This window comes from Spirillospora sp. NPDC047418 (assembly GCF_040643275.1).
Classification (GTDB): Bacteria; Actinomycetota; Actinomycetes; order Streptosporangiales; family Streptosporangiaceae; genus Spirillospora.
Genome location: NZ_JBEYTW010000019.1, coordinates 56,467 through 111,822, shown reverse-complemented (window position 1 = coordinate 111,822; position 55,356 = coordinate 56,467). Strand labels below are relative to the sequence as shown.

General features: G+C 71.6%; 58 protein-coding genes (2 of these 58 cut by a window edge). 26 read left to right on the top strand and 32 right to left on the bottom strand.

Annotated features, from left to right (window positions below; all coding sequences use genetic code 11):
• From ABZ806_RS15195 to ABZ806_RS15160, 8 genes are all read right to left on the bottom strand, one after another.
• Positions 1-830, bottom strand: the 5' portion of a protein-coding gene (locus ABZ806_RS15195) for an STM4012 family radical SAM protein (protein ID WP_500217878.1). The gene continues 451 nt to the left of window position 1, outside the view; 830 of the gene's 1,281 nt are visible here — the first part of the coding sequence; its start codon is at positions 828-830; the stop codon falls past the left edge of the window.
• Positions 827-1,627 carry an STM4013/SEN3800 family hydrolase gene (locus ABZ806_RS15190; RefSeq protein WP_500217877.1) on the bottom strand — a complete coding sequence of 267 codons (801 nt, stop codon included), beginning with the start codon at positions 1,625-1,627 and terminating at the stop codon, positions 827-829. The genes ABZ806_RS15195 and ABZ806_RS15190 overlap by 4 nt, the downstream gene beginning before the upstream one ends.
• Positions 1,615-2,682 (bottom strand): STM4014 family protein, encoded by a 1,068-nt coding sequence (locus ABZ806_RS15185; protein ID WP_500217876.1) that lies wholly within the window; start codon positions 2,680-2,682, stop codon positions 1,615-1,617. The genes ABZ806_RS15190 and ABZ806_RS15185 overlap by 13 nt, the downstream gene beginning before the upstream one ends.
• Complete coding sequence (locus ABZ806_RS15180; protein ID WP_500217875.1) at positions 2,679-3,659, bottom strand: STM4015 family protein; 981 nt, start codon at positions 3,657-3,659, stop codon at positions 2,679-2,681. Before ABZ806_RS15180 ends, ABZ806_RS15185 begins: the two co-directional genes overlap by 4 nt.
• Positions 3,656-4,621, bottom strand: a complete 966-nt coding sequence (locus ABZ806_RS15175) for an STM4015 family protein (protein ID WP_500217874.1) — start codon at positions 4,619-4,621, stop codon at positions 3,656-3,658. The genes ABZ806_RS15180 and ABZ806_RS15175 overlap by 4 nt, the downstream gene beginning before the upstream one ends.
• 151 nt (positions 4,622-4,772) lie before the next feature.
• Positions 4,773-5,588 (bottom strand): MetQ/NlpA family ABC transporter substrate-binding protein, encoded by an 816-nt coding sequence (locus ABZ806_RS15170; RefSeq protein WP_500217873.1) that lies wholly within the window; start codon positions 5,586-5,588, stop codon positions 4,773-4,775.
• A gap of 20 nt (positions 5,589-5,608) precedes the next feature.
• Entirely contained in the window at positions 5,609-6,265 is a 657-nt protein-coding gene (locus ABZ806_RS15165) for a methionine ABC transporter permease (RefSeq protein ID WP_500217872.1), read from the bottom strand.
• Positions 6,262-7,260 carry a methionine ABC transporter ATP-binding protein gene (locus ABZ806_RS15160; RefSeq protein WP_500217871.1) on the bottom strand — a complete coding sequence of 333 codons (999 nt, stop codon included), beginning with the start codon at positions 7,258-7,260 and terminating at the stop codon, positions 6,262-6,264. Before ABZ806_RS15160 ends, ABZ806_RS15165 begins: the two co-directional genes overlap by 4 nt.
• 643 nt (positions 7,261-7,903) lie before the next feature.
• Here ABZ806_RS15160 and ABZ806_RS15155 point away from each other — a divergent pair.
• The 4 genes from ABZ806_RS15155 (at position 7,904) to ABZ806_RS15140 (ending at position 10,653) form a co-directional block, all read left to right on the top strand.
• Entirely contained in the window at positions 7,904-8,470 is a 567-nt protein-coding gene (locus tag ABZ806_RS15155; protein WP_500217870.1) for a hypothetical protein, read from the top strand.
• Between the two features lie 39 nt (positions 8,471-8,509).
• Positions 8,510-9,091, top strand: a complete 582-nt coding sequence (locus tag ABZ806_RS15150) for a TetR/AcrR family transcriptional regulator (RefSeq protein WP_500217869.1) — start codon at positions 8,510-8,512, stop codon at positions 9,089-9,091.
• 83 nt (positions 9,092-9,174) lie between these two features.
• Complete coding sequence (locus ABZ806_RS15145) at positions 9,175-9,924, top strand: SDR family NAD(P)-dependent oxidoreductase (protein WP_500217868.1); 750 nt, start codon at positions 9,175-9,177, stop codon at positions 9,922-9,924.
• Positions 9,925-9,963: 39 nt separating this feature from the next.
• On the top strand, positions 9,964-10,653 hold the full coding sequence (locus ABZ806_RS15140) for a class I SAM-dependent methyltransferase (protein WP_500217867.1): 690 nt from the start codon (positions 9,964-9,966) through the stop codon (positions 10,651-10,653).
• Here ABZ806_RS15140 and ABZ806_RS15135 read toward each other — a convergent pair.
• The 5 genes from ABZ806_RS15135 to ABZ806_RS15115 form a co-directional block, all read right to left on the bottom strand.
• The gene (locus ABZ806_RS15135; RefSeq protein WP_500217866.1) at positions 10,650-11,255 is read right to left on the bottom strand and encodes a response regulator; all 606 of its coding nucleotides are present in this window, start codon (positions 11,253-11,255) and stop codon (positions 10,650-10,652) included. The two genes, ABZ806_RS15140 and ABZ806_RS15135, sit on opposite strands and share 4 nt — an antisense overlap.
• Entirely contained in the window at positions 11,252-12,394 is a 1,143-nt protein-coding gene (locus ABZ806_RS15130) for a sensor histidine kinase (RefSeq protein ID WP_500217865.1), read from the bottom strand. The genes ABZ806_RS15135 and ABZ806_RS15130 overlap by 4 nt, the downstream gene beginning before the upstream one ends.
• A 74-nt stretch (positions 12,395-12,468) precedes the next feature.
• Positions 12,469-13,113 carry an ABC transporter ATP-binding protein gene (locus tag ABZ806_RS15125; RefSeq protein WP_500217864.1) on the bottom strand — a complete coding sequence of 215 codons (645 nt, stop codon included), beginning with the start codon at positions 13,111-13,113 and terminating at the stop codon, positions 12,469-12,471.
• Between the two features lie 91 nt (positions 13,114-13,204).
• Positions 13,205-14,485 (bottom strand): alpha-amylase family glycosyl hydrolase, encoded by a 1,281-nt coding sequence (locus tag ABZ806_RS15120; RefSeq protein WP_500217863.1) that lies wholly within the window; start codon positions 14,483-14,485, stop codon positions 13,205-13,207.
• Positions 14,486-14,525: 40 nt separating this feature from the next.
• Positions 14,526-14,948, bottom strand: a complete 423-nt coding sequence (locus ABZ806_RS15115) for a MarR family winged helix-turn-helix transcriptional regulator (RefSeq protein WP_500217862.1) — start codon at positions 14,946-14,948, stop codon at positions 14,526-14,528.
• A gap of 38 nt (positions 14,949-14,986) precedes the next feature.
• Between ABZ806_RS15115 and ABZ806_RS15110 the strand changes: the two genes are divergently transcribed.
• Positions 14,987-15,532 carry a hypothetical protein gene (locus ABZ806_RS15110; RefSeq protein WP_500217861.1) on the top strand — a complete coding sequence of 182 codons (546 nt, stop codon included), beginning with the start codon at positions 14,987-14,989 and terminating at the stop codon, positions 15,530-15,532.
• Positions 15,533-16,071: 539 nt separating this feature from the next.
• Here ABZ806_RS15110 and ABZ806_RS15105 read toward each other — a convergent pair.
• Positions 16,072-17,235, bottom strand: a complete 1,164-nt coding sequence (locus ABZ806_RS15105) for a lactate 2-monooxygenase (protein WP_500217860.1) — start codon at positions 17,233-17,235, stop codon at positions 16,072-16,074.
• Between the two features lie 148 nt (positions 17,236-17,383).
• Between ABZ806_RS15105 and ABZ806_RS15100 the strand changes: the two genes are divergently transcribed.
• Positions 17,384-19,873, top strand: a complete 2,490-nt coding sequence (locus ABZ806_RS15100) for a DNA gyrase/topoisomerase IV subunit A (protein ID WP_500217859.1) — start codon at positions 17,384-17,386, stop codon at positions 19,871-19,873.
• A 43-nt stretch (positions 19,874-19,916) separates the two neighbouring features.
• Here ABZ806_RS15100 and ABZ806_RS15095 read toward each other — a convergent pair whose 3' ends face one another.
• Positions 19,917-20,690: an ATP-binding protein gene (locus tag ABZ806_RS15095; protein ID WP_500217858.1), complete on the bottom strand. Its 774-nt coding sequence runs from the start codon at positions 20,688-20,690 to the stop codon at positions 19,917-19,919.
• Between the two features lie 181 nt (positions 20,691-20,871).
• Between ABZ806_RS15095 and ABZ806_RS15090 the strand changes: the two genes are divergently transcribed.
• Complete coding sequence (locus ABZ806_RS15090; RefSeq protein ID WP_500217857.1) at positions 20,872-21,780, top strand: helix-turn-helix domain-containing protein; 909 nt, start codon at positions 20,872-20,874, stop codon at positions 21,778-21,780.
• On the top strand, positions 21,770-21,973 hold the full coding sequence (locus ABZ806_RS15085) for a DUF397 domain-containing protein (RefSeq protein ID WP_500217856.1): 204 nt from the start codon (positions 21,770-21,772) through the stop codon (positions 21,971-21,973). The genes ABZ806_RS15090 and ABZ806_RS15085 overlap by 11 nt, the downstream gene beginning before the upstream one ends.
• A gap of 134 nt (positions 21,974-22,107) precedes the next feature.
• Here ABZ806_RS15085 and ABZ806_RS15080 read toward each other — a convergent pair whose 3' ends face one another.
• The 4 genes from ABZ806_RS15080 to ABZ806_RS15065 all read right to left on the bottom strand — a co-directional run bounded on the left by ABZ806_RS15080 (position 22,108) and on the right by ABZ806_RS15065 (position 24,259).
• Complete coding sequence (locus ABZ806_RS15080) at positions 22,108-22,350, bottom strand: Imm74 family immunity protein (protein WP_500217855.1); 243 nt, start codon at positions 22,348-22,350, stop codon at positions 22,108-22,110.
• A 48-nt stretch (positions 22,351-22,398) separates the two neighbouring features.
• On the bottom strand, positions 22,399-22,809 hold the full coding sequence (locus ABZ806_RS15075; RefSeq protein ID WP_500217854.1) for a DUF4259 domain-containing protein: 411 nt from the start codon (positions 22,807-22,809) through the stop codon (positions 22,399-22,401).
• Between the two features lie 103 nt (positions 22,810-22,912).
• Positions 22,913-23,569 carry a tyrosine-protein phosphatase gene (locus tag ABZ806_RS15070; RefSeq protein ID WP_500217853.1) on the bottom strand — a complete coding sequence of 219 codons (657 nt, stop codon included), beginning with the start codon at positions 23,567-23,569 and terminating at the stop codon, positions 22,913-22,915.
• Between the two features lie 117 nt (positions 23,570-23,686).
• A complete protein-coding gene (locus ABZ806_RS15065; protein ID WP_500217852.1) occupies positions 23,687-24,259 on the bottom strand; it encodes a dihydrofolate reductase family protein in 573 nt (190 codons plus the stop codon).
• Between the two features lie 130 nt (positions 24,260-24,389).
• On the opposite strand from ABZ806_RS15065, the gene ABZ806_RS15060 reads away from it, so the two are divergent.
• Entirely contained in the window at positions 24,390-25,235 is an 846-nt protein-coding gene (locus ABZ806_RS15060; protein ID WP_500217851.1) for an SDR family oxidoreductase, read from the top strand.
• Positions 25,236-25,338: 103 nt separating this feature from the next.
• Here ABZ806_RS15060 and ABZ806_RS15055 read toward each other — a convergent pair whose 3' ends face one another.
• A complete protein-coding gene (locus ABZ806_RS15055; protein WP_500217850.1) occupies positions 25,339-25,914 on the bottom strand; it encodes a TetR/AcrR family transcriptional regulator in 576 nt (191 codons plus the stop codon).
• Between the two features lie 92 nt (positions 25,915-26,006).
• On the opposite strand from ABZ806_RS15055, the gene ABZ806_RS15050 reads away from it, so the two are divergent.
• On the top strand, positions 26,007-27,059 hold the full coding sequence (locus tag ABZ806_RS15050; RefSeq protein ID WP_500217849.1) for an NAD(P)-dependent alcohol dehydrogenase: 1,053 nt from the start codon (positions 26,007-26,009) through the stop codon (positions 27,057-27,059).
• A 71-nt stretch (positions 27,060-27,130) separates the two neighbouring features.
• Here the strand turns inward: ABZ806_RS15050 and ABZ806_RS15045 are convergent, their stop codons facing one another.
• The 7 genes from ABZ806_RS15045 to ABZ806_RS15015 all read right to left on the bottom strand — a co-directional run bounded on the left by ABZ806_RS15045 (position 27,131) and on the right by ABZ806_RS15015 (position 33,308).
• Positions 27,131-27,676 carry a flavoprotein gene (locus ABZ806_RS15045; RefSeq protein WP_500217848.1) on the bottom strand — a complete coding sequence of 182 codons (546 nt, stop codon included), beginning with the start codon at positions 27,674-27,676 and terminating at the stop codon, positions 27,131-27,133.
• 37 nt (positions 27,677-27,713) lie between these two features.
• Positions 27,714-27,953, bottom strand: coding sequence for a DUF2283 domain-containing protein (locus ABZ806_RS15040; protein WP_500217847.1), 240 nt, complete (start codon positions 27,951-27,953; stop codon positions 27,714-27,716).
• Positions 27,954-27,986: 33 nt separating this feature from the next.
• Entirely contained in the window at positions 27,987-28,577 is a 591-nt protein-coding gene (locus ABZ806_RS15035; protein ID WP_500217846.1) for a hypothetical protein, read from the bottom strand.
• A 61-nt stretch (positions 28,578-28,638) separates the two neighbouring features.
• Entirely contained in the window at positions 28,639-29,001 is a 363-nt protein-coding gene (locus ABZ806_RS15030; RefSeq protein ID WP_500217845.1) for a nuclear transport factor 2 family protein, read from the bottom strand.
• A gap of 91 nt (positions 29,002-29,092) precedes the next feature.
• Positions 29,093-29,752, bottom strand: a complete 660-nt coding sequence (locus ABZ806_RS15025) for a response regulator (protein ID WP_500217844.1) — start codon at positions 29,750-29,752, stop codon at positions 29,093-29,095.
• Positions 29,749-30,885: a sensor histidine kinase gene (locus ABZ806_RS15020; protein WP_500217843.1), complete on the bottom strand. Its 1,137-nt coding sequence runs from the start codon at positions 30,883-30,885 to the stop codon at positions 29,749-29,751. Before ABZ806_RS15020 ends, ABZ806_RS15025 begins: the two co-directional genes overlap by 4 nt.
• A 332-nt stretch (positions 30,886-31,217) precedes the next feature.
• Entirely contained in the window at positions 31,218-33,308 is a 2,091-nt protein-coding gene (locus ABZ806_RS15015) for a DNA gyrase/topoisomerase IV subunit B (protein ID WP_500217842.1), read from the bottom strand.
• 468 nt (positions 33,309-33,776) lie between these two features.
• Here ABZ806_RS15015 and ABZ806_RS15010 point away from each other — a divergent pair, with 468 nt between their 5' ends.
• The 5 genes from ABZ806_RS15010 (at position 33,777) to ABZ806_RS14990 (ending at position 37,421) form a co-directional block, all read left to right on the top strand.
• On the top strand, positions 33,777-34,268 hold the full coding sequence (locus ABZ806_RS15010; protein ID WP_500217841.1) for an SH3 domain-containing protein: 492 nt from the start codon (positions 33,777-33,779) through the stop codon (positions 34,266-34,268).
• Between the two features lie 4 nt (positions 34,269-34,272).
• Positions 34,273-34,944, top strand: coding sequence for a class F sortase (locus ABZ806_RS15005; protein WP_500217840.1), 672 nt, complete (start codon positions 34,273-34,275; stop codon positions 34,942-34,944).
• 154 nt (positions 34,945-35,098) lie between these two features.
• Entirely contained in the window at positions 35,099-36,001 is a 903-nt protein-coding gene (locus ABZ806_RS15000; protein WP_500217839.1) for an ABC transporter ATP-binding protein, read from the top strand.
• Entirely contained in the window at positions 35,998-37,071 is a 1,074-nt protein-coding gene (locus tag ABZ806_RS14995) for an ABC transporter permease (RefSeq protein ID WP_500217838.1), read from the top strand. The genes ABZ806_RS15000 and ABZ806_RS14995 overlap by 4 nt, the downstream gene beginning before the upstream one ends.
• A gap of 119 nt (positions 37,072-37,190) precedes the next feature.
• Positions 37,191-37,421 (top strand): DUF7455 domain-containing protein, encoded by a 231-nt coding sequence (locus ABZ806_RS14990; protein ID WP_500217837.1) that lies wholly within the window; start codon positions 37,191-37,193, stop codon positions 37,419-37,421.
• 182 nt (positions 37,422-37,603) lie between these two features.
• On the opposite strand, the gene ABZ806_RS14985 is transcribed toward ABZ806_RS14990, so the two are convergent.
• On the bottom strand, positions 37,604-38,335 hold the full coding sequence (locus ABZ806_RS14985; protein ID WP_500217836.1) for a GNAT family N-acetyltransferase: 732 nt from the start codon (positions 38,333-38,335) through the stop codon (positions 37,604-37,606).
• 23 nt (positions 38,336-38,358) lie between these two features.
• Between ABZ806_RS14985 and ABZ806_RS14980 the strand changes: the two genes are divergently transcribed.
• The gene (locus ABZ806_RS14980; RefSeq protein WP_500217835.1) at positions 38,359-39,138 is read left to right on the top strand and encodes a YaaA family protein; all 780 of its coding nucleotides are present in this window, start codon (positions 38,359-38,361) and stop codon (positions 39,136-39,138) included.
• A 122-nt stretch (positions 39,139-39,260) separates the two neighbouring features.
• Here the strand turns inward: ABZ806_RS14980 and ABZ806_RS14975 are convergent, their stop codons facing one another.
• The 3 genes from ABZ806_RS14975 to ABZ806_RS14965 all read right to left on the bottom strand — a co-directional run bounded on the left by ABZ806_RS14975 (position 39,261) and on the right by ABZ806_RS14965 (position 44,269).
• The gene (locus ABZ806_RS14975; protein WP_500217834.1) at positions 39,261-40,943 is read right to left on the bottom strand and encodes an RNA polymerase sigma factor; all 1,683 of its coding nucleotides are present in this window, start codon (positions 40,941-40,943) and stop codon (positions 39,261-39,263) included.
• Positions 40,944-41,206: 263 nt separating this feature from the next.
• On the bottom strand, positions 41,207-43,342 hold the full coding sequence (locus tag ABZ806_RS14970) for a SpoIIE family protein phosphatase (RefSeq protein WP_500217833.1): 2,136 nt from the start codon (positions 43,340-43,342) through the stop codon (positions 41,207-41,209).
• A gap of 336 nt (positions 43,343-43,678) precedes the next feature.
• On the bottom strand, positions 43,679-44,269 hold the full coding sequence (locus ABZ806_RS14965; protein ID WP_500217832.1) for an HhH-GPD-type base excision DNA repair protein: 591 nt from the start codon (positions 44,267-44,269) through the stop codon (positions 43,679-43,681).
• Positions 44,270-44,395: 126 nt separating this feature from the next.
• Here ABZ806_RS14965 and ABZ806_RS14960 point away from each other — a divergent pair, with 126 nt between their 5' ends.
• The 10 genes from ABZ806_RS14960 (at position 44,396) to ABZ806_RS14915 (ending at position 54,834) form a co-directional block, all read left to right on the top strand.
• On the top strand, positions 44,396-45,100 hold the full coding sequence (locus ABZ806_RS14960) for a molybdopterin-dependent oxidoreductase (RefSeq protein ID WP_500217831.1): 705 nt from the start codon (positions 44,396-44,398) through the stop codon (positions 45,098-45,100).
• A gap of 76 nt (positions 45,101-45,176) precedes the next feature.
• Positions 45,177-45,902 carry a cytochrome b/b6 domain-containing protein gene (locus tag ABZ806_RS14955; protein WP_500217830.1) on the top strand — a complete coding sequence of 242 codons (726 nt, stop codon included), beginning with the start codon at positions 45,177-45,179 and terminating at the stop codon, positions 45,900-45,902.
• Positions 45,903-46,043: 141 nt separating this feature from the next.
• Entirely contained in the window at positions 46,044-46,292 is a 249-nt protein-coding gene (locus ABZ806_RS14950; protein WP_500217829.1) for a hypothetical protein, read from the top strand.
• Positions 46,293-46,487: 195 nt separating this feature from the next.
• Complete coding sequence (locus tag ABZ806_RS14945) at positions 46,488-48,026, top strand: hypothetical protein (protein ID WP_500217890.1); 1,539 nt, start codon at positions 46,488-46,490, stop codon at positions 48,024-48,026.
• Positions 48,027-48,135: 109 nt separating this feature from the next.
• Entirely contained in the window at positions 48,136-49,842 is a 1,707-nt protein-coding gene (locus ABZ806_RS14940; protein ID WP_500217828.1) for a TY-Chap domain-containing protein, read from the top strand.
• Between the two features lie 78 nt (positions 49,843-49,920).
• Positions 49,921-52,149, top strand: coding sequence for an SseB family protein (locus ABZ806_RS14935; protein ID WP_500217827.1), 2,229 nt, complete (start codon positions 49,921-49,923; stop codon positions 52,147-52,149).
• Positions 52,146-52,514 carry a UCP033725 family protein gene (locus ABZ806_RS14930; RefSeq protein WP_500217826.1) on the top strand — a complete coding sequence of 123 codons (369 nt, stop codon included), beginning with the start codon at positions 52,146-52,148 and terminating at the stop codon, positions 52,512-52,514. The genes ABZ806_RS14935 and ABZ806_RS14930 overlap by 4 nt, the downstream gene beginning before the upstream one ends.
• Before the next feature lie 26 nt (positions 52,515-52,540).
• On the top strand, positions 52,541-53,293 hold the full coding sequence (locus ABZ806_RS14925; RefSeq protein ID WP_500217825.1) for a LamB/YcsF family protein: 753 nt from the start codon (positions 52,541-52,543) through the stop codon (positions 53,291-53,293).
• On the top strand, positions 53,290-53,904 hold the full coding sequence (gene pxpB / locus ABZ806_RS14920) for a 5-oxoprolinase subunit PxpB (protein ID WP_500217824.1): 615 nt from the start codon (positions 53,290-53,292) through the stop codon (positions 53,902-53,904). Before ABZ806_RS14925 ends, pxpB begins: the two co-directional genes overlap by 4 nt.
• 81 nt (positions 53,905-53,985) lie before the next feature.
• On the top strand, positions 53,986-54,834 hold the full coding sequence (locus ABZ806_RS14915) for a 5-oxoprolinase subunit C family protein (protein WP_500217823.1): 849 nt from the start codon (positions 53,986-53,988) through the stop codon (positions 54,832-54,834).
• Here the strand turns inward: ABZ806_RS14915 and ABZ806_RS14910 are convergent.
• A protein-coding gene (locus ABZ806_RS14910) for a histidine phosphatase family protein (RefSeq protein WP_500217822.1) crosses the window boundary here: on the bottom strand, positions 54,831-55,356 show its 3' portion. Its footprint extends 170 nt past the window's final position; only the last 526 of its 696 coding nucleotides appear in the window; its start codon lies off the right edge, out of view; it ends in the stop codon at positions 54,831-54,833. The two genes, ABZ806_RS14915 and ABZ806_RS14910, sit on opposite strands and share 4 nt — an antisense overlap.

Here is a 55,356-nt window from a genome sequence, read left to right as displayed (position 1 = left end):
TTGGCGGCATCACCGGGGCGGCGGAACATCCGCATCGACACCTGCTCGTAGCCCTCGGCCAGGAGGTGGTCACGGCCGACGCTGTAGAGGGTGAGGCGCTGGTCGTCCCAGTCGTGGGCGCGGCGTCCCAGGCCGGTCAGCGGGCGGACGTACAGCGGGTACAGGTAGATCTCCTCCGGGCGCCACGCGAGAGCGGCGTCCAGGGAGTGCATCCAGGTCACGGGTGTCTGGCCGTCGATGCCGTAGATGAGGTCGATATTGAGGGTCGGGAAGCCCACGGCCCGGATGCGGTCCAGCGCGGCCTCCACTTCGGCGCGTTTCTGGGGCCGGACCGCCGCGCGGGCCTCGTCGTCCAGGAAGCTCTGCACGCCGATGGAGATCCGGGTGGTTCCGCGTTCGGCGAGGACGGTCAGCCGGTCGGTGGTGGCGGTGGCCGGTGACGTCTCCACGCCCAGCGGGATCGAGCCGAAGCCCTGGAAGCGTCCTGCGATGTCGCAGAGGCGTTCCAGTTCGGGCGCGGTGAGGTAGGTCGGTGTTCCGCCGCCGAACGCCGCCGTGGCGAAGACGGGAGCGTCCAGGGCGTCGAGTACGGCGGTCGCCTGCCGGTCGAGTGCGTCCAGGTAGGCGCCGGTCAGTTCTTCGGGCGCGCCGGTGCGGGTGAAGAGGTTGCAGAAGCCGCAGCGCATCTCGCAGAAGGGGATGTGGAGGTAGAGGAAGAGCGCGTCGAGCGACTCCCCCGCCCACACGTCCCGCAGCGGGGGCGAAGGGTGCAGCGGACGGTAGGCGGTCTTGTGCGGGTACGCGTACACGTATCCCTGGTAAGGCTTCACGGCAGAACGAACTCCCCGTACGGAACGGTCCAGACGACCTCGTGGCCGATGCGGTGCCCGGTGTGGCCGTCTTCGCCGTAGGCCGTCCCGTGGTCGGAACAGACGATGACGAAGCACGGACGGCGCATCAGTGCGAACAGGCGGCCGATGTGGGCATCGACGTGGCGGAGGGCGGCGGCGTGGCTGGCGCGCGTGTCCCCGTCCGCCCGGGTGGCATCGGGCAGGTAGAACCAGTTGGGCTGGTGCAGGGACGCGACGTTCACCAGCAGGAACAGCCGCCGGTCGGACGGCAGCCGCCCCATGATCTGGGCGACGCGGCCGATCTGGTTGGGCAGGGCCTCGGGGTCGGTGACGCCGAAGCCGCGTTCCCAGTGGCTCTCGGCGAACAGCGACGGCAGCGCCGACCCGAGCGGCGTCAGCTTGTTGAAGAACCCCACGCCGCCCACGCAGGCCGTGTGGTAGCCGGCGGCGGCGAGCCCGGACGGCAGGTCGGCGGCGTCGAACGTCCATGTACCGGACGCGGTCGTCTCGCTTCCCGGGAACGCCCCCGCGAACAGGCGGGGGTGCGGCCCGGGGGACGCGGGCGTCGGCATGAACCCGGCCAGCATCGCGGCGTGCGCGGCGTAGGTGAAGCTGCCCGGCGTGTGCCGCCGCTCCCAGGCGCCTCCCGGCAGCAGCCCGGTCAGCGTGGGCGTCTCGCCGGACGCGGCCAGTTCGGCGGCCACGTCGTAGCGCAGCGTGTCGAGCGTCACCAGCAGCAGATCGTGGCTGCCGATGACGGCGTTCATATCGTGCATGGGAGCAGCCCGACCTGCGCGGCATAGGTGTCGAGCCCCTCGGCGGGACCACCGGGCAGACCGGTGAGCCTGGGAAGCAGGTCACCGAACGCGTTGACCTCGCACACCGCGAACCGTTTCAGCCCCGCCCCGACGAGCAGGTCGACGCCGACCATCGGACTGCCCGGGAAACAGGCTGCGGCCCGCGCGCACACGTCGAGTGCCCGCCGCCATCCGTCCTCGCCGACCGCGCGCCGCACGGCCCCCAGGTCTCCCCTGGCTCCGCCGAGATGCAGGTTGGTCATCGGTGTGCGGCTCGTCCGGACGACCGCGTGCGTGGGATCACCGCCGATGACGACGACCCGAAGGTCGAACACGCGGCCGTCCAGTGCGGCCTTGGGCAGCCACCGCTCCACGTGGAGGCCGTCCGGTGCGAGCAGGCCGATCAGCGCCGCGACCTCCTCCTCGGTCTCGTAGGAGCGCACGCGCAGCGAGTTGAACAACTGCCCGCCCACCATGGACGCCGAGGTCACGGCACGGACCCGGCCGCCCGGCGCGGTCTGCAGCGCGACGACCCCGGACGCGGACGAGCCGTGCGCCGGCTTGACGAACACCCGGCGCTCCCCCGACTCCTCCATCCGGGACCGGAGCGCCGCGTACCCGTCGATTCCCGGCAGCGCGGCCGGAACGGGCACCCCCGCGGCCTGGAGGCGCGCATGGGCGGGCCGCTTGTCGAACATGACCGCGATCTCCTCGACGTCGCCGAGGACCCGCGCCCCGGCCGCCGACGCCTCCGCGGACAGCCGCCGCAGCGCCGCCGTGAACGTCCGGTACCAGCGCGCGCCGCCGCCCACCCGGGCCGGGTCGCCCGGACCGCGCAGCAGCGCGTCGGCCTCGCGGTCCTCCCCCGGCGAGTCGATGCGCACGGCGTCGCCCGCGCGCACGTCCAGGGGCAGGCCGCGCAGGACGTCCGTCCACGGGACGAGGCGCGGCTCGGGCAGCCCGGCTGACAGGCACGCCGCCGCGAACAGCGCGGGACGCCGGTCACCCGGCGTCCCCACCACCACGAGGCTCATTCGGCGACCGCGATGTAGGAGCCGCTCATCTCGAAATCGAACTGGCGCCACTCGGGCTTCAGCCATTCGGGGCGGCCCTGCGGATCGTCCAGGTTCACCCGGACTCCCGGCAGCGCGTCCCGCACCCGCGCGCCCATCTCCTCGGTCAGGTAGTGGTGGTGCAGGTCGAGTTCGGCGAGGTGGCCGAGCGGACGGCCGGACAGCAGCGCCTCCGCGCCCGCGTCGGTGAGCGTGCCGAGCGCGAGGCTCAGCGACTCCAGCCGCGCGACGACGGGCGCGTCCGCCACGGCCTCGGCGATCCGGTCGTGGCGGGCGGCGTTCTCCAGGCCGAGCCGGCGCAGCGCGGGCAGCCGCTCGCCCGCGAGGATCGGCGCGAGGCCGTCGAGGAGGGCCGGCCCGTCCATCGGGGCGCCGCCCATCCACAGGTCGAGGTGGCGCAGCCCCGGCAGGTCGCTGTCGACCACCGACCGGACGATCTCGGGGGGCAGCATGGCCGCCTCGAACCGCAGCGTCCGCAGCCGCGCGCCGGCGGCGCCGGCCAGCGGCGCGAACCGCAGGCCCTCGGAGCCGCGGACCTCGAAGTGCGCCAGGTCCGGGAACGCCTCGAACAGCGGCGACACGTCGGTGTGCTTGATCCATGAGAGGTGCAGGTCCCAGTCGCGGATGTCGCCGAGGAACAGCGCCCGCAGCCGGGGCAGCCGGCCGGCGGCGGCCACCAGCCGCTCCACCGGGTCGAACTCGCGGCAGTCGAACCCCCAGAAGCCGATGACGAGGTGCGTGACCTGTGTCGTGTCGACCTCCCGGAGGAACCGGTCGAAGTTCTCGGGGACCTCGGCGCCCCACACGCCGTTGTCGTGGACGTGGTGGTAGATCCCCCAGGCGGCCTCCCCGGGGGCGGGGTGCGGGCCGCCCTCCGGGTCCCCGTCGAAGGCGTGGACGGGGAGCCCGGCGAACGTCGAGAGGCGCTCGTCGTTCATTCCGATACCGCGATGAAGCGCCAGTCGCCGTCCGGCTTCTCCTGGTCGCCCAGGTCGACCTCGACGCCGGGCAGCGCCGCCTTCACCCGCTCGACCATCGCGTCCGACAGGAAGTGGTGGTGCAGGTCCAGTTTGCGCAGGTGGGTGAGCGGCTGCCCGGCCAGCAGCGCCTCCGCGCCCTGGTCGGTGAGGACGCCCATGGCGAGGCTGAGCGACTCCAGGCGCGCCACGACGGGCGCGCCGGCGACGGCCGCGGCGACCTCGTCCTGGATCTCGCTGTCCTCCAGGCCGAGGTGGCGCAGCGCGGGCAGCCGCTCGCCGCTGAGCAGCGGCGCGAGGTCGGCGGCCGCGGCGTCGCCGCCGTAGTTGTCCTCGCCGAGCCACAGGTCGAGGTGCGTCAGGTTCGGCAGCTCGCTCGCGCCCACGGCCCGGACGACCGCGGCCGGCAGCCCGCCCGACTCGAACCGCAGCACCGTGAGGACGTCGCTCTTGACCGGGTCGAGGCTCAGGCCCTGCGATCCGCGCACCTCGAAGCGCTCCAGGCCGGGGAACGCGGCGAACAGCGGCGTGATGTCGGTGTGCTCGATCCAGGAGATCTCCGCCTCCTCGCCGGTGATGTCGCCGAGGAACAGCGCCCGCAGCTTCGGGAAGGACGCGGCGGCCTTGGTGAGCAGGTCGACGGGGTCGGCGGCGCCGCTGTCGTAGTCCGCCCCCCAGTAGCCGATGATCAGCGCGGTGACCTCGGTGGTGTCGACCGCCCGCAGGAACCGCGCGAAGACGTCGCCGAACTCCTCCTCGTCGAAGGACGTGCCGACGAACCAGGCGGCCTCGCCCGCCGCCGGCAGGTCCTGCGCGACCGCTGGATCGACGGCTTCCGTGCCGCCGTCCTCCGGCCGGGTGTCCTCGTTGAACGTCTGCACCGGCAGGCCGGCGTATTCCTCAAGGTGCTGGTAGATGCCCATGGGTCCCCTTTTGCGAGTTCGTCGGCACATGTCCTATCAGGACGGGCGGACAAACCGCGCCGGTTTCCGTCCGGACGGCACTCCCGCGCCTTGGCGCCGGCCGGACGGAGACCGGTACGTACGGGGACCGGTACGTCAGGAGGCGATCACGTCAGGAGGCGATCAGCACCGAGCCCTTGTACTTGTCCTCGACGAACTTCTTCACCTCGGGGCCCTGCAGCAGCTGGACGAGCTTCTTCACGCGCGCGTCGTCCTTGTTCTCCGGCAGGGTGACGATGCCGTTGGCGTACGGGTTGCCCTCGGCCTTCTCGGCGGCGAGCGCGTCCTTGTTCGGGGCGAGCCCGGCCTCGATGGCGTAGTTGCCGTTGATGACCGACAGGTCCACGTCCTCCAGCGACCGGGGCAGCTGCGCCGCCTTGACCGGCTTGAACTTCAGGTTCTTGGGGTTGCTCGCGATGTCGCGCGGGGTCGCGCTCGTCGGCGCGTCCGGCTTCAAAGTGAGCAGGCCGTTGGCCGCGAGCAGCTTCAGCGCGCGCCCCTCGTTGGCCGGGTCGTTCGGGACGGCGACCTGCGCGCCCCGCGGGACGTCCTGCAGGCTCTTCAGCTTCGCCGAGTACACGCCGAGCGGCTCCAGGTGGACGGGCGCGACGAACGTCAGCTTCGTCCCCGACTGCTTCTCGAACTCCTCCATGAACGGCACGTGCTGGAAGTAGTTCGCCGTGACCTGCTTCTCCTTCAGCGCGGTGTTCGGCTGCTGGTAGTCGTTGAACGTCACGATCTCGATCTCGAGCCCGGCCTCGGCGGCCAGATTGTCCTTGACGTAGGCGAGGATGTCGCCGTGCGGGACGGGGTTGACCGCGACCTTCAGCGGGGCGCCCGGATCGTCGGACGCCTCCGAGCTCCCGCACGCGGTGAGCCCCGCGAGGAGACCGACGGAGGCGAGCGCGACAGTGATCTTGCGAAGCACGACAAGTGCCTTTCTGTGGGTTACCGGTGGTTCAGGCGGCGGGCGACGAGGTCCCCCGCGGCCTGGATGAGCAGGACGACGACGACGAGCAGCGCGACGGTGGCGACCATGACCTTGGTCTCGAAGCGCTCGTAGCCGTAGACGACGGCGAGGTTGCCGAGCCCGCCGCCGCCGACCGTCCCCGCCATGGCCGTGTAGCCGATCAGCGCGATGACGGTGACGGTCAGCCCGGACACCAGGCCCGGCCGCGCCTCGCGCAGCATGACCTTGCCGACGATCTCCCGGCGGCTCGCGCCCATCGCGTCCGCCGCCGCGACCACGCCCGGGTCGACCTCGCGGAGCGCGATCTCGACGAGCCGCGCGTAGAACGGGATCGCGCCGATCGTCAGCGGGACGATCGCGGCGGCGTTGCCGATGCTGGTGCCGACGACGATCCGGGTGAACGGGATGATCGCCACCATCAGGATCAGGAACGGCAGCGACCGGCCGATGTCGACGACGACGCCGAGCGCCCGGTTCACCGGCGGCGCGGGCAGCAGCCCGCCGCGGTCGGTGACCACCAGCAGCACGCCGAGCGGCAGGCCGAGGACGACGGTGAACAGCGTGGCGACGCCGGTCATGTAGAGGGTGTCCACGGTGGCGGGCCACAGCAGCGGGGTGACCTCGTCCCAGGTCATCGCAGGTTCTCCAGGTTCTTGACGTCGACGGACAGGCCGGAGTCGCGGAGGAAGGCCAGTTGCGCGGCGTTCGTGCCGGGGTCGCCGGGCAGTTCGAGCTGGAGCCGCCCGACGCGCTCGCCGCCGACCGTCTCCACGGCCCCGCCGAGGATGTTCACATCGAGGGAGTACTTGCGGGCGAGCCCCGACACGAACGGCTCGTCGGTGGTGCCGCCGGTGAAGGTGACCTCGATGAGCGTCCACCCGTCGCGGGGCTCGGCCGCGGGCAGCGGGAACAGGTCCCGGGCCAGCTCCGAGCCCGGCCGGGCGAGCAGCCGGTTCACCGGCCCCGACTCGGTGAGCCGGCCGTCCCGCATGACCGCGGCGGAGTCGCAGATGCGCTTCACCACGTCCATCTCGTGGGTGATCAGCAGGATGGTGAGGCCGAGCCGCCGGTTGAGGTCGCGCAGCAGCTCCAGGATCGACGCGGTCGTCTCCGGGTCGAGCGCGGAGGTGGCCTCGTCCGACAGCAGCACCTTGGGGCGTCCGGCGAGGGCACGGGCGATGCCGACGCGCTGCTTCTGCCCGCCGGAGATCTGCGCCGGATACGCCTTCGCGTGCTCGTCGAGCCCGACCAGCTCCAGCAGCTCGGCGACGCGCCGCGCCCGCTCGGCCCGCGGGACGCCCATGACCTCCAGCGGGAACGCGACGTTCCCGGCGACCGTCCGGCTGCCGAGCAGGCCGAAATGCTGGTGGATCATGCCGATGCCCTGGCGGGCGCGGCGCAGGCCCGCGCCGCGCAGCGCGAGCAGGTCCTGCCCGCCGACCGCGACGCGGCCGGCGTCCGGACGCTCAAGGAGGTTGACGCAGCGCAGCAGGGTGCTCTTGCCGGCGCCGCTGCGCCCGAGGACACCGAAGACCTCGCCCTCGGCGACGGTCAGATCGACCCCGTCGACGGCGACGACCTCCCGGTCGCGGTCGCGGTAGCTTTTCCGAAGTTTCTCGATCTGGATCACAGGAAATCATCCATGCAGGCAGGGACGCCGGACGTGCGGCAATGGTCAGGACGAGCGGCAATGGTCAGGACGAGCGCCGAAGGCCGGGACGCGCGGCAATGGCCGGGACGCGCGGCGGCGGTCAGGACGACGCATGCCGCGCGGAGCGCGCGAACCTTCGGCGGCGGCGTTCAGGAAAGGCCGGGCGGGAAGGGCGCGTGGCTCAGCAGATGGTGTTCGAAAGGCATGTGCGACTCGGGGGTCTCGCGGACGGCTCGCTTCGGGGCGCGAGGCTCAGGCAGGGGCCCTCAACGGTCACACATTCGCCGGCAGCACGTACGCCGCACGGCCCGCGGCATCGGCGGGCAGTGCTCACGGCACAGGCGTACGGAGGACATGTCAGCAGTTAACCCGCTTCACACGCCTGGCGGCAACTCGACCGGGTGTGACGTCGATCGCGCCGCGTCGCGGCGGCCCCGCAGGCGGCGTTCACCCAGCGTGTCACCTTGATCGACGATCCGGTGAACGGTGTTCGGCAAAGCATGGAAGGGAGTACGTCAGATGGGTGAAACCAGACGAGCCGGACCTCTAGAGTGAGTGCCACGTGGGGGCCCTCTCGCCAGGGGGCCCTTTGTCCTGCCTGCATGATCCAGAGGTCCCGAACATGAACGACCACGAGGTGCACGAGGAGTGCATGCGGCTCCTCAGGGACGGCCTGCCCGTTCCCGCTCCCGCCGCCTTCGAGCAGGGACGGGACTTCCTTCCGCTCGGACTCGACATGGACGGCGACGTCGCCGTCGTCACGTTCCTCCATCAGTGGGGCGACGCGTCGGCGTTCGTCGAGGGCTGGACGTTCCACAAACGCGACGGGGAGTGGCGGGAGCTCGGCGGCGCCGGCGGGTTCGCGCCCGCCGAGCCGCTGTCGCGCCGCTCGTCCGGGGAGATGGGCCGGCACCTGCTGAAGTACGGGTCGGGCCGGACCGTCCGCAACTCCAACCGGCTGCTGCCGTGGGGCGCCAAGTGGGTGAACGAGGCGCGGCTGCGGGCCTCGGCGGAGGTGGCGCGGATCCGGGTCGGCGCCCGGATCCTGGACGTCCCCGAGCACGGGCACGTCGTCGTGGTCTGGGGCGCCCGCCGGGGGCCGGTCGTGGAGGCGCTCGCCGCCGACGGCTCGGTGCTGGACGCCATGGACCTCGACCGCCCGGCCGTCGGCGCGCGCTCGCAGAGCTGATATTTGACCGTTCGTTCTTGAACGGGTTACCGTGCTGCCATGGCACGGTCCAAGGAGTTCGACCCCGATCTCGCGCTGCGCCGCGCGCTCGACCTGTTCTGGGAGCGCGGCTACGAGGCGACCTCCATGGCCGATCTCGTGGCGCATCTCGGCATCGCCCGCGCCAGCGTCTACGCGACGTTCGGCGGTAAGCACGAGCTGTACCTGAAGGCGCTCGAACGCTATCTCGCCGACACCGACCCGAAGATCGCCGAGGCGCTGTCGCAGCCGGGGCCCGTCCTGCCCGCGGTGCGCACGCTGATCGAGCACTACGCCGCGGAGTCGGCCGCCGACCGGCCGCGGCGCGGCTGTCTGGTGGTCAACACCGCGGTCGAGCTGGCCGCGCGCGACGCCGAGGCCGCCCGGCTCGTCGAGGCGAGCTGGACCTTCCTGGAGGCGTCGCTGACGTCGGCGCTGACCCGCGCCCGGGCGCAGGGCGAACTGCCGCCGGACCGCGACCCGCGGTCCCTGGCGCGGCTGCTGCTCGTCCTGTTCCAGGGCATGCGCGTCCTCGGCCGTGCCCCCGCCGACGAGGGCCGCCTGCGGGACGCGACGCGCGAGGCGATCGCCCTGTTCGACTGACCCCTGCCACCGCCCGGCCGCCCGGCCGGGCTTCTTCTCGCCTTCATTCGAGACCGATCGATCTAGAATATGGGAGTCCAGCCATGACCTTCAGCGGCAAGACCGTCCTCATCACCGGCGGCGCCGGCGGCATCGGCCGCGCGATCGCGCACGCCTTCGCCCGGGAGGGCGGCACGGTCGTCCTCGCCGGACGCGACGTGGCCGCGCTCGCCGACGCCGTCAAGGAGATCGGTACGGACACGGCCGAGCACGTGGTCGCCGACGTGGCCGACGCCGCGTCCGCCGCCCGCATGGTCGAGACGGTGACCGGGCGCCACGGCCGCCTGCACGCCGCGGTCAACAACGCCGGAATCCTCGGCCCGGTCGGGCCGGTCGCCGACCTCGACCCCGACTCGTGGGGCGGCGTCCTCGCGGTGAACCTGACCGGGGTCTTCCTGTCGATGAAGCACGAGATCGCCCATATGCGGACCCACGGCGGCGGGACGATCGTCAACGTCTCGTCCAACATCGGCGCGCACGGACGGCGTCCCGGCATGGCCGCGTACGCGGCGTCCAAGGCCGGGGTCAGCGTCCTGACGCGCACGGCGGCACTCGACCACATCGCCGACGGCGTCCGCATCAACGCCGTCAGCCCCGGGGCGAGCGACACCCCGATGTCGCTCCTGCCGGGCGAGAGCGAAGCCGGCCGCGCCGCCCGCATGCGCACGGCCAGCCCGGAAGGACGTGTGGCGGACACGTCCGAGGTCGCCTCGACCGTCCTGTGGCTCGCATCCGACGCGTCGACCCACGTGGTGGGTCACGACCTCGTCATCGACGGCGGCGCCACCGCGTGACAACGCTTTTCCCGGCGCGTCACCGGGCAGACTCACCCCATGGCCCTCGAACCCGGTTACGACTCCGACCCTGAGCCCTTCCGCCTCGCGGGCAGGGTCATCAGGAAGTATCTGATCGGGGCACGGAGCCTGCACGACCACATCGCCGCGAAACTGCTGAGGGCGGGCGCCTCCCGCGTCCTGGACATCGGCTCGGGGGAGGGCGCCCTCAGCGCCGCCCTCCCCCACCCGCCGCCCCTGCGGCTCGTGGGCCTGGACGTGTCCGCGGCCCTGCTGTGCGCGCACCCGGGCGCGCGGGTGCGGGCGGACGCGCTGCGCCTCCCGTTCCGGGACGGCGCGTTCGACGCGGCCGTGGCCGTGAACCTGCTCCAGCACCTGGACGCCCCCGAGCGAGCGCTGCGCGAGGCCCGCCGCGTCCTGGCCCCCGGCGGGCTGCTGCTGGCGTCCGCGAACTGCCGGGACGACAGCCCCGAACTGTCACCCGTCTGGCGCCCCGAACCCGGCCCGTTCGACGCCGAGGACGCCCCGGACCGCGTCTGCGATGTCTTCGGCGAGGTCGAGGTGGAACGCTGGGACGCCCCGCTGATCACGCTCCCCGACCGCGCCGCGATCCGCGACTACCTGATCGCCCGGCACGTCCCCCGCCCGGCGGCCGCCGAGGCCGCCGCTCGGCTCCGCACCCCGCTCCCCGTCACCAAGCGCGGCTCCCTGGTCGTCGCCCGCCGCTAGAACCAGCCGAGGTCGTGGGCGGTGCGGGCGGCGGCGTGGCGGTTGTCGGCGCCGAGCTTGGTGACGGCGGCGGACAGGTAGTTGCGGACGGTGCCCTCCGACAGGCCGAGGTCGCGGGCGATGCGGGAGACCGGGGCGCCGCCGGCGGCGGCGCGCAGGGCGTCCAGCTCGCGCGGGGTGAGCGGGCACTCCTCGGCGGCGAGCGCGTCGGCGGCGAGCTGCGGGTCGATGTAGCGGGCGCCGGCGGCGACCTGCCGGACGACCTCGGCGAGCCGCCGGCCGGGCGCGTCCTTGCCGAGGAAGCCGCGGACGCCGGCCGCCATGGCGCGGCGCAGGTTGCCGGGCCGCCCGTGCGCGGTGACGATCACCAGCCGGCAGCCGGGCAGGTCGCGGGCGAGCCGCTCGGCGGCGGCGAGCCCGTCCAGGCCGGGCATGTCGATGTCGAGGACGGCGACGTCGGGCTTGAGGGCGAGGGCGCGCTCGACGGCCTCGTCCCCGCGCCCCACGTCGGCGGCGACCTCGATGCCCTCCTCGGTCTCCAGCAGCAGGACCAGCGCCTCCCTGATCAGGAGGTGGTCGTCGGCCAGCAGCACGCGGATCATGCCTCACCCTTCGCTCGCGCCGGGACGGCGGCGGGGACGGCCGCGGTCACCCGGAACGCCCCGTCGCCGGCCGGTCCCGCGCTGAACTCGCCGCCGGCCGCGCCGATCCGCTCGGCGAGTCCGGCCAGGCCGCTGCCGGCCGCGCCGGTGCGGCGCCGGGCGCCGTCGTTGACGATCTCCATCCGGACGCCGTCGCGGCCGGCCTGGACGGTGATCTCGCACCAGGTGGCGCTGGAGTGCCGCAGGACGTTCGTGGCGGCCTCGCGGGCGACCCAGCCGAGCGGCTCGTGGACGTGCGCGGGCAGCGACGGCGACACCTCGGGACGCTCGCACCTGATCCCGGCGGCGCGCAGCACGGCGGACATCCCGTCCAGTTCGGTGCGCAGGGACGTCGTCCGGTAGCCGCGGACGACCTCGCGCACGTCTCGGACGGCGTCCCGCGCCATCGTCTGGATCTCGGTCAGCTCCTTGCGGACGCGCCCGTCGTCGCGCTCCACGAACCGTTCGGCGACCTCGGCGCGCAGCGCGACCGCCTGGAGGCTGTGGCCGAGGACGTCGTGCAGGTCACGGGCGAACCGGAGCCGCTCCTCCCCCACGGCCGACCGGGCCAGCTCGGCCCGCGCCTCCCGGAGCTCCTGGACGACGTGGAACAGCCAGACCGTGAGGTATCCGGAGAAGGCGGCGAGCGGCACCCCCGCGATCTCGTACAGGACGCCCAGGACGGGAAGCCCAAGCAGCAGCCCGTAGGCGGGGGTCAGGACGGCCGCTGCGGCCGTCACGGCGATCGCCTCCCGGACGGGCAGCACGACGGCGATCAGCCCGGCCGGCACGAGCAGCGCGTTCCCCCAGCCGGGGCCGGTGTCGAGCAGCGGCGGCAGCGCCCAGCAGATCAGCGCGATCGCGGCGAGCCCGAGCCGGTGGGCGGGCGCGGTGCGGCGCATCAAGTTCTGCCACAGCAGCCGCGCGTACAGGCCGAACGCGGCGCCGACGCCGGTGAGCGCGAGGAGCAGGTGCCCCGCCTCGCGCCGCTCGGCGATCTCGTACCAGAGCGCCGGCAGCAGGAGCCCGGACATGGTCAGCACCGTCATCCCCACGATGATCGCGGCGATGACGGTGGGACGCGGGATACCGGGCTGCACGCGCCCAGCGTATGCGGACGGCACGACGGTGGCTGCTCGGTGGCGGCTCGGTGGCGGGCGGGGGGCGCGGCCGGTCAGGCGGCGCGGAGCCGGACGGCGTCCCGGCCGGTGACCAGGCGGCCCTCGTCCAGGATCCCGACCCGGTCGGCGCGGCACGCCTCGCCGGGGTCGCGGGTGGTGACCACGACGCTGACGCCGCCGGCGGCCAGCATGCGCAGGACGGACCACACCTCGCGGGCGGCTCCGGCGTCGAGCCCGGCGGTGGGCTCGTCGAGGAACAGGACGTCCGACCGGCCGACCAGGGCGAGCGCGAGGTCGAGCCTGCGCCGCTGCCCGGGGAAGAGCTGCTCGAACGGGACATCGGCGATGTGGGTGAGGCGGGCCAGGCGCAGGGCCTCGTCCCGGGTGATCGGGTCGAGCGTCCAGCGCCGCCACGTGTCGATGACCTCGGTGACGGTCAGCCCCGGGAACAGGCCGCCGTCGCGCCACACGGCCCCGGCACGCGCGGAGTCGCGGTCGTCGTAGGGGTCCGCGCCCCGGAACCGGACGGTCCCGCTTGTGGGGCGGCGTAGGCCGGCGAGCATTTCCAGGAGAGTGGTCTTGCCTGAGCCGTACCGGCCCAGCAGCGCGTAGACCTCGCCCTCGGCCACGGTGAACGAGACGTTCCGCACGGCCTCGTTCAGGTCCAGGTCGCGTACCTCGATCACGGGTGCCTTCATGACATCCATGCTCGCCGCCGGTTGCGCGTACGTGCAGTCACAGGCGTCAGAAGGCCACCGTGAGGAGTTCAGGGGTGGGCCATGACAAATGTCATGGTTCGGCGATCGCCCATCCGGTCGGAGGGATGGTGGCGCCGTCGGCGGTGAAGGTCGCTTCACCGGCTACGCACGTCCAGTCGGCGGCGGGAAGGTCCACCGTGACCGGCTCATCGTCCAGGTTGAGGACGACCGCTAGCCGCTCTGCGCCGCGGCCCACTGTGTAGGAGAGAACCGTGTTGGTCAAGGTGGCGACCGTGGTCTGGGCGCGGACGAGCCAGGGGTGGCGGCGCCTCAGGCCGATCAGCTCTTGGTATAGCCGGTGGTGGGGGGCTGCGTACCCGGGGGTCTCGTCGGGACGTCCCGGAAAGGCCGGCCGTATGGCGTCGTCCCCGCCAACGCGTTCTTCCTTGATGCCTTCGAACCCGAACTCGTCACCGGCGTAGATGGACGGGACACCACCGGTGGTCAGCAGGATCACGAGGGCATGCCGCTGGTGCTCTTTTCGGTCCAGGCGGCTGGCGATGCGGGTCACGTCGTGGTTGCCGAGGAAGGTCTGCGGGGCGAACGTGTCGAGCATCGTGTTGTGCCGGTCGAGCGTGTGCGCCAGTTCGAAGAAGTTGCGGTCGTTGAGTGAGCTCCAGATGGCCTTCCAGAGTTCGTACTGGGTGACGGAGTCGAAACCGGTGTGCTCGACGAGGCGGATGTAGTCGCCGTGGATGACCTCGCCGACGAACCAGGCATCGGGGAAACGCGCGCGGACCCGGTCGGTCACCGTCCGCCAGAACGGTGGCGGGACGGCGTACGCGGCGTCGAGACGCCAGCCGTCTATGCCGCGCTCCAGCCAGTGGGTCATGACGTCGGCGACGTAGGCGGCGACTTCGGGCTCGGCGTGGTTCAGCGTGACGAGCCGGTCGTGCCCTTCGAAGGTGCGCAGGTCCGGGTGGAACCAGGTGCGGTACGGGGAGTCGTCGCCGTTGGCCGTGACGTCCCCGAAGGGCGGGAAGCCCCGCCCGACATGGTTGAAGACTCCGTCGAGCAGAACCCTGACGCCCTTCCGGGACGCCTCGTCGATGAGCCGTTCGAGGTCGTCCTCGTCGCCGAGCCTCGGGTCGACGCGGTAGTGGTCGACGGTGTCGTAGCCGTGGGTCTCGGACGCGAACACGGGGCCGAGCGCGAGCCCGTTGCAGCCGAGCCCGACAAGGTGATCGAGCCAGCCGGTCAGCCGTGCGAGCCTGTGCACCCGGGACGCGCCCTCGGGTCGTGCCTCGCGTTCGGCGCCGACGAAACCGAGCGGGTAGACGTGCCACCAGATGGCGTGATCGGGCCAGCGCATGCCCGTTCCCCTACCCCGAAAAATAGTACGTACTCACGAACTATTCTGTGAGCCGTCCCATGAGCCTGGCGGCGATCTGGAGGACGTCGCGCTCGGTCTGCGAGAGGCCGGCGAGCGCGCCCGTGAGCCAGGCGTCGCGCTCCCCCATGTCGCGGCGGAGGGCCTCCACGCCCCGCTCGGTGATGGTCAGCACGACCTGACGCCGGTCGCGCTCATCGCGCGCCCTGGTGACGAGCCCGTCGGCCTCCAGCTCGGCGAACACGCGCGTCAGCGACTGCGGCTTCTGGCCCTCCGCCTCGGCCAGGTCGCCGGGCGTGCCGGAGCCGTTCCGGTACAGGTGGCCGAGCACGACGAGCTTGTTGCTGCTCAGCGCGTCGGGCGAGCGGGCCGCGCGCATGCGGCGCGACATGCGCATGACCCCGTGCCGGATCTCCGCCACCGCCTCCATCGGAACGCCGTCCACAGTATTACGGTATCACTTACTAAATTCGAGAGGCGATCATGGCCGACGTCGGATTGCGCACGGGACGGCGGGCCGGGCTGCCGCGGGCCGCCCCTCTCGCGACGCCCGCCACCACGATGGCGGCGGTGCTCGCGGCCTTCGGCTCGGCCTGGCTGCTGGAACGGCTCGCCCATCTCGGTGCGGACATCGTCATGCAGGCGGTCGTCCTGTCCATCACGCTGGCCCGGACTCAGCGCGGCACCGCACCGGCCGGCCGACTCACCGGCCTCGTCGTGCTCCCCGCGGTCGCCCTTGCCGCGGTCGGCCTGGGAACGCTCATGTCCGACCGGCCGTTCGCGGGAGACGCGGCGTTCGTGCTGCTCGTGACGTCCGCCCTCTGGATCCGCCGGTTCGGGCCTCTGTTCACACGGACCGGGACGTTGGTGCTGCTGCCCGCGATCGCGCTCCTGATCCTGCCGCACACGCCGTCTTCGGGGCATGTGCTGTGGGCACCGGTGGTGGCGTTGATCGCGTGGTTCTGGGTCACCGCGTTCCAGACGCTCGCCGACCGCATCGCCCGGCCCGCTGGTCCTGGGTCGTGCTGACCGCGTGCATCGTCTGCAACGGCGCGCGTGGACGGGGAGACGCGCTGCACAAGGGCGTGCTGCGCGCGCTCGGCGCGACCGGTGGAACCTGCCTGGCGACCCTGGTGGCGGGGACGTTCGCCCCGGGGAGCCGGGGCTCGATCGCCCTCATACGCGGGACGTCCTGCGCCGCCGCGCGGCCGACGCGTTGGCCGTCCTCAGCGATGTCCTCGGAGGCGAGCCTGGCGCGCTGCACAGATTCGAGGACGCGGTCGCCGAACTGGACAAGCTGTACCCACCGCTGAGTATGCACCGCACCGTCACGCATCAGCGTCCACATCAAGCCGATGTCATCGACCATCTGCGTGGCATCGTCGTCCAGTTGCGCAGTGTCGGGCCTGATCCACGCCTCGGCGGGCTCCGGGCCAATGTCGGCGCCACACGCCGAGCCATCGCCAGGCGAACGGACGGCTTGCCCTCCCGTCCTGTCACCACCGAAGACGCACGTATCAGCGACATAGACGCGGCCTTGGCCGCGATCCACGCCATCTACGCGCCGGCTACCCGCGCACAAGAATGTCCGGAGTCAGCCCGTCCAGAGTCTTGATTCCAGAGAGCGTCATGGTCAGCTCCAGTTCGGCTTGGAGGCAACGCAAGACGTGCTGGACTCCGGCCTGACCGGCGAGCGCCAGCCCATAGGCGTACGGGCGCGCGACCAGGACGGCCTTGGCGCCGAGTGCGAGCGCCTTGGCGATGTCCGCTCCCGTCCGGATCCCGCTGTCGAACAGCACGGTCGCCTGGTCGTGGACGGCCTCGACGACGCCGGGCAGTGCGTCCAGGGAGGCGATGGCCCCGTCCACCTGGCGGCCGCCGTGGTTGGAGACGATGACCGCGTCCATGCCGGCGTCCACGGCCTGGCGGGCGTCGTCGGGATGCTGGATGCCCTTCAGCGCGATGGGCCCGTCCCAGTGGTCCCGCAGGAAGATGAGGTCGTCCCAGGTGAGGCTGGGGTTTCCGAAATTGGCGACCCAGTGCAGGATCGCGGTGTCCCTGTTGGCGTCGGTGATCTCACCGCCGACGGCCTTCTGGAAGACCGGATCGCTGAAATAGTTCGCGACACCGATGCCGCGCAGGAACGGCAGGTACGCCTGGTTCAGATCGCGCGGGCGCCATGCCAGCGTGAACGTGTCGAGCGTGACGACAAGGGCCGTGTAACCGGCTGCCTTGGCCCGCTCCAGGAAACTCACGGCGAGTTCCCGGTCCTTGGGCCAGTACAACTGGTACCAGCGAGGACCGTCCCCGTTGGCCTCGGCCACGTCCTCGATCGCATACGAGGACGCCGTGCTCAGCACGATCGGCACCCCCTCGGCCGCCGCCGCACGCGCCACCGCCAGTTCGCCGTCCGGGTGGAAGATCGACTGGACGCCGATGGGCGCGAGCAGCACCGGGGACGGCATCGCGGTGCCGAGCACCTCCACCGACAGGTCCCGGTCGGCGACGTCCCGCAGCATGCGCGGCACGATCCGCCACCGGTCGAACGCCTCCCGGTTGGCCCGCGCGGTCGCCTCGCTGCCCGCCGACCCCGCCACGTATCCGAACGCCGGCGCCGACAGGGCGCGCTCGGCGAGGCCCTCCAGCTTCGTCAGGTCCGTCGGCAGTGACGGGACGACGTCGCCGAGGCCCTGCAGGTAGATCGAGTTCTGGAAGTCGGCCAGCCCGCTCAAGGGAACCTCCACCTGGGGATATGGAAACCGTCCACCCTCAATCTGCCAGGTCTCGGAAGGTGACGGAACGGCACCAATCCACCGAGTTGGACGGCGCACTCGGTGGGGCGGGCGAAAGATGTCCCCGGGACCGGCCACAATGTTGGGCATGGCACGACGCGGATCCCAAGCCCCTCCACCTCCGCCGGACTTCGAAGAGAACATCGTCGACGTCGATGTCTCCGACGAGATGCGCGGCAGTTTTCTCGAGTACGCCTACTCGGTCATCTACCAGCGGGCGCTCCCCGACGCACGCGACGGCATGAAGCCCGTCCAGCGCCGGATCCTGTACTCGATGAACGAGATGGGGCTCCGCCCCGACCGCGGGCACGTCAAATGCGCCCGCGTCGTCGGCGAGGTCATGGGCAAGCTGCACCCGCACGGCGACAGCGCCATCTACGACGCGATGGTGCGGATGGCGCAGCCGTGGGCGATGCGGATGCCGCTCGTGGACGGGCACGGCAACTTCGGCTCGCTCGGCGGCGACGACATGCCCGCCGCCATGCGGTACACCGAGGCCCGGTTGTCGCGCGAAGCGATGCTGATGGTCGAGTCGATCGACGAGGACACGGTCGACTTCCGCCCGAACTACGACGGGCAGGAGCGCGAACCGGAGGTCCTGCCGGCCGCGTTCCCGAACCTGCTGGTGAACGGCGCGTCCGGCATCGCGGTCGGCATGGCCACGAACATGGCGCCGCACAACCTCGGCGAGGTCATCTCGGCGGCCCGGCACCTGATCGACAACCCCGACGCCACGCTCGAAGACCTGATGCGCTTCGTCCCCGGCCCCGACCTGCCCACCGGCGGCAAGATCGTCGGCCTGGAGGGCATCCGGGACGCGTACGAGCGCGGACGGGGCACGTTCCGCACGCGCGCCACGGTCTCCATCGAGAGCGTCACGCCGCGCCGCAAGGGCATCGTCGTCAGCGAACTCCCGTACTCCGTCGGGCCCGAGCGCGTGAAGGCCAAGATCAAGGAACTGGTCAACAGCAAGCGGATCCAGGGCATCTCGGACCTGAAGGACCTCACCGACCGCAATGTCGGGCTCCGCCTGGTCATCGAGATCAAGAACGGCTTCAACCCGGAGGCCGTCCTCGCCGACCTCTACCGGCTCACGCCGATGGAGGAGACGTTCGGCATCAACAACGTCGCCCTGGTCGACGGCCAGCCCCGCACGCTCGGCCTGCGCGACATGCTGCTGGTCTACGTCGACCACCGCATCGAGGTCGTCCGCCGGCGCTCGATGTTCCGCCGCAAGAAGCGCGAGGACCGCCTCCACCTGGTGGACGGCCTGCTCGTGGCGCTGCTGAACATCGACGAGGTCATCCAGGTCATCCGGCAGAGCGACGACGCCGCCCAGGCCAAGCAGCGCCTCATGCAGATCTTCGAACTGTCGGAGATCCAGGCGCAGTACATCCTGGACACGCCGCTGCGCCGCCTGACCAGGTACGACCGGCTCGAGCTGGAGAAGGAGAAGGAGCAGCTCGCCAAGGAGATCGCCAAGCTGACCGCGATCCTGGAGTCGGAGCGCAAGCTCCGCGGCGTGGTCTCCAAGGAGCTCGGCGACGTGGCGAAGGAGTTCAACACGCCGCGGCGGACGATCCTCCTCGAATCCTCGGGCCAGACGGCGGCCACGGCCGTCCCCCTCGAGGTGGCGGACGACCCGTGCACGGTGCTGTTCTCGTCCACCGGCCTCATGGCCCGCACCCACGACGCGTCGCCCCTTCCGGACAGCGGCCCCCGAGCCCAGCACGACGTCCTGACCTCGGTGGTCCCCGCGACGGCCCGAGGCCAGGTGGGTGCGGTGACCTCCCACGGCCGGATGATCCGCATCGACGTCCTGGATCTGCCGACACTGCCGCCCTCCGCCACACCCCCGTCCCTGGCGGGCGGAGCCCCGGTGGCCGAGTACGTCGACCTGGAACCGGACGAAACGGTCGTGGGCATCGCCTCCGTGGGCGAGGAGGGCGGCGGTCTGGCCCTCGGCACGGCCCACGGCGTGGTCAAGCGGGTGGTCCCCGACTTCCCCGCGAACCGCGACGAGTTCGAGGTGATCGGCCTGAAGGACGGCGACCGCGTGGTCGGCGCCGTCCAGTTGCTCTCCGAAGACCAGCACGTCGTCTTCATCACGACCGACGCCCAGCTCCTGCACTTCCCCGCGTCCCTGGTCCGTCCTCAGGGACGGGCGGCGGGCGGCATGGCGGGCATCAAGCTGGGCGCGGGGGCGAGCGTCATGTGGTTCGGCGCGTTGGACCCGGCCCGCGAGGCCCGAGTGATCACGATCTCGGGCTCGTCCACGGCACTCCCCGGCACGCAGACGGGCGCGATCAAACTCGCCGACTTCGCGGACTTCCCGGCCAAGGGCCGCGCGACGGGCGGCGTGCGAGCGCATCGCTTCCTGAAGGGCGAGGACGTGCTGCTCCAGGCATGGGCGGCCCCGACACCGCTCCGCGCGTCGGCCGCCAACGGCAAGCCGGCCATGCTGAACGTCACGATGGGCCGCCGAGACGGCTCCGGCGAGAGCCTGGACAAGCCCATCGTCTCCATCAGCGGCCCGATAGGCCCGGCCCCCGAGGAAGTCGAAACAGCCGAAGAGTGACGCAAAGAGGCCCCGGGCACCCTCGCCCGGGGCCTCTCACTCTTCACACTCCCGGCCGCACCCGGGCGTTGAGATCCTCGTTGCACCGGACGATCCCCTCCGCCACCTCGACAACATCACAGACCGGACGGCAGGCACCGCCCTCCGGCAAGGTGACGAAGAACGTCTCGTCCCGCACCCACACGGTGATCTCCGCCCGCACCGAGAGCACGGCCATCCGCCACCCCTCGCTCAGGTGAAGCGGCCCGATCCCCCGCGCTCCGAGCAACCGCCGCAACTCCCGAGCGGCCTCATGGCAGTCCCGCCGAGGCGGACACCACGACACGGCCGCAGGCAGCGCGAAGTAGACGACCTTCCCGGAAACCGGCACGGACCCGAGCATCGACCGACTCCGATGCGCACCCCACCGCCCCCGGTGCTCGACAGCCAGGGCATTGACCAGTTCAAGCCCACGCCCACCCTCGGCCTCGATCGGCGGACGAAGATTGGCCCTGGACGGCACCGTCCCACACCAGACCGCAGAGTCGAAGACCCGCACCACGACCTCCGTCCCACCCCCGCGCAGGTATATCTGCACCTCCGGCAGCCCCGCCGTAGGCGTGATCGCGAGCGGCCGCCCGCCCAGCGCATGCGCGAACACATTGGTGGCCAACTCGGAAACCATCGTGACCGCGTCGTCCACCATCCCCTCGGGCAGAAGCAGCGCCTCCAGCGTCTCCCGAACGCCCTCCCGCGCCACCCGAGCGCACCGAGCCTCCGGCGGCAACGCCCAAACCGCACCCCCACCCACCCGTACCACCCCGGCCGCACTGGACATATCCGACACCTCACCCCTCCACGACCCGCGACCGGAGAGCCACTCGCCGTGTCGGCACTGCGACGCATCGTGCTCCTGGACGGGCAGTGATCGCAAGTAGAAATGAAAAATTCCATTTCACCCTGCAAGTGATCTTGCAGAATCACCTCCGTGGACGTAGCGGACGCGGCACACTCAGTACATGCCTGAACGTCGCCCTACGATCCGGGAGCGCAAGCTCGCCGCCGAACTCCGCCGCCTGCGCGAACGATCGACCATGCGCCTCGACCAGGTCGTCGCCGAGCTACAGGCTCAGTGCGGAGGACGATGGTCCGCCCCGAAGCTGTCCCGCATCGAGACGGCGGCCCAGGGCATCAAGACCTCGGACGTGAACCAGCTCTGCGACCTCTACGACGTGTCGGCCGAGAAACGGGAAGCACTGCTCGCCCTGACCCGGACGGCACGCCAACGCGGCTGGTGGGACGCCTACGCCGACACGATCCATACCGACTACGCGGCCTACATCGAACTCGAAGCCGAAGCCAAGTCCCTCCGTTGCTACAACGCCCTGATGATCAACGGACTCCTACAGACCGAGGAGTACGCCCACGAGATCATCCGAGTGGGCCTCATGCAGTTCGCACCGATCTCGGAGGTCGATCGCCGGGTAGAGGTCCGTAGAACACGGCAGACACTCATCACACGCCAAGAACCCGAACCGCTCCGAGTGTGGTCGATCATCGATGAAGCCGCCCTCAGACGTACGATCGGCGGTCCAGAAGTGATGGCCAGGCAGTGTGATCACCTGGTCAGCCTCTCCGAGCATCCCAATGTGATGATTCAGGTACTGCCCTTCCCCGCAGGCGCCCACCCTGCAACGACTGGCGCCTTCGCCCATATGGAGTTCTCCGAGCACCACATGCCAGACATCGTCTACATCGATGGATTGACCAGCGCGCTGTACGTCGAGGACGACGCGCAGGTTCACACCTACTCGCTCGCGTTCAACCAGCTGGCAATGGCGGCCCTCGGGGTCGACGAGTCACTCACCATGATCTCCGACCTGGCCAGGCTGCATCGAAAGCGGCATATTGGTATCGATGAGCACTAAAAACAGCGAACCTCTATGGCGTAAGAGTTCTCGTTCAGCACAGGGAGCAGATTGCGTGGAGGTCGCGCAGCTCAGCGACGAGCTCGCGGTCCGCGACTCCAAGGACCCGGCCGGCCCCGTCCTCACATTCACCGCCGGCGCGCTGTCCACTCTCGTCCGCGCCATCAAGACGGGTGCCTGCGACCTTCCTTGACGGGGACGGTCCGCCGTGGCTGCGGGACTGCCTCGGCAGAGCAGCATCCGGTCTCGGCGTCGGATCTTGAGTAACAGCGGGAGGTCGGCGCGCGACGGCCGGAGCGTCGCGGTCCGCCGACGAGGCTTGCGTCGTCATTCATCTCGTCGGAGGATTGCGAATATCCAACCGCGGGCAGCCGCAGCTTCGATGACCTGGCTCAGGACGTCGGACTTCTCTGCGTCCTCCAGTGGGGCGCCATCCTCCCAATGGGTGATGTGCTCCGGGAAGATCAGGAAGTCGGGACGCCTCTCAAGTAGGGCTTCACCGACGACACGGAGAGTTCTGCCGTCAATGTCGACCAGGACGGTTCCCCTGTCGGGCCACCTGATGTCCATGCGCCACCGCCTGTCCGGAGCGGAGCCTGGTCCGCCACGACGATTAGATCACTCGGGCTGCCTGGAAAGCACCATACGCAGTCGACCGATCTCCGCGCTCCATTCCTCTGCGCCGCCGCTCTCGTTCCAGAGCTGCTCCAACTCCGAGTCGGGGCCGACCACCCGATCCAGGGCCTTCACCGCAAGGGGGTGCAGGTCGACGGGCAGTTCCGGGACTTCCTCGTCCGGCCCGTAAACGGAGTCGACAGGCTTGCCACCAGGGCACTGGGCCGCTACCAGAGCAGCCGCGGCAACTGCCACCACACTCTCATGGCTGTCCAAGTAACCCGTCTCGCCGATCACGGCCTCCAGAGCTTCTCGAATTGCCGACGGGCGCTCTTCTGAGGCCAATTCATCGAGGTCTCCCGCGAAGTCGGCGGCGGTGTCGCTGCCGAACGGGCTGGCGTCCCAGGTTCCCATGTCGTCCTCCTGATCAGTGGCGGCCCACGCTATCCGGCAGGTCGGACATCACACGCCGGCCCGCCGTGACCGGTGAAAGGGTCGCCGGACGCCCCGGCCAGTGCTATGGCTGGAGGAGGTTGGTTCGGAGTTGGACGATCACGTCTTTGTCGATGCCGAGCAGGTCGGTGGCATAGGCGTGGACGGAACCGTAGGTCGTGCTCATGTCGGTCAGGAATAGCCGCATGACATCGGCGGGGGCCCTGCCGTAGGACGGCCATCGCAGTTCTCGGCCGGGGTGCGTCGCCCGCCATTCGGCGATCAGGTAGTCGGTGGCGAGTTCCGTCAGCGCGAAGTCGGCGACGATGTCGCCGTCGGCCACGCCCAGCAGGGACAGGACGAGCGCGGCGACTATGCCCGTCCGGTCCTTGCCGGATTTGCAATGGAAAACCGTCGGCCGGGTCGAGGTGGCGATGACCTCCAATGTTCGGCTCAGTTCGTCCACGCCATCGGAGACCACTTCGGCGAAGCGGTCGGCCAGGAACCTCCATGGATCGACTTCTGGATCGAGCTCCGCCTGGTCGTATGGACGGTGCTCGATGCTGAAGTTGAAGTACGCCATGTCGGGATGCTCCGGGGCCCGGCCCTGCGCCTCGATCTCCCAGGGGTAGCGCAGGTCGATGACCGTGCCGACACCCAGTCCCCGGAGCCGTTCCCAGTCGTCGTTCTTCAGTCGAACGCGATATGTCTCGTCATGCCGATCATCGTACGGCTCCCCCATGTACCTGGAGGGCGGCCGGCCAGCCGCCTCGATCGTCCCGAAGTCCGTGTTCGCCGGGCCGGCCTGGACGAACCCGGTCTTGGTCAGCACCCTCTGGAACGCGACGACGGACGGCTGTCAGCGGATGATGTCGAAGACATTCTTCTGGATGCCGTTGGAGTATGCCTCGTGCTCGACGAGCTTGAGCTGCTGGGCGTCCTTGTCAGCGGAGCTGAACAGGCGCTTGCCCGCGCCGAGCAGCAGCGGGAACACGAGCAGGTGGTACCGGTCGATCAGACCCGCGTCCGACAGGGCATGGTTCAGGGCCACGCTGCCGTGGAGGATGATCGGGCCGCCCTCGGTCTCCTTCAGCGCGGCGACCTCGTCGAGCGAGCGCAGGATCGTGGTCTCGCCCCAGCCCGCGACCAGATCGTCATCGGTGAGGGTGGTGGAGACGACGTACTTCGGCATCGCCTTGTAGCCGGCGAACTCCTCCATGCCGGGCCACACCGGGCTGAACGCCTCGTAGCTGCTCCGGCCCAGGAGCACCGCGGTGGACTCCTCCTGTTCCCGGCCCTTGATCTCGTACGCCTCGGGGACGAACTCGATGTCCTTGAAGGTCCAGCCGCTGTTCCGGTAGCCGGGTTCGCCGCCCGGCCCCTCCATGACGCCGTCGAGCGAGATGAAGGCGGTGCTGATCAGCGTGCGCATCTTGGTCTCCCTGGTGTCGCGCGGTATGGTCACAGCATGCCTAAGACAAAAAGATTTGTCAAGAACGATTTAGTTGTCGGTGGTCCTCGCGGCTTGACCTGGAGCACGCTCCGGGTAGGAAGCTTGCGGGATGAGCTCACACGGTTCGAAGACCTGGTTCATCACCGGCGCTTCACGCGGCATCGGCCGCGAGCTCGCGGAGCGGGTCCTCGCGCGCGGGGACCGCGTCGCCGCGACACTGCGGCGGCCCGAGCAGCTGGACGATCTGGCCGCCGCATACGGCGACCGGTTGTGGCGGCACCGGCTCGACGTCACCGACACCGCTCAACTCGACACGGTGGTCGGCAAGGCGTTCGCCGATCTCGGACGGATCGACGTCGTCATCTCGAATGCCGGCTTCGGTGTGCTGGGGGTCGCCGAGGACCTGAGCGACGACCAGGTGGAGCGGTCGATCGCCACGAACCTGACGGCGTCCATCCACCTCGCGCGCCGCGCCGTCCCGCACCTGCGCGAGCAGGGCGGCGGGGTGCTCGTGCAGATGTCCAGCATGGGCGGGCACATCGCATTTCCGAAGTTCGGCATCTACCACGCGACGAAATGGGGCATCGAAGGCTACTTCGAAGCCCTGGCGCTGGAAGTCGCGCCCTTCGGCATCAAAACGATCCTGGTCGAGCCCGGCATGGTCCGGACGAGTTTCTACGACGCCGCGGAGCGCATCCCTCTCAGCGCCCCGTACCAGGGCGGCCCGGCGGACACCCCGTCGCGGCCGGTGGAGGAGATGCCCGCCAGCCAGTCCGGCGTCGCACACGCGACGATCGAGGCCGCGCTCTCCGACGATCCGCCGCTGCGCCTCCTGCTCAACTCCGACGCCTACGAGAACGTGACGTCCGCCCTCCGCGAGCGGCTCGCCGCGTTCGAGGCCCGCCGTGACGCGTCCTACGCCGCCGACGCCGAAGTCGCTCCTAAGCCGTCTTGACCACACGCCGGACCGGGGCAACTCGGCCCTCAGATCAGGCGAGCGTGGACTTCGGCCAGGCGCCCGGCGTCCAACGCGCCGCGATTCGGGCGGTCGTCCTGGGCTAAGGAGCGACGGCGCGGGCGACGCAGTCGCGTAGCAGGGCGCGGCGGCGGGCGTGTTCGGCGGCGGGCTCGTCGGCGGTGGCGACGTGGAGGCCGCTGACCGGCGACCACGCGCAGGCCATCGCGACGACCACGGCCATCAGGTCGGCGGGATCGGCGGCGCGCACGCGGCCGGCCGCCTGGGCCCGGGCGATGGCCTCGATCTTCGGTGCGTGGTCGGAGTCGGACAACCGGCCCGTCGGACGCCGTTCCAGCCGGAGCCAGGCCATGAGCCGGACGAGTTCGGGGTGGCGCAGGTTCTCGTCGTACATCCCGACGGCCCAGCCGGGCAGGTCCTCCGCGTCCAGCGGGACGGCGTTCATGAGGCGGTCGGCACGATCGGCGATCACCACGTCGAACAGGGCGTCCTTGCTTCCGTAGTAGCCGTACAGCTGCGCCTTGTTCGTGCGCGCCGCGGCGGTGATGCGGTCGATCCTGGCGCCGGCGATCCCGCGCTGCGCGAACTCCTCGGTCGCGGCCTCGATGATGCGCCGGCTGGTCGCGACGCCGCGTGCGGTGGTCGGCAGCTCGGGCATGGGAACCAGTCTACAGACAGACCAGTCAGTTTGTTATCCGGCCGGGAGATGGCTACGGTCGAAACAGACCGACTAGTTTGTTTGGAGAATCCATGCGGCACACCATCGGCTGGCAGAGCAGGGACGACGGCTCCACCGTGCTGGAGCAGGTCCCGATCGAGCGCAGGGACCTGCGCGCGGACGACATCGCGGTGCGCGTCGACTTCTGCGGCGTCTGCCACAGCGACCTGCACCGGATCAAGGGCCTTCTCAACGAGGGCGCACTGGTCCCCGGCCACGAGTTCACCGGCACGGTCACCGCCGCCGGGAGCGCGGTGACCGGTTTCGTCCCAGGCGACCGGGTCGCGGTCGGGACCATCGTCGACTCCTGCGGGGACTGCCCGATGTGCAGGGCCGGGCAGGAGAACTACTGCCACGAGGGGCCCGTCAGCACCTACGGCGGCATCGACCGCATCGACGGCACCAGGACCCGGGGCGGCTACAGCCGCGAGTACGTCCTGCGGGAGACCTTCGCCCACCGGCTGCCCGACGGGCTCGACCCGGCCGCCGCCGCCCCGCTGATGTGCGCCGGGATCACCATGTGGGAGCCGCTGCGCGCCACCGGCGTCGGGCCCGGCAGCCGGGTCGCCGTGGCCGGCCTGGGCGGCCTCGGGCACCTGGGCGTGAAGCTCGCCGCCGCCCTGGGCGCGGAGGTGACCGTGCTCAGCCGCACCCCGGACAAGACCGATGACGCCCGCGAACTCGGGGCCGCCGACATGCTGCTGACCACCGACCAGGCGCGGACGCAGGCGGCGCGGGACCGGTTCGACCTCATCCTGGACACCGTGCCCGTCCCGCACGACCTGTCCCCGCTGCTGCGCATGACCGGTCTCGACGGCACTCTGGCGATGCTCGGCCTGCCCATGCCGACCATGGTGCCGATCATGGAACTGACACGTGGCCGCAAGCGCCTCACCTCGAGCGGCACCGGCGGTCGCCGCCACACCGCGGAGATGCTGGACTTCTGCGCCGAGCACCGGATCACCGCGGACGTCGAGGTCCTTCCCTCGAACCGCGTCCAGGACGCACTCACGCGCCTGGCCGACGGCGACGTCCGCTACCGCTTCGTGCTGGACCTGTCCGACCTCGACCAGCCCGCGTCCTGATCGAGCGAGCGCTCCCGCCCTGAGCGCGCGACGAGACGGCACCCCGCCGGCCGAACGGTCGTGGCCGCTGCTCAGGGCAGGCGGGTTCGAAGTTCGGTCAGTTCCTGCCTGAGCTCCGGCCAGGGAAAGGCACCCTCGGGGTCGTCGCCGGAGTCGGGGGTCGGGAGGCGGGCGGGGTCCAGTAGGACGGTGACGCCCCAGTCGCGCAGGGCGGCGACACTGCGGATGAAGACGGGGTGGCGGGCGAGGGCCTCGTTCGGCCACGGTGCCGCGATGATTGGGCGGCCGAGGCCGACGGCCTCGTTGAGAAGGCCCAGGGCCAGGGTGTCGCTCGTCCCGTGCGCCCACTTGTTGACGGTGTTGAACGTCGCGGGCGCCACCGCGAACACGTCGGCGGGTGGCAGGACGTCGGGCTCGTCTGGTCGCTTGTAGTCGGAGCGGACGGGAAAGCCCGTCAACTCAGCCAGGCGCCCGGCGTCCAGGAACTTCATGCCGGACGGAGTGGAGACCACGCACACCGTCCACCCGTCGGATTGGAGTCGTTCGATGAAGGGCGGGAGGTCAGCGGCGGGCCGTCCACCGCAGGCGATCACATAGAGCACTGGGTCCTTGGCCACCTCCCCACCCTCCCATGAGTGCGGGCCGAGGCGGGGCTCAGTCTTTCAGCAGCCCTTCCACGCCGAGTATCTCGATCCCGAGCAGGCGTTTGTCAGCCGAGAAATCGAGGACTATTTCAGAGTTCCGAGTCTTCAGCTGGAATGTCTCGTTCTTCACCGACTCGCCAGGCTTAATTTCATCGGCCAGTTGGATGTAGAGCGCATCGACCTCTGTCGAGATGCGTATCTTTGCGGCTCGTTCAATGCTCTCGCTCAAGCTGTTGCCATCCTTGTCCATGGTGACGCGGGTGCCCGAAGTGAGGGGGTTCTCTCAGCCATAGTTGGCGGTCAGGGTTTCGGCGTACTCGTCCGGGACGGTCCAGTCGGCAAAGGTCAGCGGAAGGTACGACCGCAACGCGCCTGACACGTCCAAGAAAGGCCCGAACCGCCCGCGCCAGGAATTCTTCGTCGCCGTATCCGAGAATCCACGGAAGACCGCGATCTCAGGATCCCGCTCGCCCCAGCACCCCCACCGCCCGGAAGCGCCCGTCAGGGCTATGACCTGTGCTGACACCGCGATCGATCCCATGATGTCGCCCTCCGGCTCATGGCCGATCGCCGCCCAGTAGTCGTCCGTTCCACCCTCGACCGGCAACGAGACCGCCGGATGCACTCGATACTCCGGCAGGTAGAAGGAATCACGACCCGGCTCGAGAACCAGTACGTCGACGTGGTCTTCACCATGCCATCGGGCCATCGCTTGGAGGGCGGGCCAGAATTCCGGCGCGAGAATCGCGTCGAACTCGCAGAAGAGCGAGTCCCCGGCATCTCCTCTGAAGACCTGGCCGGGCAATCTGGCGGCAAGATCGAAGGTCGCGGCGCCATGGGCGCGGACATCCAGGTATTCCTGAAGGCCGAACATCAGCGCCTCCCCCGCAGACAGCCCTTACTGAGACCGGCCCCGGTGCCGGGCGCCGGTCGGGTCAGGATTCTATGTCGTCGGGGCCCCAGTGGGCCTCCATACGGGCGATCTTGCCTTCGGAGTCGAAGGTCATGACGTCGATGGCGCGGATGCGCATGCCGGGGACATCGATGGTGAAGGCCATGGCGGCGCGGTCGCCGTGGGAGCCGCGGATGGGGCCGTCCAGGGTGAGTTTGGCGCCGCTGGCGATGGCGCCGGTGTAGAACTCCTCGATGGCGGCGCGGCCCGACATCGGGGGGTTGCCGACCGGGTCCTCGACGACGGCGTCGTCGGCGTAGAGGCCGGTCACGGCCGCGGCGTCGGCGGCGTTGAAGGCGTCGATGTAGGTCTGAAGCGCCTGCTTCATGTGCTCCTGTGTCGGCATGGGGCGAAGCGTAACAAGCGATCGCTTGGCTCACGAGACCCGGGCGTAATTACAGGCACGGCCCCCGCGCCGCCCGCGCCGCGATCGGGTATCAGCCGGTGAGGCCGTGCCTGTAGGCGTAGGTGACGGCCTGGGCTCGGTCGCGGAGGTTCGCCTTGGCGAACAGGTTGTTGATGTGCGTCTTGACGGTCGCCTCGGAGATGAACAGGTCGCCGGCGATCTCGGCGTTGGAGCGTCCCTGCGCGATGAGGGTGAGGACCTCCGCCTCGCGGCGGGTGAGTCCGTCGGGCAGGCCGGCGCGGCGGGGGCGTTCGCCCGCGGCGACCGCCTCGACCAGGCGGCGCTGGACGGCCGGGTCGAGCTGGGACGCCCCGTCCCGGACGGCGGCGATGGCGCGGGCGATCTCGTCGGCGTCGGCGTCCTTGGTGAGGTAGCCGCGGGCGCCGGCGCGCAGGGCGGCGAAGATCGAGTCGTCGTCGGCGTAGGTGGTGAGGACGACGATCCCGACGTCGGGATGGGCGTCCTTGATACGGCGGGTCGCCTCCACGCCGTCCATGCGCGGCATCCGCAGGTCCATCAGGACGACGTCGGGGCGCAGCTCCTCGACCATCGCGACCGCCCGTTCACCGTCGCCGCAGGCACCGGCGACCTCGATGCCGGGCAGCAGTTCGAGGAGAAGGACCAGGCCCTCGCGCACCACGGTCTGGTCGTCGACGACCAGGATCCTCGTCTTCACCGCGTCTCCCGTCACGCCGGCACCTCGAGGGACACGCGGAACCCCTTGCCGTCCGGTCCGGTGACAAGGGTCCCATCGATCAGTTCGGCGCGCTCCCGCATGCCGACGAGGCCGTAGCCGCCTCCGTTCAGTTCGATGACCGATTCCGTCCCGCCGCTGTCGGTCACTTCGAGTTCCACCTTGTCGGGCAGGTAGCGCAGGGCGACCTGGACACGCGCGCCGGGCGCGTGCTTGCGGACGTTCGTGAGCGCTTCCTGGGCGGTGCGCACGACCGCGAGCCCCGCCTGGGGCGACAGTTCGCGCGGTGAACCCGTCACCCGCACGTCGCAGGGCCGGCCGGTGCTGGCATAGAACTCCTCGGCGAGTTCGGCCAGCACCTCTTTGGGCTCCGGTATCTCTCCGCGGAGGGTGGCAAGGGCGCGCCTCGTCTCCTCCAGGCCCGAGCGGGCGAGGTTCCGCGCGCGCTCCACACGATCCAGGGCCTGGACGCGGTCACCGTCGCGGGACAGGAGCAGCCGTGCGCCCTCCAGGTGGACGATCTGCGCCGACAGGGAGTGCGCCAGGATGTCGTGGATCTCGCGGGCGAGGTGCGACCGCTCCGCCAGGACGGCGTTGGCGGCCTCGGCGCGGCGCGTGGCCTCCTGCGCGGCGGTGCCCTGGCGGCTGGCGACGGCCCCCAGCGTGAGGCCCGCGAACGCCGACATGAGACCGAAGTCCGCGCCGCCCGTCCGGAGCGCCTCCCCCAGCCCGCCGATCGCGGCGACCGTCAGCGCGCTGACCGCGATGCCCCAGGGCAGCGGCAGCCGCATCAGCAGCACCCACAGGCCGGCCATGCAGAAGAAGAACCCGCCGCCCGCGTGCGGCGCGATCGCGTACAGCGCCATCCCCGCCGCCACGGCCAGCAGCAGCAGGACGATCCCCGTCGCCCGCCAGGGCGAGCCCTTCTGCCGCCCGAGCGCGATGCCGGCGCCCAGCAGGGCGAACATCACCACGTTGAGGACGACGAGGGCCAGGCCGACGCCGTGCAGCGCCGGGGCCGGTTCCCCGTGCAGCAGCCCCCGGACGTACGCGACCAGGCCCCACGCCACCAGCATGCCGACGACGAGCAGCCGGACGAGCCGCTCTCTGGCCGTCACCTTGCAGTTCACGATGCGACAGTAACCGGCGCGAATCCGGCGAACCGGCGCGCCCGCAATCGCCGGTGGCGGACGGGCGCCGGCACTGCGAGGCCCGGCAGAACGTTGTCCAGCGTGTTCATGCCCCGACGTTAGGACCGGCGGGCCCCGCAGAGGATCGCCGCACGGCTGGAAACCCGCTCTCCACCCCCGGGTGGAGACCCGGACACCCTTGGCCGGATGCGGACATCAACAGCCGGCCTCCCGTCGGCGTCCGGCGGCGACGCGGCGTCGTTCCGGCTCGACACGGCCACCGCGCCGTGCCGGTCGGCGAACGCCCGGCCCGGCCACGCCGGCGGGGGCGGTCAGGCGTCGATGCGCTCGACGTCGAGTTCGGTGGCGCCGGCGGTGATGAACGCGCGGCGCGGCGCGACCTCGCTGCCCATCAGCAGCTCGAACACCTTCGCCGCCTCCTCGGCGTCCTCGATGCGGACGCGCCGGAGCACCCGGTGCCGCGGGTCGAGGGTCGTCTCCGCGAGCTGGTCGGCGTCCATCTCACCGAGGCCCTTGTAGCGCTGGATCGGCTCCTTCCAGCGCTGGCCCTTGCGCTCCAGCTCGACGAGCCGCTTGCGCAGCTCGGCGTCGGAGTAGGTGTAGATGTACTTGTCCTGGCCCTTGCGCGGCTTGATCAGCTCGATGCGGTGCAGCGGCGGGACGGCGGAGAACACCCGCCCGGCCTCCAGCATGGGCCGCATGTAGCGGTGGAAGAGTGTGAGGAGCAGCGTCCGGATGTGCGCGCCGTCGACGTCGGCGTCGGCGAGGATCACGATGCGGCCGTAGCGGGCCGCCTCCACGTCGAACGTGCGGCCCGAGCCGGCGCCGAGCACCTGGATGATCGCGGCGCACTCGGTGTTCTTCAGCACGTCCGCGACGGACGCCTTCTGCACGTTGAGGATCTTGCCGCGGATCGGCAGCAGCGCCTGGAACTCGGAGTTGCGGGCGAGCTTGGCGGTGCCGAGCGCCGAGTCGCCCTCGACGATGAACAGCTCGCTGCGGTCGTCGGTGGTGCGGCAGTCGACGAGCTTGGCCGGCAGCGCCGAGTTCTCCAGCGCGTTCTTGCGCCGCTGGTTGTCGCGCTGGGTGCGCGCGGCGATGCGGGTCTTGGCCGCGCCGACGACCTTCTCCAGGACGGCGCGGAGCGGCTGCTTCTGCCCGCGCGACGGGTTCTCGAAGACCGCCCGGAGCTCGCGCAGCACGACCTGCGACACGATGCGGGTGGCCGCCGACGTGCCGAGGACCTCCTTGGTCTGCCCCTCGAACTGCGGCTCGGGCAGCCGGACCGTCACCACCGCGGTGAGGCCCTCCAGGACGTCCTCCTTGATGACGTCCTCGTCGCCGTTCTTCAGCAGCTTGGTCGCGCGGAGCTGCTCGTTGAGGACCTTCAGGACGGCGCGGTCGAAGCCGCGCAGGTGCGTGCCGCCCTTCGGGGTGGCGATCACGTTGACGAACGACTTGGTGATCGTGTCGTAGCCGCTGCCCCAGCGCAGCGCGACGTCGACCTCCAGGTCGCGTTCCACGTCGGTCGGGGTCAGGTGGCCCTGGTCGTCCAGGACGGGGACGGTCTCGGTGAAGTGGCCGCGGCCCCGCAGGCGCAGCACGTCGACGAGCGCGGTGTCCTTGGCCAGGTAGGTGCAGAACTCGCTGATGCCGCCGTCGAACCGGAACGTCTCGTCGAGGATCTCCTCGCCGCGCTCGTCGCGGACGTCGATGGTGAGGCCGGGGATGAGGAACGCGGTCTGCCGCATCCGGTCGAGGACGAGGTCCTGCTCGACCGTGGCGTCCTTCAGGAAGATCTGCAGGTCGGGCCAGAAGCGGACCCGGGTGCCGGTGACCTTCTTGGCGACCTTGCGGGTCTGCCGCAGGCCCGACTTCTTCTTGAACCGGGCGTTCGGCCGGCCCTCGTCGGCGAACTCGCCGGGCAGCCCGCGGCGGAAGCTGATCGCGTGGGTGTACCCGTCGCGGTCGACATCGACGTCCAGCCGCGCGGACAGGGCGTTGACCACGGACGCCCCCACGCCGTGGAGACCGCCGGACGCGGTGTAGGAGACGCCGCCGAACTTGCCGCCCGCGTGCAGCCGCGTCATGACCAACTCGACGCCGTGCAGGCCGGTCTTCGGCTCCAGGTCGACGGGGATGCCGCGGCCGTTGTCACCCACCTCGAAGGACCCGTCGGCGTGGAGCGTCACGCTGATATGGGTGCAGTAGCCGGCGAGGGCCTCGTCGACGCAGTTGTCGACGATCTCCCACAGGCAGTGGGCGAGACCCCTGCTGTCGGTCGACCCGATGTACATGCCGGGTCGTTTCCGGACGGCCTCCAGCCCCTCCAGCACCGACAGGTGCCGGGCGGAGTAGCCGTGCGGGTCTTCGGTTGTCGCTTCGGCGGTCGCGGCGGTCAACGTGCGTGCGCTCCTCGGGGGTAGGTCAGTCGGCAGCAGGGTACCCCCGGCCGCCGACAATCCGCCGAAAGGCTCGCCCGAAAGGCCCTCCGGCGGGCCGCCCGCCGGCCCCGCGCCGCCCGGAGACCGCCCGCGGCCGCCCGGCCCGGTGCGCGGCGGATCCGCCAGGGAGGACGCGAGCAGCCGCGACTTCGCGGATGCCCGCGAACATCCTCCCCCTCATAGGTGTAAGTCGCTAATAGAGCGACACCCACACTCTTTGATGCAATTGATGTGCAATGTACGTTTTATTCCGCCGAAGCCACGCTTCATATTGGCCTTCAGGTGATCGACATTTTGGAGCCGACGTTTCCGCCAGCACCAATATTTGCTGGTCGGGAACCATGTGCCGAAGAGAACGGGGGGAGGCGTCCTGCGAGATGTCGGACACCTCCGGCATCACCGTGAGCATCACTTGGAGGATGGAACATGAGGACAACCGCACGCGGCGGCATCGCCCTCGCAGCCGCAGGCGTGGCCACCAGTGGCTTCGCTCTCCTGGGCGGTGGGACCGCGTACGCCGCGACCACCACGGACCATGCGGCAGTGGCCAAGACCTGCTCGTACAAGGTCGTGACCAGGGGCCGCAACCTGAACGTCCGCACGGGTCCGAGCGTCAAGTACCGCGTGGTCGGGACCGTGAAGGACGGCCAGCACGTCACGGCCGACTGCAAGACCTCGTCCAGGGCCTGGACGCGGCTCCGCGGCGGTGTCGCGAAGAACCTCGTGGGCAAGTGGGTGGACGGGGCCTACCTGAGCCCGACCGCCCCCAGCGGCGGCGCGGGCACGGGCGGGGGCGGCACGTCCGCGCAGATCACTGGCCCGATGCTCGCCACCACCGGCGCGGGCCTGGGCGCCATCGCGCTGGGCGGCGGCATCGCCCTCACGGCGCGGCGCCGGCGCTCGGAGGGGCAGTCCTGATCGCATGATCAGAGGAAATGGCGGCGGCCGCCCGGGCCGGCTCTGGGTGGCCGCCGCCCTGATCGCGATCGGGTCGCTGGTCCTGGCCGTCGGCTGGTGGACCGGCCGTCCCGAGCCTCCGCCCCAGCCGCCGGCGGCGGACGTCACGGCACCGCGGCCGGCGGGCACGAGCGCCGATGCCGCGCCCCGCCCGCTTCCGCCCTCGATTCCGAAACGCATAAAGATACCGGCCGTGAAGATCAATGCTCCGGTCGTTCCGGTCGGCATTCAATCGGACGGAGCGATCGAGGTCCCGCCGTTGAGCAAGGTCCACCAGGTGGGCTGGTACGAGAACGGGCCGACTCCGGGCGAGAATGGACGAGCCGTTCTCGTCGGGCACGTCGACTCCAAGAAGGAGCGCGGCGCATTCTACGAACTCGGCGCCCTCCGGCCCGGCAGGACCGTTCAGATCGCCCGCGCGGACGGGACGGCGCCGAGGTTCCGGATCGACCGGATCCAGCGCGTCGCCAAGGACGAGTTCCCCACCCGGGCCGTCTACGGAGACGGCGCGGACGGAGGGGGGCACGGCCCGCCCGAACTGCGGCTCGTCACCTGCGGCGGGGCGTTCGACCGCGCGCGCGGCCACTACGTCGACAACATCATCGTGTACGCCTCGATGATCGACGACGCCTCGTGACCCCGACCGCCCCCCGGCCCGGGGAGGCGGGTGGGCGGACGGCGGACGGCGGCCGGTGCGGCGGAGCCGGGCCTCCCGCCCTTCGTCTTCTAGACCTCAACGTCCACCTTTAGGTGGGTGTGCAGGACTCCGATCCGCTTCTACCGTCCTGTGCATGGTGCAAACGATCGAGGTCTCGGACCTCCGTAAACGCTACGGGGACGTCCGGGCCGTGGACGGGGTGACATTCGGGGTCGAGGAGGGCGAGTTCTTCGGCATCCTCGGCCCGAACGGCGCGGGGAAGACGACGACGCTGGAGATCGTCGAGGGGCTGCGCAAGGCCGACGCGGGGGACGTCTCGGTGCTCGGGCTCCTCCCGTGGCCGCGCAATCCGGGGCTGCTGCCCAGGATCGGCGTGCAGCTGCAGGCGTCGTCGTTCTTCGAGCGGCTGACCACCCGCGAGCAGCTGCAGACGTTCGGCTCCCTCTACGGCGTCCCCGCCAAGAAGGCCGACGCGATGATGGACCTGGTGGGGCTGGCCGACAAGGCGGACGTCCGGGTGGAGAAGCTGTCGGGCGGCCAGGCGCAGCGCCTGTCCATCGCCTGCGCGCTCGTCCACGACCCGGAACTCGTGTTCCTCGACGAGCCGACCGCCGCGCTCGACCCGCAGGCCCGCCGCAACCTCTGGGACCTGCTGCGCCAGATCAGCACGGAGGGCCGCACGGTCGTGCTGACCACCCACTACATGGACGAGGCGGAGATCCTCTGCGACCGCGTCGCCATCATGGACTCGGGCAGGATCCTCCGGCTGGGCCCGCCGGCCGTGCTGGTGCGCGGCCTGGACGCCCCGGCGCGGATCAGCGTGGCGAGCGGCGTGCTGGACGTGGCGGACGCGCGGCTGCTGCCGGGCGCCGACGAGACCGCCGACGACGGTGTCTCGCTGACCATCACCACCCGCGACCCGTCGGCGGTGGTCGCGGCCATGGCGGCCAAGGACGCCCTGGACGGCGTCCAGATCCGCGGCGCCACCCTTGAGGACGTCTTCCTGGAGCTCACCGGACGGGAGTACAGGGCGTGAGCACGTTCGAGAGCTTCAAGAGCCTGTCCAGGGCCATGTACCTGGGCTTCAAGCGGGACCGGACCGCGCTGTTCTTCACCATCCTGTTCCCCCTGATGTTCCTGCTCATCTTCGGCGGGATCTTCGGGCACCAGACGACGTCCAAGGTGAACGTCCTGGAGGTCGGCAAGGCGCCGATCCTGGAGCAGGCCGTCACGCAGGGCGCCGAGCAGCTCGGCAAGGTCATGAAGGTGACGGAGACGTCCGACCGCGCCGCCGCCCTGCGCAAGGTGGAGAAGGGCGACGCGGATGCGGCCGTGGAGCAGCGCGGCGGCCGGCTGATCGTGCACTACTCCGCCGCCGACCAGGTCAAGTCGGGGACGGTCCGGGGGCTGATGGACTCGATCGTCCAGTCCGCGAACCAGCAGGCGACCGGCAAGCCGCCCGCCTACACGATGTCCGCCCAGCAGGTGGAGGACGACTCGCTGAAGGCCATCCAGTTCTTCACCCCCAGCCTCCTCGGCTGGGCACTGGCGTCGGCCGGCGTGTTCGGGGCGTCCCAGACGCTGGTGTCGTGGCGGACCAAGGGCATCCTGCGCCGCCTCCAGCTCTCCCCCGCCCCGATCCCCACCGTGTTCGCCGCGCGCGTCGCGGTCAGCCTCGTCATCGCGCTCGTGCAGTTCGCACTGTTCGTGCTCGTGGCGCAGCTTCCGATGTTCGGCCTGCGGCTGAGCGGCGCCTGGTGGATGTCCATCCCGATGGTGATAGCCGGCGTGCTCGCCTTCCTGTCGATCGGGATGCTGATCGGCGCGTGGGCCAAGACGCAGGAGACCGCCCAGGCGGTGACGCAGCTCGTCGTCCTGCCCATGGCGTTCCTGGGCGGGTCCTTCTTCCCGCTGGACGAGGCGCCGGGCTGGATGAAGACGCTGTCCTACATCTTCCCGCTCCGGTACCTGAACGAGGGGATGCTCAACGTGATGGGACGCGGCCTGGGGCCCATGTCCGCACTGCCCCAGATCGGTGTCCTGCTGGCCGTTGCGGTGGTCGGCGCGCTGATCGCCGTGCGCCTGTTCCGATGGGAGGCCGTCTAATGTGACCTCGGTCACTTAATGGGCCATTCTGCTCTGGGCGTACGCGGAACCGGGTTGGGAACGCCAGCGTCGGGTTAGATGTTGTCCTAAGTACCGACCCCGAGCATGAGGAAGGTGCCGTGACTGGAGCCCTTGCCCCAACCAAGCCGCTGACCGTCGCCGACCGATGCGACCGCTGCGGCGCCCAGGCCTACGTCCGTGCTGTCCTTGTAGGCGGCGGCGACCTTCTGTTCTGCGCCCACCACGGACGCAAGTACACAGAGGCGCTCCGTGCCAACGGGGCCGACATACAGGACGAGTCCGACCGGCTCATCGAAACCCCGGCCGCCGCTCCCCCCGAGGAGCGGTAGATCTCCCAAATAGAAACTCGATGGACGGCGGTCACCGGAGACGGTGGCCGCCGTTCCGCATTTCGCCCGTTCGACCCGATCCAGAGCCCAATCAGGCCAACTTCACAGGGTCATTCACTGATTACATAACGTCACTGAATTCGGTCGCCCCTGTGATGCCGATCACCGAGTCCACGCGCTTCTCACCTGCCGGTGACATTCTTCACTCGGTAGTGGTAGCCCCCGGCTTCCGTGAACCCCTCGGACGCGTACATCGCCCTTGCGGGCGCGTTCCGCTCGACGACCACCAGGTACGCCGACTCGCACCCCCGCTCGCGTCCCCAGCCGAGAAGAGCCCGCAGGACGCGGCGCCCCAGGCCCCGCCTGCGCGCGTCCGGCGCGACGGCCATGGCATAGATGCCGAGCCACTCCCCCTGCGGGACGCCCCGGCCGACGGCGACACCGTCCAGGGACGCGTAGCCGGCGGGTACGCCGGTGAGGATCTTCTCCGCCATCGGCAACTGGTGGTCGTACCGGCCGTCCACCGACCACCACAGGTCGAGCCATCCGCTGGACGGCGCCTCGGCGATCTCCACACCGTCGCTCTCGTAGTGCCCGGACAGGTCGGTCTCCATCGCGATCGTCGGATCGACCAGTTCGTAGCCCCGGCCGTCCAGGAACCCGTCGATCCCCTCCGGACGTGCCTGGGAGTCCACTGAGAACACGGTGGGCAGGCCCAACGCGGTGTAGAAGCGCTCAGCATGCTCGACGGCAGGGCCCACGTCCCCGGGGTCGCCCCAGGGCAGGACGGAGTTGGCCCGCTTGGTCACCCCGTCGGCGTGGCGCAGCAGCCAGCCGCCCATATCCTTGGTGGACGGCGCGGGCCATGCCCCGGCGACGAGTTCGCCCAACCGTGCTTCCAGAGACCGCGCCATCTGTCACCGCTTTCGGGGGGATCGTGCACATCCTGCTGCCGCCGTCGGAGAAGAAGGCTACCGACGGGGACGGCCCTCCCCTCGACCTGGCCTCGCTGAGCTTCCCCGAACTGAACCCGGTGCGGAAGCGCGTCCTGGCGGCCCTGGGCAAGGTCTCCAGGCGCAGGGACGCGCCGGACGTCCTCGCCCTGCCACCAGGCCAGGCGGACGACGCGCTCGCCCGCAACAAGGTGCTGCGCGAGGCGCCCACGCTCACGGTCGCCCGGCTCTACACCGGCGTCCTCTACGACAACCTCGACCTCCCCGACCTGGACGCCGAGGCCGCGGCCGGGCAGATCATCGTCTTCTCGGGCCTGTGGGGCGCCCTGAGGCTCACCGACCGCGTCCCGCCCTACCGGTTGGCCATGGCGGTGTCCCTGCCGCCTGCGGGCCGTCTGGGGACGCTGTGGCGCCCGGCGATGCGCACGGCGCTCCCGGGGGACGGCGACCTGGTCGTCGACATGCGGTCCGGGCCGTACGCGTCCGCGTGGAAGGCGCCGCAGCCGGCCGTCGCCGTCCGCGTGTTCCGCGAACGCCTCGTCGGCGGCAGCCCCTCGGGGGTGGCGGGGCGTAGCCATGGGGGTGAAACACAGCGGACGGTCGTCAGCCACATGGCCAAGGCCACCCGCGGCCGGATCGCCCACGACCTCCTCAAGGCGGGCGCCGCGCCGCGCACCCCCGAGGAACTCCTCAAGGCCGTCGCCGGCCTGGGGCACGCGGTCGAGCTGAACGGCCCCCACCTCGACGTCGTCCTGCACGACTGACGCCCGCCGTCGACCGCACACCGGGCCGGGCCACGGGGGTAAAGCGGAGCGACAGCGCGAAAGAGCAGGACCCCGCGCGCGGCGCGGGGTCCTGCTCCTCGTTCGGTCGTCAGGCCGCCGGGTCAGTCCAGGTAGTCGCGGAGCACCTGGGAGCGGGACGGGTGGCGCAGCTTCGACATGGTCTTGGACTCGATCTGGCGGATGCGCTCACGGGTCACCCCGTACACCTTGCCGATCTCGTCCAGGGTCTTCGGCTGGCCGTCGGTGAGGCCGAACCGCATCGACACCACGCCGGCCTCGCGCTCGCTGAGCGTGTCCAGGACGGAGTGGAGCTGCTCCTGCAGCAGCGTGAAGCTGACCGCGTCGGCCGGGACGATGGCCTCGGAGTCCTCGATGAGGTCGCCGAACTCGCTGTCGCCGTCCTCGCCCAGGGGCGTGTGCAGGGAGATGGGCTCGCGGCCGTACTTCTGGACCTCGACCACCTTCTCCGGCGTCATGTCGAGTTCCTTGGCCAGCTCCTCCGGGGTGGGCTCGCGGCCCAGGTCCTGGAGCATCTGCCGCTGCACGCGGGCCAGCTTGTTGATGACCTCGACCATGTGCACCGGGATGCGGATGGTGCGGGCCTGGTCGGCCATCGCGCGGGTGATCGCCTGCCGGATCCACCAGGTGGCGTACGTGGAGAACTTGTAGCCCTTGGTGTAGTCGAACTTCTCGACGGCGCGGATCAGGCCGAGGTTGCCCTCCTGGATGAGGTCCAGGAAGAGCATGCCGCGGCCGGTGTAGCGCTTGGCCAGCGAGACCACCAGGCGGAGGTTGGCCTCCAGCAGGTGGTTCTTCGCGCGGCGGCCGTCCTCGGCGATCCACTCGAAGTCCTCGAGGTCCTCTTCGGACATCGTCGGACCGGACACGGCGAGCCGCTCCTCGGCGAACAGGCCGGCCTCGATGCGCTTGGCGAGCTCCACCTCCTGCTCGGCGTTGAGCAGCGGGACCTTGCCGATCTGCTTGAGGTAGTCCTTCACCGGGTCGGCGGTGGCGCCGGCGGCGGCGATCTGCTGGGCGGGCGCGTCCTCGTCGTCGTCGCCGAGGGTGAAGCCCTCCTCCTCCGCGGCGGGGGTGCCCTCGGCGCCCTGCTTGGCGGCGGCGGGGGCGGCGGCCGCCTTCGCGGCGGGCGCGGCCGGGGCGGCCTCCTCCTCGTCGGTGTCGGACTCCTCGGCCTCGGCGGCCGTGTCGTCCTCCAGCTCGACGTCGAGGTCGGCGAGGTCCTCGTCGAGGTCGACCTCGACCTCGTCGTCGACCTCGGGGTCGGTGCCCTTCTTGGCCGGCGCGGCCTTGACGGGCGCGGCCTTGACGGCGGCGCCCTTCTTGGCGGGCGCGCCCTTCTTGGCCTTGGCGGCCTTGGCGCCCTTGGCGGGCGCGGCCTTCTTGGGCGCGGGCGCGGCGGCGGCCGGGCGCGGCTCGGCGACGGCCTCCGCGGGCGCGTCGTCGCCGACGACGGCGGTCACCGTGTCGGGCTGCTCCTTGGCGGCGGCCGCGGTCTTCGGCCTGCGCGCCGCCGCCGGCGTCGCGCGCTTGCGCGGACGCTTGGGCGCCGCGGAGTCGGCAGCGCTCACCATGACGGTCACACCCTCCTTGCTGAGGCTCCGCAGAATGCTGGAGGCCTTCGACACGGGGATGTCGGCCTCCTCGAACGTACGGCGTACGTCGTCGGCTTCGAGGTAACCCTGGGACCGTCCACGCTCGATCAGTTGCGCGATGACGTGATCGTGCAGATCCGACGCTTTCGAGGTCGAGCTAGCAGGCGACACAAATACCTCTCGAACGAACGTGTGGCTTGGTTGACCCAAGTGCCCTGACGGGCCCGGCCTCACACTGGGTGGGACCACACACGGAGCGGACCACCGGTGCGGGACCGCAGCGTACCCGCTCTGTCTGGGTCAAGCATTCTGGCACTGCTGCGCGTTCCACCCTGAAGTCCTACCCGGTAACTCTCCACCTTAGAGGGCGCCGGGCGGTCCTTCGAACGTGCTACTCCGTCTTCACGCGGTCTTCGCGCGGTCTCAGGCGGGTTTCACGCCGGCTTGGGCGGGACGTGCAGGGCGAGCACGGTCACATCGTCCACCTGCTCGTATCCGGCAAGCATCCGATCGACCAGGAAGTCGACGACTCTCTCGGGATCTCCTACCACTTCAGGTGGGGCGTCCGCGGCCACGGCGACAAGCTCGTTCAGCCCGGCGTCCACCCCACGCCTACGGTTCTCCACAAGTCCATCGGAATAGAAGACCACAGTGTTGCCGGTTTCGATGGAAAAATTTGTCTGCTGCCGCTGGCTGGGCCAGCCGAGCGGCGTCCCCGGCTCCAGCGTGCTGACCCGCGCGGGCTCGTCCGGCGAGATCAGCAGGGGCGGCGGGTGGCCCGCGTTGCTGAACTCCCCCTGCCCGGTCTCGGGGTCGATGACCACGTACGCGACCGTGGTGAACTGCTCCTCGTCCTCGGTCGCGCTGAACAGCCGGTCGAGGCCGGCCAGGACCGCGGCGGGGCGCGGATCGTTCAGCGCGAGCGCGCGCAGGGCGTTGCGGACGCGGCCCATTCCGGCCGCGGCGAGCACGCCCTTGCCCATGACGTCGCCGACGGCGACGGCGAGCCGGTCGTCGGGGAGGCGGAACACGTCGTACCAGTCGCCGCCGACCTGGACGTGCCTCGTCGCGGGGTTGTAGCGGGCGGCCAGCACCATGCCCGGCAGCTGCGGCAGGTCGCTCGGCAGGAGGCTGCGCTGCAGCTCCTCGGCGGTCTTGTGCTCGCGCTCGAACAGCAGGGCGCGCTCGACGGCCAGGGCGCACTGCCCGGCCAGCGCCTCCAGGAAGACCCGCTCCTCCTCGGTGATCTCCCGGGGCCGGGTGAAGGAGAAGCGCAGCGCGCCGATCGGGGCGCCCGCCGCGAGCAGCGGCAGGCCCACCCAGGCGCGCTCCTCGGTGTGCTGGGCGAACAGGTCGCGCTCGCCGTGGCCGAGCTGCAGCCGCAGGCTGTCGGGGTGCTCGGCCAGGAACGGCCGGCTCTCGCGCACCGCCACCGACATCACGGTCTGGTCGCTGACCTTGATGTCGTCGCGGGAGGGCGGGCTCGCCTCGGGCTCCCCCTGCTGGGACGGCGCCACGATGCTGAGGCGCAGCTTGTCGTCGTCCAGCAGCGCCACGGCCGAGTAGTCGGCGCCGATGGCGGACCGGCCGACCTCGGTGATGACCTGGACGACCTGGGAGACGGTCAGGGCCTCGGCGAGCATCGAGGTGGCCTGCTGGAGGCGCGCGGTGCGCAGCGCGGCCGCCGACAGCTGCTCGGTCAGCCGGCCGCGCATCTCCTCGGCCTCGCGCTGCCCGGTGACGTCGGTGTTGGCGCCGACCCACTCGATCACCGCGTCGCCCTGCCAGATCGGCACGGCCCGGACGTCGAAGTGCCGGTAGGTGCCGGTCTTGGTGCGGACGCGGTAGTTGGTCTCGAAGACCCGGTTCTCCTCGACGCAGTCCCGCCAGGCGGTCTCGATGCGCGGGCGGTCCTCCGGGTGCACCACCGACAGCCAGCCGCCGACCGCGTAGTCGTCCGGCGTCTGCCCGGTGATCGCGCGCCACTCGGGCGCGTCGTCGATCACGCCGCCGCCCGGCGCGGCCACCCACACCACCTGCGCGCTGGCCTCCACGAGCGAGCGGTAGCGCTGCTCCTTGCGGCGGATGACCTCCTCCGCGCGGCGTCGCTCGGTCACGTCCAGCGCCGTCAGGACGACGCCGAGGTGCTCGCCGTCGCCGTTCCGGGCGGGCAGCCACGTGCAGGCCAGGATGCGCTCCTCGACGGCCGTGGCGACGCCCGAGGCGTCCTCCGGCGCGTCGCCGGCCTCCCTGGCCGGGACGACCAGGTCCAGATCGCTGACCGTGCGGTCCTCGTCGATCACCCTCCGCAGCGCGGTCTCGAACGCCGCGGCCGGCGCCTCGGGCAGCACCTCGGACGGTCTGTGCCCGTGCAGATCGCGCACGGGCACGCCGAGCAGCCCGGCGAGCGCGTCGTTGGCCCTGCGGCAGCGCAGTTCGCGATCGAAGAACGCCAGCCCGCCGGGGGCCTCTTTCAGCAAGGTCGCGTACAGCGCGGCGTCGGACGCATCCATGGGCTGCCCCTCCACCCCTGAGACGCGGGGATGCGGGACGGACGTCTCGGTGCTCAAGGACAACACCTCCGCCCCAGAGGGTCCCGTACCGCGCGGCAAGTTTTCATCACTATGAGTGAATGGGAGCAGGCTAGCGCTCCCGCCTCCATCACAACACCGGTCGGAGTCAGGTATTCATCATCCCGATGGTTCGCCGTGTACGGAAGACCTGCTGAACATCCTTGTCCCTTCGGCCCCGGACGAACACGTCGGATTCGGACGCCATCGCAGGCGGGCGCGGGAGGCGGCCCGCCGCGGACGGCGAGTAGGAGATGTTACGGCCCCGAGCCGTGACGGCGCGTCAACTTCCCCACGCCGGGTGTGTCTTCCCCTTGGCGGACTTACCCGGCGGCCTTACTTGGCGGACTTGGCGGACTTGGCCGCGGCCTTCTGCTCCTGCTTGAAGGCCCGCACCTTGGCCAGGGATTCGGGGCCGGTGATGTCGGCCACCGAGCGGTGGGAGCCTTCCTCGCCGTAGGCGCCGGCGGCCTCGCGCCAGCCGTCCGGGCGAATGCCGTACTGCTTGCCCAGGAGGGCCAGGAAGATCTGCGCCTTCTGCTTGCCGAAGCCGGGCAGGGCGTTGAGGCGCTTGAACAGCTCCTTGCCGCTGTCGACGCCCTTCCACACCTGCTCGGCGTCCCCGTCGTAGTTCTCCACGAGGTACCGGCTCAGCTGCTGGACGCGCTTGGCCATCGAACCCGGGTAGCGGTGGACGGCCGGCTTCTCCGACAGCAGCGCGGCGAACCGCTCGGGGTCGCAGGCGGCGATCTCGTGCGCGTCCAGGTCGTCGGCGCCGAGCCGCCGGGCGATGGTGTAGGGGCCGGAGAACGCCCACTCCATCGGGATCTGCTGGTCGAGCAGCATGCCCACCAGCGCGGCCAGCGGGCTGCGTCCGAGCAGCTCGTCGGCTTCCGGACGCTGTGCGAGGTGAACCTTCGTGGCCATGGGGCCAGCTTAGGGCGGGGCCGGCTCAGGGCGGGGCCGGCTCAGGGCGGCCCCGAAATCTGTCAGAAGTGTTACGTGCGCCGCCGGGCGCTGGCGGCGCCCGGCGCGCGGTGCTCGAATGGAGCGGTGAGCGAGGAAGAGCGAGCGAAGGGCAGCCCCGTCGGACGGCGGGTCGTGCTCGGGATGCTCGGCCTCGGCGTCGCGGGGGTCGCCGTGGGAGCGTCCGTCCAGGACAGGGTGAGCAGGGCCCTGGCGCCGGTGGGGCCGATCGGGGACGTCCTGCCGGCCGCCGGCGGGTTCCGCTACTACTCCGTCACCTACGGGGTGGACCGGCACAGCGCCGCCACCCACCGGGTGACCGTCGGCGGCCTGGTCGAGAGGCCGCGGGCGTTCCGGCTGGCCGATCTGGCCCGGCTCCCCCAAACCGTCCTGGACCGCGATTTCCAGTGCGTGACGGGCTGGCGGGTCCCGGACGTGCACTGGGTGGGCGTCGCCCTGCCCGACCTGCTGGACGCGGTCGGCGTGTCGCCGCAGGCCCGCGCCGTCACGTTCACGTCGTTCGACGGGGTCTACACGGAGTCGCTGACGCTGGAACAGGCGCGCCGCAGGGACGTCCTGGTCGCGACCCAGATGGACGGCAAGCCGGTCACCCACGACCACGGCGGGCCCACGCGGCTCTACGTGGCGCCCATGTACGGCTACAAGTCGCTGAAGTGGCTCGGCGGCATCGAGGTGACCGACAAGGTCGAGCCGGGCTACTGGGAGAACCTCGGCTACGACGTGGACGCCTGGGTCGGGCGGTCGAACGGGCGTGACGATGCACCCACCTGAGGAACACCCACATGAAGAACACCGGCGTGAGGGACACCGGCGTGAGGGACACCGGCACGGCGCGTCCAGGTGGCTGGTGCGGTTCACGCGGGCGGAGCGGTCGATCCATCATGTGACCGCCCTGCTCATGCTCGCCTGCCTGCTGACGGCCGCGATGCTCTACCTGCCGGTGCTGTCGACGCTGGTCGGCCGCAGGGAGATGGTCAAGACCGTGCACGTCTGGTGCGGATTCGCTCTGCCCGTGCCGATCGTGCTGGGGTTGCTCTCCCGTGCGTTCAGGGCCGATCTCTCGCGGCTGAACAGGTTCTCTCCGCATGACTGGGAATGGCTCAGGCGCGGCGACCGCAGAGCCGTGCGGGGCGGGCGCGGGATCCTGCCGGTGGGCAAGTTCAACGCCGGTCAGAAGCTCAACGCGGCTTTCACGGCGGGCGCCGTCCTGGTCATGCTCGGCACGGGCGAGATCATGACGTTCCCCGGGCCGTGGGACGACCGGTGGCGGACGGGCGCCACGTTCGTCCACGACTGGCTGTTCCTCGTCATCGCCGTCGTCACCGCCGGGCACCTGTGGGAGGCGCTGCGGGACCGGGACGCGCTCACCGGGATGCTGACCGGGCGGGTCGGCCGCGACTGGGCGGCGCGCCACCACGCGGACTGGGCCGACCGGGCCGACCGGGCGAGCAGGGCGAGCAGGGCGGGCAGGGCGGGCAGGGCGGGCAGGGCGGGCAGGGCCGACCGGGCCGGCACCGGGACGTCGGCCGAAGCCGGTCCGGAATTTGCCGAACGTCGCCCCGACATCTCTTGACTCTCCCCGCAAAAGCGCTGGAATGGGACATCGAGGCGGGGTTTTCACGGAAGCTCCCACCAGGGTCGATCCGTGCCGCGCTCCGCCTCGGCCGGCGGCGTCCCCGTCCGCCGGAACCCCGTGCGCGGAGGTGTACGCAAGATGCCTGCACTGGCCGATCACCGAAGCGAGACCCGCGACGCGCTCGCCCGGCGGCTCTGCGACGAGTTCGCCGTCTTCCCCTCGGACGCCGTCCGGCGGTGCGTGGCCGACGTCCAGGCGTGCATGGCCCATCTGGGGCTGGAGGCCACGCCCGCCAGAGTCGAGCGGATGGCGCGCGAGCACCTCACCGGGGTGTTGAAATCGGAGCCGCCGTCCGGGCGGGTCTCCGGCGGAGGCATCGACGGCTGAGGCGGCGGCCAAGGTGCCGGCGGCCGGGCGGGACGCCCCAGGGCGGATGCGGATCTTCGGCCATGCCCTGGACATCGCCCGCGCGGGATCTGAGAGGCTAGGAGGGTGAGTCCCCGCAGCCCCAACCGCCCCTCCGGGGATCCTGCCCGGGACGGCTCCGCACCCCCGGACGAGGTCTCGGCGATCTTCGACGGCATGCTCCGGCACGCCCGCGAACTCCTCGCCGTGCGCAGCCCCCTGGACGCGGAACTGATCGTCAGCGAGATCCTCGGCTCCTGGTGGGGCCACCGGGTACCGGGCGGCGACGTCGAGGAGGTCATCGGCGAGGCGCTCGCCGACCATGCGGCCGCCGCCGGAACGCCCGCCGCGCTGGCACTGCTCACCGGGATGGCCTACCTGGGCACGCCCCGGCAGGCGGCCAGGGCCGAGCGCGCGGCGCTGGACCTGATGGCCGGCGGCGTGGGGCGGCCCGGATGGGCCGACCGCGTGGGGATGGTCGAGCCCGAGGGGTGCTTCGTCTCCCGGGACGTCTACGGCGACCAGGACTCCGTCGTCTGCACCTACACCTACGGCGGCACCGAGCGGCACGCCCTGGTCGTCGTGGTCGACCGCACCAAGGCCGGCACCCTCCGGCCGTCCGCCGACCCGTTCGGCCCGTCCGCGCCGGCCGAACCGCCGCCGGTGAGCGGGATGGTCAGGGACGCGTGGGTCTCCTCCAGGGTCGACACGCTCCTCGACAGCTGCCGGCGGGAGGGCCGCGACAACCCGCTGATGCGGTTCGAGGAACTCGACCCGCGCGATGCCAGGGCGCTGCTGCAGAGCGCCCTGGAACTCACCGACGCCATCGACGACCCGCCGGTGAACGAGAACTTCGGCTCCTACCACGCGTTCGTGCGTGCGCGGGTGGAGATCCTGCCGCCGGGCGGGCGGCTGCCCCAGCCGCCGGTGTACGGGCGCGACAGGCGGGCGACGATCGCGGCCCGCTTCCTCGCCTCGGACGAGGCGGAGGGCCTGTCGGACCTCTCCGCGGCGAGCCGGTGCGCGGACCGCATCATCGACTACGGCTGCACCCACGACTTCGGCCGGCCGCTGCGCGTCTCGCCGGTCAAGTGCGAGATGTTCCTCCTCGACTGGCTGCCGAGAAAGGTTCTGCTGTCCCCGACGGAACAGGAAGCGGTCCCCCACGTCCTGGCCGCCTGGGTCCGGTGGGCGGGCAAGCGCACCGGCCTCCCGGAAGAGGGCGTCAGGGCCACCCTGGACGCCCTGTGGGACGCGACGGCGAAGTTCGCCGAGGCCTACCGGGATCCGGCCGCATCCGGCCTCGACCGCGATCTGGTCGCCCGGCTGCTGCCCGACGGCGACCTCGAGGCCCTCCCCCGGCGCGCGTTCGCCCTGCCCTTCCTGTCGGGCACCCACCGGAGGTCGGGCAGGCACGGGTTCATCAACCTGTCGAAACTCGATCCGGCCGATCCCGACGACCGCCGCGCGATCCTGGAGTTCGAGCACCCGGGAGCCGACGAGGCGCACCTCGAAGCGCACGAGGTGCTCGCGGAGAGGCTGTGGCACGACCGCCCGCCGCAGCTGTGGACGACCGCCCAGGCGCTGCTGGACGTCGGGTACGAACGGCACGAGATCCTGCATAAGCTCATCGGCGTCATGGACCGTTCTGGGGACGACCCGGACGCCCTCCGCGAGGCCCTGCGTGTCCTGCGTCACGAACCCCCGCCCGGGTGAACTCCCGGTTTGCGCGCGGCGCCCCCTGCGACAATCATCGGGACCCGGGCATGGTCTCGCCGGGTCTCGGGGGCCCGTGGGACCGGCCCCCCGGTCGTAGGGAGTGATCTTGTTGGAGTGGTCCGAGTTCGCCCGGCGGCTGGGACGTGAGCTGGCGGGGCTCGAGCGCGACACGATCCTCATCGTGCGCGAGCGGGATGAGAGCCGTCACTACGTCCAGGCCATGCGCGAGCCCGACCGGCTCTATGCCGAGGCCGTGAGCAACAACTTCCTGGACGGGCCGCTGCTGCTGACGCCGGCCGACGAGGAGGTCATGAGCGACGCGGGCTGGCGCCCGCCCGCCGACCCCGCCCCGCGCAACTGGTGGACGGAGCTGCCGGAGGCGGGCGTCCCCGGCGGGATGCCGAGCGTCACCGACGGCGACTACTCGCGGCTGGCCGACGTGATGGTCACCGCCCTGCGGGACGTCCAGGGCGTCCGGCGCCCCTCCGACCTCGTGTACGAGTCGTTCCACCGGCATGGGAACGGCCTCATCGAACTGCTCGATTTCGGTATCGACGTCGCCGACCCGTCGCGCGTGAACAAGAAGCGGGGCACGCCCGGCGGCGCCCTCTCCGGGACGGGCCCGCTGCAGGGGCTGCCGACCGGTCTTCCCCCTGCGGGCACGCCGATGCCGCTGTCGACGGAGGGGGTGCCGGGCGCGGGCGCCGACCTCCTGGAGCCCCGGCTGGCCGAGGCCAAGGCGAACGGCGACAACACCACCTACTTCGCCCTGCTGGAGGACGCCGACCTGGTGCTCCCGGCGAGCGCCTCCGCCGTGGAGGACCCCGACCGCACGGAGTTCCCCACCATCGCGATCGGCGGCGACACCTACGTCACGGTGTTCACCTCGCCCGGCGCGCTGGCGCGCACCGGCGACCGGCATCCCGCCCTGTACCGCCGCACCTCGTTCACGCGGCTCGCGTCCGGCTGGCCCGACCCGGCCTGGCGGGTGGCGATCAACTGGGGGCTGCCCAGCGAGGTGCTGCTCGACTCGTCCGTCCTCGGGCGGCTGACCGGCGGCCGGGACGCGGCGCCCCCCGCCGCCGGGCCGGACCTGCCCAATCCGTACGGGACGGTCGACCCGCACGCCCTCTCCGGGCCGAACCCCGTCGCGGGCGGCGCGCCTCCCGGCCTGAACGGCTCACCTCCCGGCCTGAACGGCTCGGCCTCCGGCGTGAACGGCTCGGTGCCTGGGACGAACGGCTCGGCCTCCGGGACGAACGGCGCGGACCCCGGCATGAACGGTGCGGGGCCCGGAGCGGACGGGCCGTACGACGACTCGCACACGGCGATCGACCCGTACACGGCGGCGGACCTGCGGGCGGCCCTGGAGGCGGGGTCGGCGGAGCCCGCGGCGCGCGAGCCCGCCCCGCCGCTGGGCGCACCGGCCGACAGGCCGGCGGACAAGCCGGCCGACGGGCCGAGCGGCAGGGCACCGGACGACCGGCCCCCGAACGACCCGCTGACGGCCGGCCCGGCGCCGAGCGACCCGGCACCGGACCCGGAACCCGACAGAGCACCCGACAGGGCACCCGACAGGGCAGCCGACAGGGCAGCCGACAGGGCAGCCGACAGGGCACCGACCAGAGCGCCCGACAGGGCGCCGGTCCCCGAGCGGAAGCCGGCGGGCGTCCCGATGAGGCTGCCCCACGGCACGCGGCTCTGGCGGTCGGCGGGGGACGGTGACGAGACGCCGCTCGCGGTGTACGACGCCATCGGCGGTGTCTGGGCACCGGTGCGGGCGGACGCGGTTCCGGCTCCCTGGGCCGAGTGACGCACCGTTCGGCTACCGTCGAGTCGGCTACCGTCAAGTACGGAATCCTCACCCCGCGGACGTGAAAGTGGATCCCGAGTGGACTGGAACGACTTCTCCAAACGGCTGACCCTGGAGCTTTCGCGGCTGCCGGTCAAGTCGTTCCTCATCGTGCAGGGGCCCGGCGGGCTGCCCTACGTCCAGGCGATGCGGTCCGAGGGCGTGCTGGACGCGGAGGCCGTCGGCAGCGCGTTCCTACCGCGCCCGCTGGCGCCGCGGCAGGAGCGGCGGCTGAGGACGCTCGGCTGGGAGCCGCCGGACGAGGAGGAGCGCAAGAACTGGTGGGACCGGTTCACCTGGCGCGACCGCGGCGGCCGCGCGACCTCGGAGTACCTGGAGGCGTGCGCCATGCTCGCCGGCCAGATGATCGGCGCGTTCCGCGACGTGTACGGCATCGACTCGCCACTCGAACTGGTCTACCAGGCCAGCAAGGCCGGTCCGGACGGCGGGCCGCTGGCGCTGCCCGGCCTCGGCATCCCGCTGGCCGTCCCGGAGGACGAGCGCCGGTCCGCGGCGAACGCGGCGCGGGCCGCGCGGCCGTCCGGCACCGCCCTGGAGACCGCCCTCACCGAGGCGCGGGAACGCGGCGACCAGCACGGTTACCTGGAGCTCCTCGCGCGCGCGAACCTGTACCTGCCCTCGGCGGGCGAGCCGGAGGGGCGGGGCGCGGCCGGGCACCGGTTCGCCACCGCGCAGTTCGGGGACGGCACGTTCATCCTGGCGTTCACCTCGCCCGAGGCGATGGACCGCTCCCTGCAGGGGCAGGCCGTCCACCACCGGGAGGCGTCGCTGGCGGAGCTGGCCCGCCACTGGCCGCACGCCGAGTGGCAGCTCGCCGTCAACCCCGGGCTGCCGAGCGCCTGCTACCTGGACGCCAAGGCGCTCCTCGAACCGGACGCGCCCCGCAAGCCCGCGACCCCCACGCCGCCCGTCCCGACGGACGTCCACGTGGCCGGGCCCTCGACCCGTACCCGGACGCGCGGCGTCAAGCCGCCGCGCGGCGGCGCCGGCCGGCAGGCGCCCACGGCGCCGCAGCGGCCCGAACCGGTGCCCGGCCGACCGGAGCCCTCTCCGGCCGCCGCCGCGCCGCCACAGGCGCCCACAGACCCCCGCGGCGGCTCCACCGCGCCGCGACCGCCCGCCCGGACCCCGCGCCCCCCGTCGCCCACCACACCGGCACCAGCAGCCGCACAGCCCCCGACCGCTCCGTCCCCGACCACACCACCCCAGACCGCGCCGTCCCAAACCGCGCCACCCCAGACCGCGCCATCCCCGACCGCGCCGTCCCAGACCGTGCCGGTCCAGGCCACGCCGCCCCCGACCGTCCCCTCGCGCCCGTCGGCTCCGCCGCAGCGTCCCGCCGCGCCCGCCGAGCGTCCGGCCGCGGCGGCGGCTCAGCCCACGGCGCCCGCCGCGCGGCCGACCACGCCCATCCCGCGACTGCAGGATCCGGTCGCGCGTCCGCAGGGCACGGCCGCGCAGCGCCAGGCCCCGGCCCCGCAGCCGCCCGCCCCCGCGCCGCGGCCGCCGGCTCCCGAGCGGCGCCGGCCCGAGACGCCGGCGGCGCGGAAGACACCGAGTGATCCGCACGGCCTGCCCGTCGCGCCGCTCTACGGCCAGGGCGACCGGACCGGGACCGCCACCCGGCAGGAGAACGCCCCGGCGACGCAGCCCGGCGACCTCGGGTCCGCGGACCCGGCCCACGACCCGGCCAACGACCCGGCCAACGACGGGGCCCACGACGCGGTCCGCGACGGGGCCTCCCCTGGGGCGGCGCCGGTCGTGGTGATGCAGAAGGTGGTGCGGCCCGAGCATGTCCAGCACTACCTGGAGGGCGGGTACGACCTGGTCGCGGGCTACGTGCACCGCCTGCAGGACGTGCGGGAGATCAGGTCCCCGGCGGCGGTGATCCGGGCGCTCGGGCTCATGTACGAGGGGTCGCCCTTCACGCACGCGGACGAGCAGGTCTTCATGATCCGGTGGCCCGCGGTGAAGCCGCCGCTGTTCCGCCGCCCGCTCGGCGGGATCGACGAGTGGAGCATGGGCATCATCCCGGGCGGCTGGGTGATCGAGCGGGCGCCGTTCCCCGGGTCGGGGTACGCGCCGGGCGACGGCCCCGCGATCCCGGAGTTCAAGATCGAGAGTCAGCGGCTCCCGCACGGCGCCGAGCTGTACCGGCTGGACGTGCGCGGCGCGGAGGCCCTCGTCGCCGAGTACGACGCCGATCTGCGCAGGTGGCTGGTGAAACTGCCGGGAGGACGGGGATGAGCATCCGGCACGGGTTCTACGCGGGCTGGCGCGGCACCGAGTACGAGGCGAGCCCCGACGGGGACCGGGTGCGGCTCTACGCCAGGCGGCACGCCGACGGGTTCCGGCAGGTCTCGCCCGACCGGTACGTGCAGGTGGTGCCGCTGGCCGAGGTCGACGGGGTGCGGTACGTGACCACGCACTGCACGTGGCGCGGCGAGCCGTTCGTGGTGCTCGGCGAGCACGAGGGCTGGCTGCGCGTGGAGTACTGCGGCGGGAGGGCGCCGGTCGCGGAGGGGCTCGGGCTGGAGCTGTTCGACCGGGGCGTGTACCAGGCGTGGGCGTCCAGGCACGAGGTGGCGGACCTGCACGAGGAGACCGTCTGAGACGGAGAACGGGGGAGGTTCCGGACATGGCGGTCATCGATGTCAACGCCGACCTCGGCGAGGGGTTCGGCATCTGGGAGCTGGGCGACGACCTGGCGCTGCTGGACGTGATCACGAGCGCGAACGTGGCGTGCGGGTTCCACGCGGGCGACCCGCTGATCATGCGGCGGGTGTGCGCCGCGGCCGTCGAGCGCGGGGTGACGATCGGCGCGCAGGTGTCGTACCGGGACCTGGCCGGTTTCGGCCGCCGCGAGATGGACGTGGCGGCGCCCGAGCTGACCGCCGAGATCCTCTACCAGCTCGCCGCCCTCGACGGCATCGCGCGCACCGAGGGCGGACGTGTCGCCTACGTGAAGCCGCACGGCGCGCTCTACAACCGGATCAGCCGCGACGCCGTGCAGGCGCGGGCGGTGGCCGACGCGGTACGGGCGTACGACGCGTCGCTGCCGCTGCTCACCCTTCCGGGCTCCGCGGTGCATGAGGTCGCCGACGGCCTGACCGTGGTCGCGGAGTGCTTCGCCGACCGCGCCTACACGCCGTCCGGCGGCCTCGTGTCCCGCCGTGAGCCGGGGGCCGTCGTCCACGACGAGGAGGCGGTCGTCGAGCGGGCGGTCAGGATGGCCGTGGACGGCACCGTCGTCGCGGTGGACGGCAGCGAGGTCGCGCTCAAGGCCCGTTCCATCTGCGTGCACGGCGACACGCCCGGCGCGGTGGCGCTGGCGCGGTCCGTCCGCGCGGCGCTGTCCGGGGCCGGCGTCGCGCTGGAGCCGTTCGCGTGAGAGTGCTGCGGGCCGGTGACGCGGCCCTGCTCGTCGAGACGGGCGACCTCGCCACCGCGCACCGGCTCAACGCCGCCCTCCGGGACGACCCGCCGCCGGGCGTCGTGGACGTCGTGCCCGGCGAGCAGACGGTGCTCGTGGTCGCGGACGCCTCGGCCGACCTCGACCGTCTCGCCGCGCGCCTCCCGCACCTGCCGCTGCCGGACGACGCGGAGGCCGGCGCCGAGCCGGTGGAGATCCCGGTCGTCTACGACGGCGCGGACCTGGACGAGGTCGCCGGCCTGACCGGGCTGTCGCGCGAGGAGGTCGTCCGGCGCCACTCCGGGGCCGCCTACACGGTCGCCTACCTCGGCTTCTCCCCCGGCTTCGGCTACCTGACCGGCCTGGACCCGGCGCTGCGCGTGGCGCGCCGCGCGTCGCCCCGCACGGCGGTGCCGGCCGGGTCGGTGGCGGTCGCCGGCCCGTACGCGGCCGTCTACCCGTCCCGGTCGCCGGGCGGCTGGCGCCTGCTCGGCCGGACCCGGCTGCGGCTGTGGGACGTCACGCGCGATCCGCCGTCGCTGCTCCGGCCGGGCACGCGGGTCCGGTTCGTCCCCGAGGAGCCCCGTTGAACGAGCAGCCTTGCTGAACGAGGAGCGTCGTTGATCGAGGAGCGTCGTTGATCGAGGAGCGTCGTTGATCGAGGAGCGTCGTTGATCGAGGTCGTGCGGCCCGGCCCGCTGGCGACCGTGCAGGACCTCGGCAGGCCCGGCCGCGCCCATCTCGGCGTCCCGCGCTCCGGGGCCGCCGATGAGCGCGCGCTCCGGCTGGCGAACCGGCTCGTCGGCAACCCCGAGGGCGCGGCGGGCGTGGAGTTCACGTTCGGCGGCGCGGAACTGCGTTTTCGCAGGCGCGCGTGGATCGCGGTCGCGGGCGCTCCCGTTCCCGTACGGATCGACGGCCGCGCCCAGGGGACGAACGCCCCGTGCTTCGTTCCGGACGGTGCCGTGCTGGAGGTCGGCACGCCGCCGTCCGGGCTCCGCAGCTATCTCGCCGTGCGGGGCGGCGTCGTGGTCGACGAGGTTCTCGGGAGCCGCTCGACCGACCTCCTGTCCGGCCTGGGTCCCGCTCCGCTGTCGCCGGGCGACCGGCTCCCGGTCGGGTCGCCCGCGGGTTGCGCCCGCATCGCCGTGGACATCGCCCCAGCGCCGCCCATGCCGGAGACTCCCGTGCTGCGCATCCTGCCGGGCCCTCGTGACGACTGGTTCACCGAGGACTCGCTGGCCGTACTCACGTCCACGCTCTACACGGTGTCACCCGACAGCAACCGGGTGGGGGTCCGGCTGGACGGGCCTCCCCTCGTACGCGCGCGCGAAGGCGAACTGGGCAGCGAAGGCATGGTGACGGGCTCGATCCAGGTGCCGCCCAGCGGGCTGCCCATCATCTTCCTCGCCGACCATCCGACCACGGGCGGCTATCCGGTGATCGCGGTGCTCGTGTCCGCGGCCGTCGCCGACGCGGCGCAACTGCGTCCGGGCCGGCGGCTGCGTTTCCGCGTCTAGGTCAGCGGCGCCGGGACGGACCAGTCCAGGTGGGACACGTCGTTGAAGCCGCGGATGGACGACAGGTCGCCGATCCGCACCAGCAGGGAGATCGACGCGTTGTCCGGGGCGAGGAAGGCGAACGGCCGGGCGCCGGTCGTGGCGGCGAGCGCCTGCGCGATGACCCCGCCGTGGGAGAACACCGCGATGCGGCCGCCCGCGTGCGCCGCCGCGAGCCGGGTGAGGCTCTCCTCGACGCGCGCCGCGAACGCCTCGGAGCCCTCCGCGCCGGGGATGACGTCCCAGCGCTCCTCGGCCCACATCCGCTGCGCGAGCGGGTCGTTGTCGGCGACCTTCTTGCGGAACAGCCCGCCCTCCCACTCGCCGAGGAACACCTCGCGCAGGCCCGGCTCGACGCGCGGCTCCAGCCCGAGGCGGCGGGCCAGCGGCGCCGCGGTCTGCGCGGTGCGCCGCAGCGGCGTCACGTAGAGGGCGTCGAGCTTGTCGTCCCCGAGGCGGTCGGCGACCCGGTCGGCCTGCTCC

Bases quoted from the DNA above. Each gene is read 5' to 3' on its own strand.
- ABZ806_RS15190 (WP_500217877.1), bottom strand. From the start codon at position 1,627: ATGCACGATATGAACGCCGTCATCGGCAGCCACGATCTGCTGCTGGTG.
- ABZ806_RS15185 (WP_500217876.1), bottom strand. From the start codon at position 2,682: ATGAGCCTCGTGGTGGTGGGGACGCCGGGTGACCGGCGTCCCGCGCTG.
- ABZ806_RS15180 (WP_500217875.1), bottom strand. From the start codon at position 3,659: ATGAACGACGAGCGCCTCTCGACGTTCGCCGGGCTCCCCGTCCACGCC.
- ABZ806_RS15175 (WP_500217874.1), bottom strand. From the start codon at position 4,621: ATGGGCATCTACCAGCACCTTGAGGAATACGCCGGCCTGCCGGTGCAG.
- ABZ806_RS15165 (WP_500217872.1), bottom strand. From the start codon at position 6,265: ATGACCTGGGACGAGGTCACCCCGCTGCTGTGGCCCGCCACCGTGGAC.
- ABZ806_RS15155 (WP_500217870.1), top strand. From the start codon at position 7,904: ATGAACGACCACGAGGTGCACGAGGAGTGCATGCGGCTCCTCAGGGAC.
- ABZ806_RS15150 (WP_500217869.1), top strand. From the start codon at position 8,510: ATGGCACGGTCCAAGGAGTTCGACCCCGATCTCGCGCTGCGCCGCGCG.
- ABZ806_RS15145 (WP_500217868.1), top strand. From the start codon at position 9,175: ATGACCTTCAGCGGCAAGACCGTCCTCATCACCGGCGGCGCCGGCGGC.
- ABZ806_RS15140 (WP_500217867.1), top strand. From the start codon at position 9,964: ATGGCCCTCGAACCCGGTTACGACTCCGACCCTGAGCCCTTCCGCCTC.
- ABZ806_RS15135 (WP_500217866.1), bottom strand. From the start codon at position 11,255: ATGATCCGCGTGCTGCTGGCCGACGACCACCTCCTGATCAGGGAGGCG.
- ABZ806_RS15125 (WP_500217864.1), bottom strand. From the start codon at position 13,113: ATGAAGGCACCCGTGATCGAGGTACGCGACCTGGACCTGAACGAGGCC.
- ABZ806_RS15120 (WP_500217863.1), bottom strand. From the start codon at position 14,485: ATGCGCTGGCCCGATCACGCCATCTGGTGGCACGTCTACCCGCTCGGT.
- ABZ806_RS15110 (WP_500217861.1), top strand. From the start codon at position 14,987: ATGGCCGACGTCGGATTGCGCACGGGACGGCGGGCCGGGCTGCCGCGG.
- ABZ806_RS15100 (WP_500217859.1), top strand. From the start codon at position 17,384: ATGGCACGACGCGGATCCCAAGCCCCTCCACCTCCGCCGGACTTCGAA.
- ABZ806_RS15095 (WP_500217858.1), bottom strand. From the start codon at position 20,690: ATGTCCAGTGCGGCCGGGGTGGTACGGGTGGGTGGGGGTGCGGTTTGG.
- ABZ806_RS15090 (WP_500217857.1), top strand. From the start codon at position 20,872: ATGCCTGAACGTCGCCCTACGATCCGGGAGCGCAAGCTCGCCGCCGAA.
- ABZ806_RS15085 (WP_500217856.1), top strand. From the start codon at position 21,770: ATGAGCACTAAAAACAGCGAACCTCTATGGCGTAAGAGTTCTCGTTCA.
- ABZ806_RS15080 (WP_500217855.1), bottom strand. From the start codon at position 22,350: ATGGACATCAGGTGGCCCGACAGGGGAACCGTCCTGGTCGACATTGAC.
- ABZ806_RS15075 (WP_500217854.1), bottom strand. From the start codon at position 22,809: ATGGGAACCTGGGACGCCAGCCCGTTCGGCAGCGACACCGCCGCCGAC.
- ABZ806_RS15070 (WP_500217853.1), bottom strand. From the start codon at position 23,569: ATGGGGGAGCCGTACGATGATCGGCATGACGAGACATATCGCGTTCGA.
- ABZ806_RS15065 (WP_500217852.1), bottom strand. From the start codon at position 24,259: ATGCGCACGCTGATCAGCACCGCCTTCATCTCGCTCGACGGCGTCATG.
- ABZ806_RS15060 (WP_500217851.1), top strand. From the start codon at position 24,390: ATGAGCTCACACGGTTCGAAGACCTGGTTCATCACCGGCGCTTCACGC.
- ABZ806_RS15055 (WP_500217850.1), bottom strand. From the start codon at position 25,914: ATGCCCGAGCTGCCGACCACCGCACGCGGCGTCGCGACCAGCCGGCGC.
- ABZ806_RS15050 (WP_500217849.1), top strand. From the start codon at position 26,007: ATGCGGCACACCATCGGCTGGCAGAGCAGGGACGACGGCTCCACCGTG.
- ABZ806_RS15040 (WP_500217847.1), bottom strand. From the start codon at position 27,953: ATGGACAAGGATGGCAACAGCTTGAGCGAGAGCATTGAACGAGCCGCA.
- ABZ806_RS15035 (WP_500217846.1), bottom strand. From the start codon at position 28,577: ATGTTCGGCCTTCAGGAATACCTGGATGTCCGCGCCCATGGCGCCGCG.
- ABZ806_RS15030 (WP_500217845.1), bottom strand. From the start codon at position 29,001: ATGCCGACACAGGAGCACATGAAGCAGGCGCTTCAGACCTACATCGAC.
- ABZ806_RS15010 (WP_500217841.1), top strand. From the start codon at position 33,777: ATGAGGACAACCGCACGCGGCGGCATCGCCCTCGCAGCCGCAGGCGTG.
- ABZ806_RS15005 (WP_500217840.1), top strand. From the start codon at position 34,273: ATGATCAGAGGAAATGGCGGCGGCCGCCCGGGCCGGCTCTGGGTGGCC.
- ABZ806_RS15000 (WP_500217839.1), top strand. From the start codon at position 35,099: ATGGTGCAAACGATCGAGGTCTCGGACCTCCGTAAACGCTACGGGGAC.
- ABZ806_RS14985 (WP_500217836.1), bottom strand. From the start codon at position 38,335: ATGGCGCGGTCTCTGGAAGCACGGTTGGGCGAACTCGTCGCCGGGGCA.
- ABZ806_RS14965 (WP_500217832.1), bottom strand. From the start codon at position 44,269: ATGGCCACGAAGGTTCACCTCGCACAGCGTCCGGAAGCCGACGAGCTG.
- ABZ806_RS14950 (WP_500217829.1), top strand. From the start codon at position 46,044: ATGCCTGCACTGGCCGATCACCGAAGCGAGACCCGCGACGCGCTCGCC.
- ABZ806_RS14945 (WP_500217890.1), top strand. From the start codon at position 46,488: ATGCTCCGGCACGCCCGCGAACTCCTCGCCGTGCGCAGCCCCCTGGAC.
- ABZ806_RS14930 (WP_500217826.1), top strand. From the start codon at position 52,146: ATGAGCATCCGGCACGGGTTCTACGCGGGCTGGCGCGGCACCGAGTAC.
- ABZ806_RS14925 (WP_500217825.1), top strand. From the start codon at position 52,541: ATGGCGGTCATCGATGTCAACGCCGACCTCGGCGAGGGGTTCGGCATC.